Annotated in this window: 51 protein-coding genes and 1 pseudogene (2 of these 52 running past the window's edge); 15 read left to right on the top strand and 37 right to left on the bottom strand. The window is 68.3% G+C overall.

Going from position 1 to position 57485, the window contains the following annotated elements; all coding sequences use genetic code 11:
• Nucleotides 1-132 carry the end of a GntR family transcriptional regulator gene (locus LC041_RS00815; RefSeq protein WP_226531073.1) on the top strand. The gene continues 681 nt to the left of window position 1, outside the view, so 132 of the gene's 813 nt are visible here — the last part of the coding sequence; its start codon lies beyond the left edge, outside the window; the stop codon is at nucleotides 130-132.
• A gap of 21 nt (nucleotides 133-153) precedes the next feature.
• Nucleotides 154-1212 (top strand): PLP-dependent cysteine synthase family protein, encoded by a 1059-nt coding sequence (locus tag LC041_RS00810; protein ID WP_226531072.1) that lies wholly within the window; start codon nucleotides 154-156, stop codon nucleotides 1210-1212.
• An 8-nt stretch (nucleotides 1213-1220) separates the two neighbouring features.
• Here LC041_RS00810 and LC041_RS00805 read toward each other — a convergent pair whose 3' ends face one another.
• Nucleotides 1221-1739 (bottom strand): DnaJ family domain-containing protein, encoded by a 519-nt coding sequence (locus LC041_RS00805; protein ID WP_226531071.1) that lies wholly within the window; start codon nucleotides 1737-1739, stop codon nucleotides 1221-1223.
• Between the two features lie 106 nt (nucleotides 1740-1845).
• Between LC041_RS00805 and LC041_RS00800 the strand changes: the two genes are divergently transcribed.
• Entirely contained in the window at nucleotides 1846-2361 is a 516-nt protein-coding gene (locus tag LC041_RS00800; protein WP_226531070.1) for a glycine cleavage system protein R, read from the top strand.
• A 90-nt stretch (nucleotides 2362-2451) separates the two neighbouring features.
• On the opposite strand, the gene LC041_RS00795 is transcribed toward LC041_RS00800, so the two are convergent.
• Nucleotides 2452-3135 carry a FadR/GntR family transcriptional regulator gene (locus LC041_RS00795; protein WP_226531069.1) on the bottom strand — a complete coding sequence of 228 codons (684 nt, stop codon included), beginning with the start codon at nucleotides 3133-3135 and terminating at the stop codon, nucleotides 2452-2454.
• 165 nt (nucleotides 3136-3300) lie between these two features.
• On the opposite strand from LC041_RS00795, the gene LC041_RS00790 reads away from it, so the two are divergent.
• From LC041_RS00790 to LC041_RS00775, 4 genes are read left to right on the top strand one after another with little or no spacing between them, the layout of a single operon-like run.
• Complete coding sequence (locus LC041_RS00790) at nucleotides 3301-4536, top strand: aminotransferase class V-fold PLP-dependent enzyme (protein ID WP_226531068.1); 1236 nt, start codon at nucleotides 3301-3303, stop codon at nucleotides 4534-4536.
• A gap of 55 nt (nucleotides 4537-4591) precedes the next feature.
• The gene (locus LC041_RS00785) at nucleotides 4592-5902 is read left to right on the top strand and encodes an ABC transporter substrate-binding protein (RefSeq protein ID WP_226531067.1); all 1311 of its coding nucleotides are present in this window, start codon (nucleotides 4592-4594) and stop codon (nucleotides 5900-5902) included.
• Between the two features lie 3 nt (nucleotides 5903-5905).
• A complete protein-coding gene (locus tag LC041_RS00780; RefSeq protein WP_226531066.1) occupies nucleotides 5906-6871 on the top strand; it encodes a carbohydrate ABC transporter permease in 966 nt (321 codons plus the stop codon).
• Complete coding sequence (locus LC041_RS00775; protein ID WP_226531065.1) at nucleotides 6868-7788, top strand: carbohydrate ABC transporter permease; 921 nt, start codon at nucleotides 6868-6870, stop codon at nucleotides 7786-7788. The genes LC041_RS00780 and LC041_RS00775 overlap by 4 nt, the downstream gene beginning before the upstream one ends.
• A gap of 124 nt (nucleotides 7789-7912) precedes the next feature.
• Here the strand turns inward: LC041_RS00775 and LC041_RS00770 are convergent, their stop codons facing one another.
• From LC041_RS00770 to LC041_RS00760, 3 genes are read right to left on the bottom strand one after another with little or no spacing between them, the layout of a single operon-like run.
• Complete coding sequence (locus LC041_RS00770; protein WP_226531064.1) at nucleotides 7913-8926, bottom strand: aldo/keto reductase family protein; 1014 nt, start codon at nucleotides 8924-8926, stop codon at nucleotides 7913-7915.
• Nucleotides 8927-8949: 23 nt separating this feature from the next.
• Nucleotides 8950-9441 (bottom strand): hypothetical protein, encoded by a 492-nt coding sequence (locus LC041_RS00765; protein ID WP_226531063.1) that lies wholly within the window; start codon nucleotides 9439-9441, stop codon nucleotides 8950-8952.
• 10 nt (nucleotides 9442-9451) lie between these two features.
• A complete protein-coding gene (locus tag LC041_RS00760) occupies nucleotides 9452-10951 on the bottom strand; it encodes an aminotransferase-like domain-containing protein (RefSeq protein ID WP_226531062.1) in 1500 nt (499 codons plus the stop codon).
• A gap of 40 nt (nucleotides 10952-10991) precedes the next feature.
• Here LC041_RS00760 and LC041_RS00755 point away from each other — a divergent pair, with 40 nt between their 5' ends.
• Nucleotides 10992-11336 (top strand): hypothetical protein, encoded by a 345-nt coding sequence (locus LC041_RS00755; RefSeq protein ID WP_226531061.1) that lies wholly within the window; start codon nucleotides 10992-10994, stop codon nucleotides 11334-11336.
• Here the strand turns inward: LC041_RS00755 and LC041_RS00750 are convergent.
• The gene (locus LC041_RS00750) at nucleotides 11313-12779 is read right to left on the bottom strand and encodes a DUF4407 domain-containing protein (RefSeq protein ID WP_226531060.1); all 1467 of its coding nucleotides are present in this window, start codon (nucleotides 12777-12779) and stop codon (nucleotides 11313-11315) included. The genes LC041_RS00755 and LC041_RS00750 overlap by 24 nt on opposite strands.
• A 118-nt stretch (nucleotides 12780-12897) precedes the next feature.
• Complete coding sequence (locus LC041_RS00745; protein ID WP_226531059.1) at nucleotides 12898-13470, bottom strand: TetR/AcrR family transcriptional regulator; 573 nt, start codon at nucleotides 13468-13470, stop codon at nucleotides 12898-12900.
• Between the two features lie 65 nt (nucleotides 13471-13535).
• Here LC041_RS00745 and LC041_RS00740 point away from each other — a divergent pair, with 65 nt between their 5' ends.
• Complete coding sequence (locus tag LC041_RS00740; protein ID WP_226531058.1) at nucleotides 13536-14162, top strand: NAD(P)H-dependent oxidoreductase; 627 nt, start codon at nucleotides 13536-13538, stop codon at nucleotides 14160-14162.
• Here the strand turns inward: LC041_RS00740 and rlmN are convergent.
• The 15 genes from rlmN to LC041_RS00665 form a co-directional block, all read right to left on the bottom strand.
• Nucleotides 14111-15400: a 23S rRNA (adenine(2503)-C(2))-methyltransferase RlmN gene (rlmN, locus tag LC041_RS00735; RefSeq protein WP_226531057.1), complete on the bottom strand. Its 1290-nt coding sequence runs from the start codon at nucleotides 15398-15400 to the stop codon at nucleotides 14111-14113. The two genes, LC041_RS00740 and rlmN, sit on opposite strands and share 52 nt — an antisense overlap.
• Nucleotides 15401-15458: 58 nt before the next feature.
• Nucleotides 15459-17369 carry a 3D-(3,5/4)-trihydroxycyclohexane-1,2-dione acylhydrolase (decyclizing) gene (iolD, locus tag LC041_RS00730; RefSeq protein ID WP_226531056.1) on the bottom strand — a complete coding sequence of 637 codons (1911 nt, stop codon included), beginning with the start codon at nucleotides 17367-17369 and terminating at the stop codon, nucleotides 15459-15461.
• Nucleotides 17369-18280, bottom strand: coding sequence for a 5-deoxy-glucuronate isomerase (gene iolB / locus LC041_RS00725; RefSeq protein ID WP_226531055.1), 912 nt, complete (start codon nucleotides 18278-18280; stop codon nucleotides 17369-17371). Before iolB ends, iolD begins: the two co-directional genes overlap by 1 nt.
• Before the next feature lie 14 nt (nucleotides 18281-18294).
• Nucleotides 18295-19818 (bottom strand): CoA-acylating methylmalonate-semialdehyde dehydrogenase, encoded by a 1524-nt coding sequence (locus tag LC041_RS00720; protein WP_226531054.1) that lies wholly within the window; start codon nucleotides 19816-19818, stop codon nucleotides 18295-18297.
• 23 nt (nucleotides 19819-19841) lie between these two features.
• Complete coding sequence (locus LC041_RS00715; protein ID WP_226531053.1) at nucleotides 19842-20741, bottom strand: Cgl0159 family (beta/alpha)8-fold protein; 900 nt, start codon at nucleotides 20739-20741, stop codon at nucleotides 19842-19844.
• 1 nt (nucleotide 20742) lies between these two features.
• Nucleotides 20743-21699 carry a 5-dehydro-2-deoxygluconokinase gene (gene iolC, locus LC041_RS00710; protein ID WP_226531785.1) on the bottom strand — a complete coding sequence of 319 codons (957 nt, stop codon included), beginning with the start codon at nucleotides 21697-21699 and terminating at the stop codon, nucleotides 20743-20745.
• A gap of 55 nt (nucleotides 21700-21754) precedes the next feature.
• Nucleotides 21755-24439 carry a glycoside hydrolase family 38 N-terminal domain-containing protein gene (locus LC041_RS00705; RefSeq protein ID WP_226531052.1) on the bottom strand — a complete coding sequence of 895 codons (2685 nt, stop codon included), beginning with the start codon at nucleotides 24437-24439 and terminating at the stop codon, nucleotides 21755-21757.
• A gap of 42 nt (nucleotides 24440-24481) precedes the next feature.
• Entirely contained in the window at nucleotides 24482-25738 is a 1257-nt protein-coding gene (locus LC041_RS00700; protein WP_226531051.1) for a CehA/McbA family metallohydrolase, read from the bottom strand.
• Nucleotides 25738-26811: an ABC transporter ATP-binding protein gene (locus LC041_RS00695; RefSeq protein ID WP_226531050.1), complete on the bottom strand. Its 1074-nt coding sequence runs from the start codon at nucleotides 26809-26811 to the stop codon at nucleotides 25738-25740. Before LC041_RS00695 ends, LC041_RS00700 begins: the two co-directional genes overlap by 1 nt.
• Nucleotides 26811-27665, bottom strand: a complete 855-nt coding sequence (locus tag LC041_RS00690; protein ID WP_226531049.1) for a carbohydrate ABC transporter permease — start codon at nucleotides 27663-27665, stop codon at nucleotides 26811-26813. Before LC041_RS00690 ends, LC041_RS00695 begins: the two co-directional genes overlap by 1 nt.
• On the bottom strand, nucleotides 27662-28609 hold the full coding sequence (locus LC041_RS00685; protein ID WP_226531048.1) for a carbohydrate ABC transporter permease: 948 nt from the start codon (nucleotides 28607-28609) through the stop codon (nucleotides 27662-27664). Before LC041_RS00685 ends, LC041_RS00690 begins: the two co-directional genes overlap by 4 nt.
• Before the next feature lie 2 nt (nucleotides 28610-28611).
• Complete coding sequence (locus LC041_RS00680) at nucleotides 28612-30021, bottom strand: sugar ABC transporter substrate-binding protein (protein WP_226531047.1); 1410 nt, start codon at nucleotides 30019-30021, stop codon at nucleotides 28612-28614.
• Nucleotides 30022-30083: 62 nt separating this feature from the next.
• Nucleotides 30084-31247, bottom strand: coding sequence for a Gfo/Idh/MocA family protein (locus tag LC041_RS00675; RefSeq protein ID WP_226531046.1), 1164 nt, complete (start codon nucleotides 31245-31247; stop codon nucleotides 30084-30086).
• Entirely contained in the window at nucleotides 31244-32152 is a 909-nt protein-coding gene (locus LC041_RS00670; protein WP_226531045.1) for a sugar phosphate isomerase/epimerase family protein, read from the bottom strand. Before LC041_RS00670 ends, LC041_RS00675 begins: the two co-directional genes overlap by 4 nt.
• Before the next feature lie 70 nt (nucleotides 32153-32222).
• Nucleotides 32223-32927 (bottom strand): MgtC/SapB family protein, encoded by a 705-nt coding sequence (locus LC041_RS00665; RefSeq protein ID WP_226531044.1) that lies wholly within the window; start codon nucleotides 32925-32927, stop codon nucleotides 32223-32225.
• A gap of 169 nt (nucleotides 32928-33096) precedes the next feature.
• On the opposite strand from LC041_RS00665, the gene LC041_RS00660 reads away from it, so the two are divergent.
• From LC041_RS00660 to LC041_RS00645, 4 genes are all read left to right on the top strand, one after another.
• Nucleotides 33097-33858, top strand: coding sequence for a GntR family transcriptional regulator (locus tag LC041_RS00660; protein ID WP_226531043.1), 762 nt, complete (start codon nucleotides 33097-33099; stop codon nucleotides 33856-33858).
• 88 nt (nucleotides 33859-33946) lie between these two features.
• Nucleotides 33947-34585 (top strand): bifunctional 4-hydroxy-2-oxoglutarate aldolase/2-dehydro-3-deoxy-phosphogluconate aldolase, encoded by a 639-nt coding sequence (locus LC041_RS00655; protein WP_226531042.1) that lies wholly within the window; start codon nucleotides 33947-33949, stop codon nucleotides 34583-34585.
• A 14-nt stretch (nucleotides 34586-34599) separates the two neighbouring features.
• Nucleotides 34600-35187: an ankyrin repeat domain-containing protein gene (locus LC041_RS00650; RefSeq protein WP_226531041.1), complete on the top strand. Its 588-nt coding sequence runs from the start codon at nucleotides 34600-34602 to the stop codon at nucleotides 35185-35187.
• Complete coding sequence (locus LC041_RS00645; protein ID WP_226531040.1) at nucleotides 35184-35936, top strand: sulfite exporter TauE/SafE family protein; 753 nt, start codon at nucleotides 35184-35186, stop codon at nucleotides 35934-35936. Before LC041_RS00650 ends, LC041_RS00645 begins: the two co-directional genes overlap by 4 nt.
• A gap of 185 nt (nucleotides 35937-36121) precedes the next feature.
• On the opposite strand, the gene LC041_RS00640 is transcribed toward LC041_RS00645, so the two are convergent.
• From LC041_RS00640 to LC041_RS00605, 8 genes and pseudogenes are all read right to left on the bottom strand, one after another.
• Entirely contained in the window at nucleotides 36122-36952 is an 831-nt protein-coding gene (locus LC041_RS00640) for an SDR family oxidoreductase (RefSeq protein ID WP_226531039.1), read from the bottom strand.
• Between the two features lie 36 nt (nucleotides 36953-36988).
• The gene (locus LC041_RS00635; protein ID WP_226531038.1) at nucleotides 36989-37747 is read right to left on the bottom strand and encodes an SDR family NAD(P)-dependent oxidoreductase; all 759 of its coding nucleotides are present in this window, start codon (nucleotides 37745-37747) and stop codon (nucleotides 36989-36991) included.
• Between the two features lie 190 nt (nucleotides 37748-37937).
• Nucleotides 37938-38306 (bottom strand): annotated as a pseudogene (locus tag LC041_RS00630) (lysyl oxidase family protein); the annotation flags it as partial.
• A 216-nt stretch (nucleotides 38307-38522) separates the two neighbouring features.
• The gene (locus tag LC041_RS00625; RefSeq protein ID WP_226531037.1) at nucleotides 38523-39086 is read right to left on the bottom strand and encodes a hypothetical protein; all 564 of its coding nucleotides are present in this window, start codon (nucleotides 39084-39086) and stop codon (nucleotides 38523-38525) included.
• Complete coding sequence (locus LC041_RS00620) at nucleotides 39079-39972, bottom strand: class C sortase (protein WP_226531036.1); 894 nt, start codon at nucleotides 39970-39972, stop codon at nucleotides 39079-39081. The genes LC041_RS00625 and LC041_RS00620 overlap by 8 nt, the downstream gene beginning before the upstream one ends.
• Before the next feature lie 144 nt (nucleotides 39973-40116).
• A complete protein-coding gene (locus LC041_RS00615) occupies nucleotides 40117-41679 on the bottom strand; it encodes a SpaH/EbpB family LPXTG-anchored major pilin (RefSeq protein ID WP_226531035.1) in 1563 nt (520 codons plus the stop codon).
• Between the two features lie 104 nt (nucleotides 41680-41783).
• Nucleotides 41784-45374: a DUF7927 domain-containing protein gene (locus LC041_RS00610; RefSeq protein ID WP_226531034.1), complete on the bottom strand. Its 3591-nt coding sequence runs from the start codon at nucleotides 45372-45374 to the stop codon at nucleotides 41784-41786.
• A gap of 357 nt (nucleotides 45375-45731) precedes the next feature.
• A complete protein-coding gene (locus LC041_RS00605) occupies nucleotides 45732-46352 on the bottom strand; it encodes a LuxR C-terminal-related transcriptional regulator (RefSeq protein WP_226531033.1) in 621 nt (206 codons plus the stop codon).
• Between the two features lie 383 nt (nucleotides 46353-46735).
• Here LC041_RS00605 and LC041_RS00600 point away from each other — a divergent pair, with 383 nt between their 5' ends.
• Both LC041_RS00600 and LC041_RS00595 read left to right on the top strand, forming a co-directional pair.
• Entirely contained in the window at nucleotides 46736-47998 is a 1263-nt protein-coding gene (locus tag LC041_RS00600; protein ID WP_226531032.1) for a sensor histidine kinase, read from the top strand.
• Complete coding sequence (locus LC041_RS00595; RefSeq protein WP_226531031.1) at nucleotides 47977-48990, top strand: hypothetical protein; 1014 nt, start codon at nucleotides 47977-47979, stop codon at nucleotides 48988-48990. The genes LC041_RS00600 and LC041_RS00595 overlap by 22 nt, the downstream gene beginning before the upstream one ends.
• 600 nt (nucleotides 48991-49590) lie before the next feature.
• Here the strand turns inward: LC041_RS00595 and LC041_RS00590 are convergent.
• From LC041_RS00590 to LC041_RS00560, 7 genes are all read right to left on the bottom strand, one after another.
• Nucleotides 49591-50916 (bottom strand): MFS transporter, encoded by a 1326-nt coding sequence (locus LC041_RS00590; RefSeq protein WP_226531030.1) that lies wholly within the window; start codon nucleotides 50914-50916, stop codon nucleotides 49591-49593.
• A 68-nt stretch (nucleotides 50917-50984) separates the two neighbouring features.
• Complete coding sequence (locus tag LC041_RS00585; protein ID WP_226531029.1) at nucleotides 50985-51743, bottom strand: alpha/beta hydrolase; 759 nt, start codon at nucleotides 51741-51743, stop codon at nucleotides 50985-50987.
• Nucleotides 51744-51747: 4 nt separating this feature from the next.
• Complete coding sequence (locus LC041_RS00580; protein ID WP_226531028.1) at nucleotides 51748-52584, bottom strand: fumarylacetoacetate hydrolase family protein; 837 nt, start codon at nucleotides 52582-52584, stop codon at nucleotides 51748-51750.
• Nucleotide 52585: 1 nt separating this feature from the next.
• Nucleotides 52586-52990, bottom strand: a complete 405-nt coding sequence (locus LC041_RS00575) for a RidA family protein (protein ID WP_226531027.1) — start codon at nucleotides 52988-52990, stop codon at nucleotides 52586-52588.
• 24 nt (nucleotides 52991-53014) lie between these two features.
• Nucleotides 53015-55399 (bottom strand): bifunctional salicylyl-CoA 5-hydroxylase/oxidoreductase, encoded by a 2385-nt coding sequence (locus tag LC041_RS00570; protein WP_226531026.1) that lies wholly within the window; start codon nucleotides 55397-55399, stop codon nucleotides 53015-53017.
• A 1-nt stretch (nucleotide 55400) separates the two neighbouring features.
• Complete coding sequence (locus LC041_RS00565; RefSeq protein WP_226531025.1) at nucleotides 55401-57053, bottom strand: AMP-binding protein; 1653 nt, start codon at nucleotides 57051-57053, stop codon at nucleotides 55401-55403.
• Between the two features lie 28 nt (nucleotides 57054-57081).
• Nucleotides 57082-57485 carry the 3' portion of an acyl-CoA thioesterase gene (locus LC041_RS00560; protein WP_226531024.1) on the bottom strand. It continues 460 nt past the right edge of the window, so the window shows 404 of its 864 coding nt (coding positions 461-864); the start codon falls outside the window, past its right edge; it ends in the stop codon at nucleotides 57082-57084.

Genomic DNA, 57485 nt, shown 5'->3' with positions numbered 1-57485 from the left:
GAGTACTTCGTCGCGTATCACCGCGGCGACCGCTCGCGCTTCGAGTTCCAGCTCCGGCAGGAGCAGTCGCAGGCCTCCCTGCTGCACGTCGACGGCGACGGCGGGGCCTCGCGCGCCGGGACGGTGGGCTGAGACGCCCGGTAGTGTCGAGGCATGAGCGACTGGACCAGCACCGCGATCGCCCTGCTGGAAGCCGACGCCAACCGCAGCGCCGACACGCATCTGCACCTCTTCCCACTGCCGCCCGAATGGGGCATCGACCTGTACCTCAAGGACGAGTCGGTGCACCCCACCGGCTCCCTCAAGCACCGCCTCGCGCGCTCGCTCATCCTCTACGGCCTGGTCAACGGACGCATCCACGAAGACACGACGCTCGTGGAGTCCTCGAGCGGATCGACGGCCGTCTCCGAGGCGTACTTCGCCCGGATGCTGGGGCTGAAGTTCATCACGGTCGTGCCGCGCTCGACGGTTCAGGAGAAGATCGACCTCATCGAGTTCTACGGCGGCACCTGCCATTTCGTCGACCGCGCCGAGGACATGTCCGCCGAGGCGCAGCGCCTCGCGTCCGACTGCACCGGCCACTACCTCGACCAGTTCACGTTCGCCGAGCGTGCGACCGACTGGCGCGGCAACAACAACATCGCCGAGAGCGTGTTCAGCCAACTGGCCCAGGAGCGGCACCCGATTCCCACGTGGATCGTCACGGGCGCAGGCACCGGCGGCACGAGCGCGACCTTCGGACGCTACGTCAAGTACCGCCGGCATGACACCAGGGTCGCGGTCGTCGATCCGGAGGGCTCGGCCTTCTACGACGGATGGGCCGGGACCGTGGACCCGCCCGCCGGACGGCCGAGTCGCATCGAGGGGATCGGTCGCCCGCGGGTCGAGGCCTCGTTCGTCCCCACCGTGATCGACGAGATGATCCGCGTCCCCGATGCCGGCTCGATCGCCGCGATCCGCCTGCTGCGCGAGAGAACCCTGCACTGGGCGGGCGGGTCGACCGGAACGAACCTCTACGGCGCGTTCCAGCTCATCGCCCGGATGCGCGCCGCGGGTGAGACCGGCAGCGTCGTGACCCTGATCTGCGACAGCGGAATCCGCTACGCCGGCACGTACTACTCCGACGAGTGGGTGGCGCAGCAGGGGTGGGACCTCGCTGCGCACCGCGCGCGGCTGGACGGCTTCCTGGAGACCGGCGACTGGGTGGAGTGAGGTTCACCTCACGAGCGGCGCCACCATCGCCGCCGAGAGGCCTGCGGAGTCGACGGCTTCGGCGTCGTCGGAACATCGGGTTCCCGCCGCCGACGCCGCCACTCGTCGACCTCCGCATCCACGTCTCGGAGTCGGGTGACGACAGGGGGCCCGCCCGTCAGCTGCCTCCGCGCCGCACGGATCCGCGAGTTGAAGTCCTCCACGTGCTGACGCACCTCGTCTTCCCGAGAGAGCGCGTCGAGGACGTCTCGGAGGTTCGCGTCCTCCGTGCGCAGCTGGAACACCGGCGGAGCCATACCCGTGAGGTTCTCCCGCTCGATCTTCTGCCGGATCCACCAGTCGGGATCGTTCGGTCGGCCGAGGTTCTCGATCGGCTTGCCCGCACCGGGCAGATCGTCGAACTCGCCGCGACGGATCGCCATCTGGATGTTCAGCTCGACCGCCGCCCAGCGCTCCTCGGTCGTCGACCACTGCGGCGGGCCCCCGGGATCGGCGGTGTCGCCCCCGTCTTCCTCGGCGTCACGCATCAGCAGCCCCCTTCGTTGGCGTGCTCGGCTCACTGGGGACACTACCCGAAGGACACGGCCGCTCGGTACGTGCGCGCCGCTCCCGAAGTCCCCGTACGCTGGCCGCATGACTACTCTGATCCTCACCGTCGCGGGTGCAGACCGTCCGGGCCTCGTCGCCGCCGTCGCCGATGTCGTGGATGCGCACGGCGGGAACTGGGAGAACAGCTCGCTGGCCGAACTCGCCGGCACCTTCGCCGGCGTGATCGAAGTCTCGGTCGCCGATGAGCGCGCGTCGGAGCTGGAGTCGGCGCTGCGCAGCCTGCAGGGTCAGGGGTTGCTGACGCTGGCTGTGCTCACCGGGACACCGGACGGCGTCGGCGCCGACGAACGACTGATCGAGATCCAGGTGCTCGGCAACGACCGACCCGGCATCGTGCGGGAGATCTCGACCGTGCTGAGCTCGCACGCGTTGAGCATCGAGGAGTTGGCCACCGAGACCCGGGATGCCGCGATGGCGGGCGGGCGTCTGTTCGAAGCATCAGTGGTGGCGAAGGTCCCCGCCGCCGTCGACCTCGACGCCCTGCGCGTCGACCTCGAACGCCTGGCCGCCGAGGTCCAGGTCGACATCACCCTCACCTGAATCGAGACCCCCGCGCCCCGCCGACACCCCCGCCTGTCGCCGTCATTCCGCGGGGGCTTCGGCGCGCAGAGGGGGTTTCGGCACGCAGTCTCAGTCCTCGAGGCCGGAGTAGCGCCGCACCCAGTACTCCGTGTAGGCGACGTGCGCCGAGGCCGCGGCGCTCGCGGCGACAGGATCCGCCGCCGCCAGGCCACGCAGGATCGCACGGTGCCCGGCGTCCGAGTGGATCTTGAGCTCGGCCGCATCCTCGGGATCGGAGATGCGATACGCCCGGGAGCGCGAGCGCAGCACGTCGATGAGACTGGTCAGTGCCTCGTTCCCCGCGACGCCGGAGATCGCCATGTGGAACTCGTGGTCGAGGCGGGACTGCACGTCGAAGTCGGTGGTCGCCTCGATGTCGTCGAGCACGCGGGCGAGAGTCTCCACGGTCTCGTCATCGATGCGGGCGGCGGCGAGCGCGGCGGCGTGCGGTTCGAGCACCCGGCGCAGCTCGGTGAGTTCGAGCACGCCCGCCATCGGCAGCAGTCCGACCGTGAGCGACAGGCTGCCGATCAGGTCGGCCGCGCGCAGTTCGCTGACATAGCTCCCGGACCCGTGCCGCGTGTCGAGCACACCGAGTGCCGCCAGCATCCGGATCGCCTCGCGGAGCGACCCGCGGGAGACACCGAGCCGTTCACACAGTTCCCCTTCGCTCGGCAGCCGGTCGCCGGGCCGCAGCGCACCGTCCGCGATGAGCGCCCGCAACCCGTGCAACGCCGTATCGAGTGCGCTCATCGTGATCCTCTCTGACACTCCCCCACCCCTCGTGAAGTCTGGCGGAACTCCCCGTCGCGGGAAACTCGTATGACAACTATGTTTCATAATCCTCTTTTCGTGGCAGTTTTCGCTCTCGTGTGGCAAAGTTGTGCAACAACTCGCCCCACTCATCGATGAGGACTGATGCCCGCACCGTTGTTCCCCGCACCGATCACACTGAACTCCGGTGTGCGCGCCCGTGACGCCTGGCCCCTCGACCCCGCGGTGATCCACCTCAACCACGGATCCTTCGGCGCGGTCCCCTCCGCCGTGGTCGCCCATCAGGACGCGCTGCGCCGCCGGGCGGACCTCAGCCCGGTCGAGTGGTTCCCGCGTATCGCCGAACGTGTGCAGGATGCTCGCGAGCGCACCGCCCCGTTCGTGGGCGCCCGGGCGGAGGACAGCGTGTTCGTCCCCAACGCCTCCGCCGCGGCGACCGTGGTCTACAACGCCCTGCAGCTCGAAGCCGGTGACGAGATCCTCGTGACCGATCAGGGCTACGGCGCCATCACCATGGGGGCCGAGCGCCTCGCCCGAAGGTTCGGCGCACACGTGCGCACGGTCGCCCTCCCGCTGCTCTCCACCGACGACGAGATCGTGCAGCTCTTCAGCGATCACCTCTCACCGCGCACCCGCCTGATCGTGGTCGACCAGATCACGTCGCCGACCGCACGGATGCTGCCAACGCGGCGCATCGCGGACGCTGCGGCCGCGCGCGGCGTTCGCACGCTCGTCGACGGTGCCCACGCCCCAGGGCTCGTCGCGGACGCCGCTGCCGTCGCGGGCGGTGACTGGTGGTTCGGGAACCTCCACAAGTGGCCGTGCGCACCTCGTGGCTCCGCCCTGCTGGTCACGTCCGCCCCCGACCGCGACGAACTCTGGCCGCTCATCGACTCGTGGGCCGCGCGCGAACCCTACCCTTCCCGTTTCGACACCCAGGGCACGATCGACGCCACGACCTACCTGGCCACCCCGACCGCCATCGACTTCATCGAGGACGAGTTCGGTTGGGCCGCCGCCCGCACCGCGATGGCGGAGATCGCGGAGGCCGGCGCGGAGCTGATCGCGGAAGCCCTGCGCCCTTATGGGGACGAGGACCCGCTCACCCCGCTCCCCTCTCCCGTGCCGTCGATGCGGCTCGTGCGCCTTCCGCTCGGGCTCGGGGCGACGCGGGAGGAGGCCGATGCCCTGCGCATGGACCTCCTCGACGAGGTCGGTGTCGAGACGGCTTTCACGAGCTTCCGCGGTGTCGGCTACTTCCGGCTCTCCGCGCACCTCTACAACGAGGCCTCCGACTACGAGGCCTTCGTGGAGCGCTGCGTCCCGCAGATCCTGAGCCGTGCCGGCATCCACCGCGCCGGTTCCCTCGTCCTCCCCTGACCCGTCCACCGTCCACCCGACCGCAACACCACCCACCCCAACCGAGAGGCACTTCGTGAAGAACAAGATCTTGACGACAGCAGCGGGAATCGGCACCGTCGCCGTCCTCGCTCTCACCGGCTGTTCCGCGAGCTCCGGCCCGTCGGCCGACGGCACGGTCACCCTGCAGATGGTCGAGAGTCTGACCAACCCGGCTCGCACCGAGCTCATCCGCGGTCTCCTCGACCAGTTCGAGAAGGACAACCCGAAGATCACCGTCAACCTGGTCTCGCCGCCCACCGAGCAGGCCGATGCCAAGATCCAGCAGATGCTGCAGTCCGGCAAGGGCGTCGACGTCCTGGAGGTGCGCGACATCACCGTCGGCCCCTTCGCGAACAACGGCTGGCTGTACGACCTCGGGCCCGACCTCGAGAAGTGGGACGGCTGGGACGCGCTGACCGACAATGCGCAGTCCGCATCGGTGGCCGCCGACGGCAAGAGCTACTTCGTTCCCTACGGCTTCTACGGGCTGTCGCTGTTCTACCGCACGGACCTCGTGAAGGACGCCGGCTTCGACGGCCCCCCGCACAGCTGGAAGGACCTGCTCGAGCAGGCATCCGCGATCCAGGACCCCTCGAACAACATCTACGGCTACGCGTTCCGCGGCGGCCAGAACGCGAACAGCAACGTCGTCGCAGCCATCGAGGCCTACACGATCGACGGTCTCGACACCGAGGACGCCTTCCTGATGGAGGACGGCTCGACGATCTTCGCCGCACCCGAGGCACAGGACGCCGTCGACGACTACTTCGACCTGTTCACGGAGGCCTCCCCGCCCTCCGCCGTCTCGTGGGGCTACCCCGAGATGGTCGCCGGCTTCACGAACGGCACCACCGCGTTCCTGTTGCAGGACCCCGAGGTCATCGCGACCGTGCAGGACTCCTCGCTCACCGACGACCAGTGGGACACCGCTCCGCTGCTCGTCGGGCCCTCCGGCAAGGCCGCGCAGCCGCTCGCCGTGGCCGGCTGGGGCGTCGCCGAGAACAGCGAGAACCAGGAGGCGGCCGTCAAGCTGGTCGAGTTCCTCTCGTCGGCCGAGCCCGCCACCGAGTTCGCCCAGGCCAACAGCCTGGTGCCGATCATCACGGCCGCAGCGGATGACGACTTCTACTCGTCGGGGCCCTGGACCAGCTATGTCACCATGACGGAAGACCCGGAGACGTACGTCAACGTCCGCCAGCCGCGCGGGGTCAGCTGGTGGACCGAGTGGATCCAGAAGTCCGACCAGGATGTGCAGAACGTGCTGCTGGGCAACATGTCGACCAGCGACCTGCTGGCCTCGTGGGATGCGTTCTGGACCGAGAAGTACGCCGCGGAAAAGGGCTGACCTGTGGCCCGCACCGCTCAGAAGGGAGGCTCCGTCGGCACTGCGTCTCCGCAGGCAGCCGTCGGGGCCTCCCCGGCATCACGCCGACGTCGTCCGTTCCGAGGACGCCAGGCATGGACACTGCTGGCATTCCTCGCCCCCGCGGTCGTCTTCGTGTGCTGGTTCACCTACTGGCCGATGCTCCAGGGCGCGCGCATGGCCTTCCACGACTGGAACCTGTGGGACCTCACCTCGACGCCGTTCGTCGGCTTCGACAACTTCCTCGCGGTGTTCCGTGACCCTGCGTTCCCGACGGTGGCAGGGAACTCCGTGCTGTGGGTCGTCGGCTCGCTCGTGCCGCAGCTCGTGATCGGATTCCTGATCGCGCTCGCTCTGCGCAAGAAGTTCCGTTTCCGCGGCGTCTACCAGGCGCTCGTGTTCTTCCCGTGGGCGGTGTCCGGCTTCCTGATCGGCATGCTCTTCCGCTGGATGTTCAACGCCGAGTTCGGGGTGGTCAACGACCTGCTCATGAAGGCGGGGCTGATCGACGCCCCGCTCCCGTGGCTGGCCGATCCGAAGCTCGCGATGTTCGCGGTGATCGTCGCCAACGTCTGGTACGGGGTGACCTTCTTCGCGATCATGATCCTGGCAGCCCTGCAGTCGGTGCCCGACGAGATGCTGGAGGCGGCGAGCCTGGACGGCGCCGGCAAGGTGCGTCAGCTGTTCTCGATCATCATCCCGTACATCTCGATGACGCTGCTGCTGACGATCCTGCTGCGCGTGATCTGGATCTTCAACTTCCCCGACATCATCTACGCGATGACAGGCGGCGGGCCAGCCAACCAGACGCACATCATCACGACCTGGATGATCAACTACACCCAGCAGGGCAACTACGGCTTCGCGAGCGCGATCGGCCTCATCGTGATGGCCGTCCTGTTCGTGTTCTGCGCGTTCTACCTGATGGCGATGCGGAGGGTTCAGCGATGACCATCACCTCTTCGGTCCGGACGGGCTCCTCGATCACCGAGACCCGCCGCATCACCGTGCCCGACCCTGCGGCGGCACCCAGGCCCCGGCCCCGCGTCACGGTCGGCGGCGTCGTGCGCGTCGTGGGTCTCGCGCTCTGGCTCGTGCTCACGCTGTTCCCGCTGTATTGGATCACGCTGACCGCGTTCAAGTCGCCCGGGACGATCAACAGGTTCCCGATCGAGTACTGGCCGAGCGAACCCTCGCTCGACAACTTCACCAGCCTGTTCGAGAAGAGCTCCTTCGGGGTGTTCCTCGGGAACTCCGCTCTGGTCGCGGTCGTCGGCGGCGCCGTGGCGACTCTCATCGCCCTGCTCAGCGCCTATGTGCTGGCGCGCTTCGAGTTCCGGGGCAAGGGTGCGATCCTGATCGCGTTCCTGCTGACGCAGATGATCCCGGCCTTCATCGCCCTCGGTCCGCTGTACTCGATGATGACCGACCTCGGACTGGTCGACACCAAGCCCGGACTCATCCTCGTCTACATCGCCATCTGCATCCCGTTCTCGACGGTGATGCTGCGAGGCTTCTTCGAGAACGTGCCGGACGCCCTGGAAGAGGCCGCGATGATCGACGGCTGCTCCCGCCTCGGAGCCCTGTTCCGCGTGCTCGTCCCGGTGATGACCCCCGGCATCATCGCGGCGTTCATCTTCAACTTCGTGAACTGCTGGAACGAACTGTTCCTCTCGGTCGTGCTGATGAACACCGATGCGAATCGCACGGTGCCCTCCGCGTTGAACGGCTTCATCTCGACGTTCAACATCGACTGGGGCTCGATGAGCGCCGCCGCCGTTCTGACGATCCTGCCGACCATGGCGATGTTCGCGCTCGCGAGCCGCTGGATCGTGCAGGGCCTGACCGCCGGTGCCGTGAAGGAATAGCCCGTCTCCTGGGCCGACACCCCCTTCTACCGCCGAGGCCCCCTCTGATTCATGTGACTCAGAGGGGGCCTCGGCGGGCAAAGGGGGTGTCGACCTGGGTCTCGGCGTCGGGACGACCGGGCGCTCAGACCAGGCGCGACTTCGGAGACACGGAGTAGGTGTTCTCGGCGTCGCGGTTGACCGTGTCGCCCAGCGCGGCGTCGATCGCGGCGAGCGTGTCGGCGTCGAGCTTCACGCCGGAGGCCTTGACGGTCTCCGCCAACTGCTCAGGACGGGATGCCCCGACCAGCGCGGCCGCGACGTTCGGGTTCTGCAGCACCCACGCGATCGCGAGCTGCGGCATCGACAGGCCCGCCTGCTCGGCAATCGGCTTCAGACGCTGGACCGCGGTGAGGATGTCGTCCTGCAGGAAGCTCTTGATGAAGTCGGCGCCGCTGTGCGGGTCGGTCGCACGCGATCCCTCGGGCACCGGCTGCCCCGGCAGGTATTTGCCGCTGAGCACCCCCTGCGCCATCGGCGACCACACGATCTGCGAGATCCCGAGCTCTGCGGACGCCGGGACGACCTTGCCCTCGATCACCCGCCACAGCATGGAGTACTGCGGCTGGTTCGAGATGAGCTGGATCCCGAGCTGCTTCGCGAGCGCGTGCCCCTCGCGCAGCTGCTCAGCCGTCCACTCCGAGACACCGATGTAGAGCGCCTTGCCCTGACGGACGACGTCCGCGAAGGCCTGGAACGTCTCCTCCAGCGGGGTCTCGTAGTCGAAGCGGTGCGCCTGATAGAGGTCGACGTAGTCGGTGCCGAGGCGCTGCAGCGAGCCGTTGATCGACTCGAAGATGTGCTTGCGGCTGAGTCCTGTGTCGTTCGGGCCCTTCGGACCGGTCGGGAAGTAGACCTTCGTGAAGATCTCGAGACCCTCGCGGCGCTGCCCCTCCAGTGCCTTGCCGAGCACGACCTCCGCGGCCGTGTTGGCGTAGGTGTCGGCGGTGTCGAACGTGGTGATGCCCGCGTCCAGCGCAGCGTGCACGGTCTTGACGGCGGCATCGTCTCCGACCTGTGAGGCATGGGTGACCCAGTTGCCGTAGGTGATCTCCGAGACCTTGAGACCGCTGTTGCCGAGATAGCGATAGTTGACCATGGATCAACGCTACCGGCAGCCCACTATGCGCGGGCCGGATGCCGTGATCTCGCGACCGCCACCACGCCGCCCACCACGATCGCGACGGCGGAAAGCGCGCTCACGACGTACAACGGTCCGGCCCAGGGCGAATAGTCCGCTCCGCTGATCCCGAACGTGTCGGCGAGCCCCATGCCCGCGCCGAACGACGCGACGAAGTAGCCGATCACGCCGAACATGAGCAGCGCCAGGAAGGTCATCGCGGGAACCACGGGATCCGCCCGCCGGACGACCGAGGCCACGGCCACCGCGACAGCGAGCACCACGCCGATGCCGAGGACGGAGAACACGGCGCCGTGACCGAGGCTCTCCCCCGCGTCCGCCATCGCGAGACGGATCTCGTCGAGCGTCAGACCCGGCGCCGCGGCGAGCGGATTGAGAACGAGGATCTGCACCGCGGCCAGCGCCGCGTATGCCGTGACCGCGGCCACACCGGCGAGGGAGATCCACAGGGTCCGGCGTCGCGTCCGTGTCATGCGGGTCAGCCTAGGAAGCGAACCCGAGAGTCTGCCGATACTCGCGCCAGGCGGCTCCGAGGCGCCGGATGCCCTCGGCGAGCACATCGTCGGGTGCGGTGAAGGGGATGCGGATGTGATCGTCGGGCGAGGCGGCGACCGCGAACGCCGCGCTCCCGGCGATCGAGACGCCGTGCGTGGCCGCGGTCCGGACGAGCGCCTCCGCCGACCCCGCGGGCAGACGAACCCACAGCGACAGGCCCCCGCGCGGCGGCTCGGGCGTCCAATCCGGCAGGTGCTCGGCCATCAGAGCCTGCAGGAGGCGCAGGCGCTCCTGGTGGATGCGGCTGTTGGCTCGGCGGAGATCACCGGCGCGCGCGATCAGATCGAGCGCGAGCAACTGTCCCGGCACACTCGTGGACTGGTCGGCGAGCTGGCGCGCCCCGCGGAGCCGACGCACGAGCACGGGGTCCGCGCGCAACCAGCCGATCCGCAGACCCGCCCACACCCACTTCGACACCGACTCGACGACGATGATCGGCGCATCGGCGCGTTCGGCGGCGAGCGTCGGGGGCACGACCCCGTCGAAGGAGATGCCGGCCAGCACGCGGTCTTCGATGACGGGCACGCCGTACTGGGCCGCGAGCTCCGCGACGCGGTGCCGTGCAGCGGGCGGCAGACGGGATCCCGTCGGGTTCTGGTGGTGCGGATTCACCGCGACGAGCACGGGCCGCAGCCGGGCGAGAGCCTGTTCGAACGCGTCGACATCGAGCCCGCTCTCCCCCATCGGGATGCCGTGCACGGTGCCACCACGGAGGCCGACCGAATCCGTCACGCCCGGCCACGTGATCTCCTCGGCGAGCACGATGTCACCGGGACCGACGAGGGCGTTCACGACGAGGCTGATGGCCTGCTGCGCACCGTGCGTGACGAGGATCTGCTCCGGCGTCGTCGGCGTGCCCTCTGCGGTGTACATGTCGGCGATGAACACGCGCAGTGCAGGCAGTCCCGCCGGATCGGTCTCGGGCAGCAGGGCGACGTCGAGCCGCGGCTGATGCGCGCGGATGAGGTCCACTCCCAGCTCGGAGATCTGCGGGACCGTGCGCAGGAGGTCGATCGCATTGGGGAGCGCCGAGAAGAGCGCTTCCCCGCGGCCCGGTCGCTGCGCGGGGACGGAGGAAGCCGTTGACCCGGCGATCCGCGTGCCACTCCCCTGCCGCCGCTCGACCAACCCCTGTTCAGCGAGGTCCGCGTAGGCGGCGACGACGGTTCCCCGAGACACCGAGCTGACGGCGGCCAGCGCGCGCTCCGCCGGTAGCCGGTCACCGGGGCGCAGCTCGCCGCTCGCGATGAGGGTCTGGATGCCGCGGGCGAGCCGCGTCGCGAGTGTGCCCTCGCCCTGAGCCCACCGTCCGAGTCGGACGGAGAGACCCTCCGACGACACCTCACCGGCCTGCACGAGCGTCGGTGCGCCGCCCCGGGCCGATCCCTGATCCAGTGGCCGGATATTGGCCCTGTCGTTCGCGGTCATGAGACCCGATTCTGGACCAATGGAGAAGCCGTTGACCAGCTTGAGCCAAGAACTTGGACCAATCTCGCCCGATTGGACCATCGATGACCTCGTCGTGTGGCTCGCCGACGACGCCCGCCAGCATGACCCGGCCCTGCGACCTCCGCTCGCCGCGATCGAGACGGCGCTCAGCGGCGAGTCCTGGACACGGGCTCCGGCCACCGTCGCCCTGATCCGTTCCCTCGCCGCGCTCCGGCGGGAGCACGGCTCCTCCGTGATCGCCGACATCCTGCAGCTCGGATATCCTGCTCCGGTGGCGGAGACGGTGGCCCATCGCCCCACGCAGCGGGCGAACCTGCGACGGGAACGGGAGCCGGTGGGCTCAGGTCGCCTGCGCCGAAGGTGAGGGCGAGGAGGGCGTGGTCACGACGATGTCGGCACGGTCGCGGAAGCCCTCGGCGGTGACCCTGTCCAGCGCGACCTGTTTACGGATCGCGGCCGCCTTCTCATACAGGCTCGGGTCGCCGTAGCTCGTGAGCACCTTGACCAGCACCGGCAGCAACTCGATCATGAAGAACAGGGCCGCGATCAGGATGTGCGCCCACAGGATCGTGGGCTCCTTCTCGCTCAGCCGGTTCAACCCGCTGATCTGGCTGAGCAGACCCACGGCTCCCGCGTTGCCCTGTGCCACCGCGTCCGCCCGTGCGTTGTAGGCGGCGAGCGCCTGATCATAGGTGTCGCGGGCGGCCGGCAGCTGCGATTGCGCCTGCTCACGGTTCTGCGCCTCGGACGAGGAGGTGTTCTCCTTCGCCGCGGTGCCGGCGGCGGCGAGCTCCTCGTTGGCGGTGCGCAGCTGCGCGGCGAGCGCGTCGTACGTCTGCTGGGCTTCGGCGAGCTGTGCCTTCGCCGCATCCGAGCTCGCCCCCTCGCCGTTGACCCCGGTGCACCCGGGAACCGTGCCGGCGCCTTCGCCGGTCAGCTCGCACTGGTACAGCGCCCGCGCCTGGTCGATCACGGTCTGCTGCGCGGTCATCTTCTCGGTCACGTCATCGACGGTGGCCTGCGCGGCCGCCTCGGTCGCGGAAGAACTCTCGGTTCCCGCCACGATGCCGGTCGCCGCCTGGTTCTCGAGCTCCGCGACTCTGGCGGAGGCGGCATCCAGCGCGATCTTCTCCGGCCCCGACTCGAGCGCCTCCTGATCGGACTGCGACTGGGTGATGTTGGTCGATGCCACCTCGCGGGCGATGTCGTTGTGGAAGATCTGCAGCACGAGCGGCTCCGCCACGACGAAGCCGATGATCGCGGCCATGATCACTCGCGGGATCGCCAGGCCGATCAGGCGCCAGACACTCCTCGTCGAGCTCATTGTCGAGGTGAGGAAGCGGTCGAGGTTGAAGATGATGAGCGCCCACACGATGGCCAGCGGCACGGCCAGCCACAGCGCCGCCTGCACGCCGGTGGTGAGGGCGAAGAGCATCGAGATCGCGGAGACGAGCGCGGTACCGGCGAGCACGAAGAACATCTGGACGAAGCGAGGAGTCTCACCGGGGACGCGGTCGAGGATCTCGCCTTCCGCACCGCCGAGGATCGCCAGCGTCCGCGCGCGCGAACCGCGGGCACGCGGCACGCGCTTCTTCCGCTCCTTCGGCACACGGGAGGCACGCGGGGCCTTCACCGGAGCGGGCTCGGCGGGAGCTGCGACAGACACCTCGCGTGCGGCGTCTTCGGTGCCGGTGGGCTCGAACTCGCGCAGGAAGTCGAGGTCATCCGTGACGGCGTCGGGTTCGCTGTCGAGGATGATCCGACCCTGCGAGTCGTAGCGACCCGGTCGATGGGCGGAATAGGGCATCCCGACAATCTACGAAACCTCACCTGTGGATAACGTGGAAGTCCCCCGGTGCTTCGAATCGCGCAAATAGCGCGATCCTGGGCTCATCCGGAGCCAGTTGCGCGATTCGAAAGGTGACTCAGCCGACCGGGAGCAGCCGGTCGAGGGCGGCAGCGTAGGCGGCGAGAGCATCGTCGAGGGCGAAGTGACCTGCTGCGGCGAGGGTGCCGAGACCGTGGATCAGCCCCCACACCGCGACGACATCGGTCGGCCGGTCCAGCCCCGCGGCGGCGACCCCCTCCGCGAGCACCGCCTCGAGCCCGTCGATCAGCGGCGCCATGGTCGCGGTCGGGGATCCGGGAACGCAGACCGTCGGGTCGTAGACCGCGTCGAACGCGTGCGGATGCTCGACCGCGAAGCGGATGTAGGCGGAACCGGCGTCCGTGAGCGCCGAGCGCGGGGTCGACGCCTTCGCGACATCGCGGCGGACCTGCGCCAGGAGGTCCGCCATGCTGCGCTCCGCGAGCACCTTGAGCAGTCCGAGGCGGTCGGAGAAGTGATGGTACGGCGCGTTGTGGCTGACGTTCGCGGCCCGGGCGACCTCGCGCAGACTAATCTCCGCCGCGGGCATCCGCTCCAGCAGCTGCATGGCGGCATCCTCCAGTGCATGGGCGAGATCGCCGTGGTGATAGCCGTCCTTCGAACTTGACATGAGCAACATTGTCTCCTATCTTGACAGTGTCCACCACCTTGACACTGTCCAGATAGGAACCCGGCATGCCCACTCTCGTGATCGACGGCCACCCCGACGCCCGCTCCCTGACCGCCTCCCTCGCCCAGCGATACGCGGCAGGCCACGGAGACGCCCGCGTGCTCGCGCTGCGCGATCTGGAGTTCGACCCTCATCTGCGCTTCGGCTACCGGGAGCGGATGCCCCTCGAGCCCGACCTCGCCGACGCCAAGCAGGCGCTGCACGACGCCGACACGATCATCGTCGCGACGCCGCTCTGGTGGGGATCGGTCCCCGCGCAGCTCAAAGGCTTCTTCGACCGCGCGCTGCTGCCGCAACAGGAGTACCGCTATACGAAGCTCGGACTCCCCGAGGGGCTGCTACCCGCCCGTCGCGGTCGACTGCTCCTGCTCGCCGACACCCCGTGGTTCGCCGTGCCGTTCACCGGGCTGCCCGCACAGACCCAGGTGGCCCGCAACACCCTGCGCCTGTGCGGTGTGCGGTCCGTGCGCGTCCATCGCATGCTCGGCGTCAAGAATGCCGACACGGCGACGATCGCCCGGTGGCTCGACCGCGCCGAGCACCTCGGCACGCGCGACGGTCGTCGGACGGGAGCGACGCCTCAGCTCATCGCTGCGGAGGCGGCCTCGTCCTCGGTCGTGGCGACCAGCTGACCGCAGGCGCCGTCGATCTCCTTGCCGCGGGTGTCGCGGAGAGTCGTCGGGATGCCCGCGTCGTTGAGTCGCCGGACGAACTCGTTCTGCACCGGGATCTCCGACGAGGTCCAGACCGAGCCGGGCGTCGGATTGAGCGGGATGGGGTTCACATGCACCCAGCCGCGTCCGCGCTGATTGAGCTTCTCCGCGAGCAGGTCGGCACGCCACGCGTGGTCGTTCATGTCCTTGATGAGCGCGTACTCGATCGAGACACGACGACCGGTCTTGGCGTAGTACTCGTACGCGGCGTCGAGCGCCTCGTCGACCTTCCAACGGGAGTTCACCGGGATGAGCTCGTCGCGGAGGTGATCGTCCGGGGCATGCAGCGACAGCGCGAAGGTCACCGGGATGTTCTCGTCGGCGAGCTTCTTGATCGCCGGTACGAGCCCCACGGTCGACACCGTGATCCCGCGCGCGCTCATGCCCAGCCCGTCGGGTTGCGGCGCCACCATCGACCGGACCGCATCCATCACGCGCTTGTAGTTCGCCAGCGGCTCCCCCATGCCCATGAAGACGATGTTCGACACGCGCTCCAGGCTGTGATCGTCGGCCTTCTTGCCGCCGAGACCACCGTCCGCGATCAGCCGGTTGGCACGAACGATCTGCTCGATGATCTCGGCGGTCGACATGTTGCGGGTCAGACCCGCCTGTCCGGTCGCGCAGAAGGGGCAGTTCATGCCACAGCCGGCCTGGCTCGACACGCACAGCGTGATGCGGCCGGGGTAGCGCATGAGCACCGACTCGACCAGCGCGCCGTCGTGCAGGCGCCACAGGAACTTGATCGTGTCGCCACGGTCGGTCTCGAGACGTCGCACCTCGGTGAGCAGCGGAGGCAGCATCCCGGCGACGAGCTGCTCACGGCTCTCGGCCGGGAGATCGGTCATCTGCTCGGGGTCGGACGTGTAGTGACGGAAGTAGTGCGTCGACAGCTGCTTCGCGCGGAAGCCGGGAAGCCCGAGCTCCTTGACCTTCTCGGTGCGCTCAGCCGGCGTGAGGTCGGCCAGATGCACCGGCGGCTTGCCGCGCTTGGGGCTCGCGAACTGCAGGAGCGGGCGCCCCTCGGCATCCTTCTGCTGCGTCCAGCCCTCGGTGCGGGGGCGCACCTGTGCCGTGCGCGTCTCGCGGACCGCCCCCGAACGGGACGACGCGGGCGCTGCCTGGGTTCGCGTCTCGCGCGTGCGGGGCTTCTCCGTCATACCTCCAGGGTACGCGGTGGTGACGGGGAAGACCCTGGAGCGTGGCTCTTCGGCGCTGTCAGCCCAGTAGGGGACGCTGTGCGGCGCGCTGCCGAACATACTCATCGAAGGCGCGCTGCGCGGTGTCCGTGGTCGAGACCGCCGCCACCGGCACGTCCCACCACCCCTCCCCGTCCGGACCGTAGACCATGGGGTCGCTGTCGATGTGGATGAGCGTCGCCCGTTCCGAGGCCTTCGCGGCGGCGACCGCGGTGCGCAGATCGTCGACCGCTGCGGGTCCCCGCGCGATCTCGATCACGTCGACGCCGTAGCTGCGAGCGTTCATGGCGAGGTCGACCGGGAGGACGTCACCGTGCTGGAAGCTCCGTGTCTTCTCGTCGTAGCTCCGATACTTCGTGCCGAAGCGCTCCGACCCCACCGTTTCCGAGAGGTGCCCGATCGAGGCGTAGCCCTGATTCTGGACGAGGACGACGATGACCTTGATCCCCTCGGCGACGGCCGTCGCGAGTTCGGAGCTCAACATGAGGTACGAACCGTCTCCGACCATGACGACCACGTCACGCTCGTCACCGGACGCCAGGAGCCCCCGCTTGACGCCGAGGCCTCCCGCGATCTCATACCCCATGCAGGAATAGGCGTACTCGACGTGGTATCCGAGCGGATCGCTCACGCGCCACAGCTTGTGCAGATCGCCAGGGAGCGAGCCGGCCGCCTGGACGATCACGTCCTCGTCGGCGACGGCTGCGCGGACGGCGCCGATGATCTCGGGCTGCCCCGGCAGCTCTCCCCCCGTGGGCGCGAGGGCTCGGTCGACCACCGCATCCCACCGTCGCTTCTCCTCGGCGATCCGCGTGCTCAGGACGCTCTCGATCCGGAATCCAGGCAGTTCCTCCCGCAGCGCCACCAGCGCCTCCCGCGCATCGGCGACGAGCGGGAGCTGCGAGCCGTGCTTGTAGGCGTCGAAAGCGGCGACGTTGACGTTCACGAACACCGCATCCGGATTCTGGAAGGCGGTGCGCGACGCGGTGGTGAAGTCGCTGTAGCGCGTGCCGATGCCGATGATCACGTCGGCGTCGGCGGCGATCCGGTTCGCAGCGGTGGTGCCCGTCGCGCCGATCCCGCCGAGATTCTGCGGGTGGTCCCAGGGCAATGCACCGCCGCCCGCCTGCGTGGTGCCGACCGGGATGCCGGTGGCCTCGGCGAACGCGCGGAGTGCCTGCTCCGCTTCCGAATAGATCACGCCGCCGCCGGCGACGATGAGCGGCTGCTTCGCGCCGCGGATCGCGGCGACGGCACGCTCGAGCGGTCCGCGTTCGGGAAGCGGGCGTCGGATGTGCCACTCGCGCTCCTGGAGGAACTCGAGAGGGACGTCGACGACTTCGGCCTGGACATCCTCAGGGAGGGCGATCGTCACCGCTCCCGTCTCTGCCGGATCGGTGAGCACGCGCAGCGCCGAGAGCGCGATCGAGAAGAGCTGCTCGGGACGCTGGACCCGGTCGAAGAACACCGACAGCGGACGGAAGGCGTCGTTGACGGTGAGCCCGATGTCATGCGGACGCTCCAACTGCTGCAGGACGGGATCCGCGACCCGTGTGGCGAAGGTGTCGCTCGGCAGCAGCAGTGCCGGAAGCCTGTTGGTGGTCGCGAGGGCCGCGCCGGTGAGCATGTTCGTCGCCCCCGGCCCCACCGAGGCCGCGCTCGCGAACGTCGCCCTGCGCCGGTGCATCCGCGCGAAGCCCACCGCCTGGTGCACCATCGCCTGCTCGTTGCGCGCCTGATGGTACGGCATCAGCTCGGGCTGCTCGAGGTTGTACTGCTGCAGGGCCTGACCGAGACCGGCGACGTTCCCGTGCCCGAAGATGCCGAACATCCCGGGAACGGTCCGCTCGCGGATGTCCCCGTCGACGGTCCATTGCCGGGAGAGGAACTCGACCAGGGCCTGGCCGACCGTCATCCGTTTCGTCTGCATCAGAGATCTCCCTCTGCTCGGTAGGGAAGCCGGGAATCGATCTCCTGCCCGCTCCAGCTGTCGCGCACCCAGGCATGGGCGGGGTCGTCGGTGATGAGCCACGCCCGCTCCGGGTCCGGCCCGGCCATGACGTTCAGGTAGTAGAGGTCGTAGCCCGGTGCGGCGACAGCGGGCCCGTGGAATCCGAAGGGGACCAGTGCGATGTCTCCGGTGCGGACCCGCTCGGCGATGTCGATCTCTCCCGCGACCGAGGAGTACGTCGCGAACATCCCGAACGCCGCCTCGACGGCATCGGGATCGCCACCGGTACGGGCGGGAGCCGCTTCGAAGTAGTAGATCTCCTCGAGACGGGACTCCTGCCCGGGCACGTTCTCGTCGTGCTTGTGCGGCGGGTACGACGACCAGTTCCCCGCGGGCGTGATGACCTCGCAGACGATGAGGCGTTCGGCGTCGAGCGCCTCCGGCGTGCCGAAGTTGTGCACCTGCCGGCTGGAGGCGCCGGCTCCCCGGAGCTCGATCGGCGTCTCAGCGGCGAGGATGTGCCGGGTGGGGTGGGCGACCGCGGTGGGGGCGGAGGCGACGGCCACCCGACCGATCCCCGTGATGACGGCGGAGGCTGCAGACGACAGGTAGAGCACGTCGCTCGGCCCGTCGAAGACCGAGCGACGACCGGCGAGCATCGTCTCCGAGGTCGCGCCGTGCGCGGTGTGCCGCACCGTGAAGGAGCCCGCGAGGGGCACGATGATCTGCTCGACCCCGACATCCGCGAGCGCGAGACTCTCCCCTGCGGCCAGCGCTCCGATGCGGAGGCCCGTGTGCGCCCATCCGGGCATCTCGGAGTCGACGACGCTCTCCCACCCGTCGCGGCCGATCGTCCCGCGGCGGCGGAACCACTGCCCCTGCTCGGTCATGACGCCTCCGACGCTCAGTTGTTCTGGGGGAAGCCGAGGTCGATGCCGCCGTGGAGGGCGGGGTCGAGCCACCGGCTGGTGATCGCCTTCTCGCGGGTGAAGAAGTCGAAGCCATGGACACCGTACGCCTTCGCGTCGCCGAACAGCGATGCCTTCCAGCCCCCGAAGGAGTGATACGCGACGGGGACGGGGATGGGCACGTTGATGCCGATCATCCCGACCTGCACGTCGTGCTGGAACCGACGGGCGGCGCCGCCGTCGTTCGTGAAGATCGCGGTGCCGTTGCCGAAGCGGCCGGAGTTGATCAGCTCCACGCCTTCCTGGAAGCTCTGCACCCGAACGACCGACAGCACCGGGCCGAAGATCTCCTCCTGGTAGGCGCGTGAGGAGGTCGGGATCGCGTCGATGAGGGTCGGCCCGAACCAGAAGCCCTCCTCGTGCCCGTCGACGATCAGACCACGACCGTCGACCACGATCCGTGCCCCGTCAGCCTCGGCGATGTCGACATACCCCGACACCTTCGCCCGGTGCTCGGCGGTGATCAGCGGCCCCATGTCAGGCTCACCGTCCACACCACCGGCCCCGTCACCGATCCGCAACCGGGCGATGCGCTCCCGGATCCGCTCGATCAACTCATCCGCCACGGGATCGACCGCGAGCACCACGGACACCGCCATGCACCGCTCACCCGCCGCTCCGAACCCGGCGTTCACCGCCTGGTCGGCGACCAGGTCGAGATCGGCGTCCGGCAGCACGAGCATATGATTCTTCGCCCCACCCAGCGCCTGGACCCGCTTACCGTTACGCGACGCGGTCTCATAGATGTACTGCGCGATCGGCGTCGACCCCACGAACGAGATGGACGCGACATCCGGACTCTCCAACAACCCGTCGACGGCCCGCTTGTCACCCTGCAAAACCGTGAACACGCCCTCGGGAAGCCCCGCCTCGGCCCACAACGCCGCCAGCCACAGAGCCGCGGACGGATCCTTCTCACTGGGCTTGAGGACCACCGCGTTGCCCGCGGCGATCGCGATCGGGAAGAACCACATCGGCACCATCGCCGGGAAATTGAACGGCGAAATGATGCCGACGACCCCGAGCGGCTGCTTCACCGAGTACACATCGATCCCCGTCGACACGTTCTCCGAATACGCACCCTTGATCAGATGCGGGAACCCCGTGGCCAACTCCACCACCTCCTGCCCACGCAGAATCTCCCCCATCGCATCCGAGCGCACCTTCCCGTGCTCAGCCGTGATGATCTCCGCCAACTCGCCCTTACGCGAATGCAGAAGCTCACGGAACGCGAACAACACCGCCTGCCGCCGCGCGATCGACCACCCACTCCACACCTCGAACCCCCGCCGCGCGGACGCGATCGCCTCCGCGATCTCCGCATCATCGGCCAGACCCACGTGCCCCGTCACAACCCCGGTCGCAGGATTATGCACCGGAGCAGTACGACCACTCACAGACACACGAGCAGCACCACCGATCCAGTGACCGATCGTGGGGATGGGGGAAGCGGGGGTCATACGTGTCCTTTGCGAAGAGTCGTTCACGCGGTGAGCTCCGGGTGGACCAGCGAGGCGGCGACGTCGATGGCGGACGCGACGTCGATGTCGGACGAGTACAGAAGCGTGCGCCCGACGGTGAGTCCGCGCACTCCCGGCAGCGAGAGAGCGTCCTCCCAGGACGAGAACGTGTCATCGGGGTCGGCGCCCGCATCTCCCCCGAGGAGCAGCACCGGCATCGTCGTCGCCGCCAGCACGCGCTCCATATCTTCCACCACCGGCAGCTTCAGCCAGGAGCTGGCGCTGCTCGCGCCGAGGCCGCTGGCGATGGCGATCGACAGCATCACGGCGTCCGGGCTCAGATCGTTCACGACCCGGCCGTCCACCCGTCGGCTGAGGAACGGTTCGAGCATGATCGGCAGCTCCGCGCGCGCGGCGGCGGTGACCGCTTCCGCCGTCGAGGCGAGCGTCGGCGCCGTCCCGTCGTCGTCGAGGTTCACCCGCAGCAGGGCCTTGGCGAAGTCGATCCCCGAATCCACCATCGCCGGCACGTCGTACCCCGTGTAGCGGTCGTCCATCTCGAAGCTCGCCCCGCGCAAGCCACCGCGGTTCATCGAGCCGACCACGATCTTGTCGTCCAGCAGACCGAGCACGGCCAGGTCGTCGATGATGTCAGGGGTGCCCAGCACCCCGTCCACACCCGGGTGCCGCAGGGCGATCGCGAGGCGGTCGAGCAACTCATAGCGGTCGGCCATCGCATACGGCGAACTGCCGACGGCGAGGGCACCGCGCGCGGGGTGGTCGGCCGCGATGATGAACAGCCGCCCGTCGCCGCGGATGATCTCGCGGCGACGTCGTCCGGCCAGCGTCTCGCGGATCGCCCGCGGCGACTCCGCACGCACCGTCCGCAGCCGGTGGAAGTCCTCTTCGGTCAGCGCTGTCATCTCATGCATCTCCGTTCACGACCTCGGCGACCTCGCGCTCCGTCGGCATCGCCGTCGAGCATTCCCGGCGTCCGGCCACGATGCCGCCCGCCGCGTTCGCATAGGTCAGTGTCTTCTCGAGTTCCCATCCCGCGAGCAGGCCGTGGCAGAGCGCACCGCCGAAGGCATCGCCGGCACCGAGCCCGTTGACGACCTCGACCGGGGTCGCCGGGATCTCCACCTGCGTCGATCGGGTCTTGGCGAGAACGCCTCGCGGCCCCTGCTTGACGATCGCGAGCTCGACGCCGCGCTCCAGCAGCGCGTTCGCGGCACGGTCAGGGTCGGACTCGCCGACCGCGACCTCGCACTCTTCACGGTTGCCGACGGCGACGGTGGCGAACCCCAGCGCACGCTGGATCTGCGTCTGCGCGGCCTCGGGTGCCTCCCAGAACATGGGGCGATAGTCCAGATCGAACACGGTGTGCGCACGACCTCCCCGCGCTGCGAGGAGGTCGAGGTGGGTCTGCCTGCTCGGCTCCTCGCTCAGTCCGGTCGCCGTGAACCAGAGGAGCGCGGCCTCCCGCACGATCTGCGCATCGACGTCGCCGGGGCGGATCTGCAGGTCCGGAGCGGTGGGCTCGCGGTAGAAGTACAGGGGGAAGTCGTCGGGCGGGAAGATCTCGCAGAAGGTGATCGGCGTCTTGTAGGTCGGATCGGTTGCGACGAAATCACTCCGCACCCCGAGCCGTTCCAGCTCCGCGCGAAGGTACCGCCCGAACGGGTCCTTCCCGACTCTGGAGAGCAGCACGGCGTCATGCCCGTAGCGGGCGGCGGCGACGGCCACGTTGGCCGCGCTTCCGCCGAGATACTTGCCGAAACTCGTGACCTCGCCGAGGCCGACGCCGTCCTGCAGCGGGTACAGGTCGACGCCCAGGCGTCCGATGGCCAGGATCGTCGCGACCGCTCGCTCCTCCGACATCATCCCTCCGCTCCGATTCTTATTTGTCTTAACATTAGCACTAATGTGAACAGGATCAGATCGCACGCCGGATGCTGAGCATCTCACCCGCGACCGCACGGGCGGAGACGACATCGAACTCGGACTCCCGGACCTCGCCGGCGAGGTCGACCCGCGTCCAGGACCCCGGCGCCGAGAACGCCACCTCGCGGGCCTCGGACAGGTAGTTGACGAAACGGAGCTCAGCCGCATCCCCGACCCGGCGCGCCGACTCCAGCACGACATCGCCCGAGAGCGTGACCGGGAACGTCGCTTCGGGCAGAGGACCGTCGGTCTCCCCCGAGCCGCGGACCACGAGCGGATCGTGCCGGAAGATGTCGGCGGCGCGCACCGTCGCCGCATCATCCGCACCGACCAGGATCGCGAGGTCCGTGTGCACGGCCACGCCCAGATACTGCGCACCGGGCACGGGGATCTCGGATCCGGCGGGCTCGTCACGCAGCGGGTGCACGTTCACGCTCATCATCCCGACCGAGCGCGACAGGGTGACCGCGAGGGCGTCCGATGCCCCGGGCGACGACACGAGCTCGTACTCGGACAGCTTCTGCACCAGGACCGCGGCCGAGCCCGCCGCGGCGAAGCGATAGGCCGGGTAGGTCGGCAGCGGGAACTCGCCCCAGCCGCCCTCGGCCGAGCGACCTCGGACGGTCGTGGCGTACTGCCCGGCGCTTCGGGAGGATTCGAGCCCGGCGCCACCGGCGGGGACGAGCACCCGGAGCCGATGGTCGGAGGCGGTGTTCACGTAGTCGATACCGACACGCAGGAAGCCCTCGCCCTCGCGCAGCTCGATCGTGGTGTCGGTCACGAGGGGAACGGTCTCGGTCGACCGGCGACGGTCCGCGGTCAGCCCCACCGGCACGTCGTAGATCCGACGGATGCGGAGGCGTCCGCGCAGCGGGCCCTGCTCCACCACGGAGACGTCGACGGAGGACGGGCTCCTCACGGCGGACGCCGCATCGACCGGGCCGTAGTTGTAGGAGTCGCCGCAGTCGCCGTCGTCGACGAGGGCGAGGGCACCGTCGATCGACGATCCGTCGGCCCCGTCGATGCGCACGGTGCCATCGGCGTTCACGGTCGCGGTGAGCGCGGCATTGGAGAGCGATCCGGCCGTCACCGTGACCGGATCCGCCGAGGCCGGGGCCGAGGTCTCGGACACCGCGGCGAGCGCGAGACCGTCGACATCCACCGCCAGCAGGGCACGGTGACGCGCATCGGCGATGGTCTCGACGTGCCAGAGGTCGTCGCCGCCGACGTCCGCGACGACGCGCTCCTCCAGTTCGACGGTGAAGGCGGCCAGGTCCCACACCCCCTGCGGGCTCTCGGCGACCTGGAAGCGCAGCGACCGCTCTCCCCACTCGTAGCCGTTGATCTGCTGACCGAACAGCTCCCGTCCGTGGATGCGTCGGAGGATCTTGGGCAGGTCGGCGCTGCGCATCCGCTCGTCGCCGAGCACGGTCGGCAGCGGGTCCAGCAGCTGCACGCCCGCGGGAAGCGCATCCGTGTCCACGCCGTGCAGGGTGACCTCCACCTGCGCACGCCGCGCGAAGCCCGAAGGGTTGAACACGAGGTGCTGCGCGGGCGACACTGCCGCCGACACGTCGCGGAGGACGGTGTCGATGACTCCACGGGCGATGTGCCCCGCGGTGTGGATGCGTGTCCCCACCTGCTCCGCGGTCGCGTCGACGCCGCAGCCGGTCACCGAGTCGTGCGCCGTGCTCTCGACGATGCGGTACCAGGCCGTGTCGAAGAAGGAGCGGTGGTCGCGGGTGCCGAACATCAGGTCGAGGCGCTCGGCGGCGGTGAGCGCCTGCTCCGAGCGGGCCATCTCGCGCTTCAGGTTCGTGCGGATCGAGAACACCCCGGGCAGCAGGTTTCCGCGAGCGTGCGAGCGCATCTCGCCCCGCACCCGGGGGAGGGCGGCGAGCGCCGCGGCATCCGTGTCGTACCGGGCGAGGAGACCGTCGAGGGTCGCGATCGACAGGTGCGGCTCACGGCCGATCGCGTCGTAGTCGCGGATGACCTCGGCGAGGTCCTCGGGCGGCGCGGAGTGATCGGTGCCCAGCATCGCGAGCACCGGGTCGTCGCCGTACCAGGAAGCGGTGCGGGCGGCGTAGTCGGGGGCGAGCTCGGGCAGCTGTCCTGGCAGGGCGAACATGTCGAGCCCGTTGCCGTAGCCGTCGAAGAGGTACTCGCAGCGGACGGCGTCACCGTTCGGAGCGACCCACGCGAACGCGTGCTCCTGCACCTCGGCGGGGACGCCACGCCAGAGGGCGCTGTGCCTGATGCCGAAGCCGGCCAGGATCTGCGGCATCTGCGCCGCATGGCCGAACATGTCCGGGAGGTAGCCGACGGGCATGGTGCGCCCGAGGCGAGCACTGGCGGCACGTCCGAGCTCGAGGTTGCGGATGATCGTCTCGCCGTCGCAGCCGAACTCGTCGAGCAGGATCAGGAAGGGGCCCACGCTCAGCTGTTCGCGTCGCACCAGCGCGATGACCCGATCGCGCATGTCCGGACGCATCTCGAGGTAGTCCTCGATCGCCGCCGCCTGGCCGTCGAGCGTGAAGCGATACTCGGGCTCCGCCTCGAGGATCCCGATCAGCCGGTCGAGCATATGCACCAGGCGAAGCCGGAAGACGTCGTGCGGCTCGTACCATTCGCGATCCCAGTGGGTGTGGGGGACGACGACGATCTCACTGCTCACGGGCGGGGACTCCTGTATCTCTGGATGGAATGTCGGGTGCGCTCAGGCACACAGGGCGGCGATGCTGCGGTCGGGGTGCAACAGATAGTAGGGACCGGAGGCCGGGTCGCCATCGAATGAGGCGCGGTCGCCGCGGACCGAGCGCCGCTCCCCCGCACCGTCGACGAGGATCAGGCCGTCGGCATCGATCGCGAGGAGCTCGCCGTCCAGGCGCAGCAGCACCGGGGCGGTGAAGAGCTCGGGAGCGGTCAGGCCGTCGCGCACCGCGACACCGCCCATGATCGCGGTACGACCGGCGGCGACTCCGGCGAGAATCGCCTCGGGCGAGGCGTCTTCCGCGGCGACCCAGGTGGTGGGAGTGCCGGGGCCGACACCCTGGCTCTGCATGTGGAAGTCCGCGCCGCCGAGCAGCACCGCTCCCTTGTCCCACCGCTCGTGGAACGCGAGCGGTGACGTCGCGATGAGCTCGCGGTACCAGGTGGAGTGCCACAGCTCGATCGCGCGCGGTGCACGCTCGAGCGGATGCAACCACGAACAGTCGCCGGAGATGGGGTGGTTCACGCTCAGAACGCCCCCGCGGCGTTCGACCTCGTCGACCCATTCCTGAGCGGGGCGGCGGAAGTCGATCCATCCGATGTCGCCGAAGGCGTTCGCATGACCGCGGTGCGTGGTCACCTCCTGGCCCGGCAGCAACGTGATCGCATGCTGCTCGCCGATCCCGGGGAGGTGTGCGTGGTGGCTCGTGGTGTTGTGATCGGTCACCGCGAGGAAGTCGAGTCCGGCGCGCACGCCCAGTGCCGCCAGGCCGGAGATGCTCTCGCGTCCGTCCGAGTGGAGGGTGTGCGCATGGAAGTCGCCGGCGAACCACGTGAGGCCCGCGGGAGCGGGAAGATCCCTCGAGCTTCCACGCGGCACCCCTGCCACCGGAGCGACGACGGGGCCGTGGTCGATCGCCGACTCCGCAGGCAGGAGGATCTCGACCGCGACGTCGGCACCACCGGCACTCAGACGGTGCACCCCGAGGATGACGTTCCACTCGCCCTCTTCGGGGCGGCCGGGAAGGTATCCGGGGGTGGCGTCGTCCGTACGGATCACGTATGAGGTCCGGGCACCGCCGGACCACCCGCGCCACCCCGCGGCGCCCTCGCAGCCGAGATCGATCACCGCGGCCTCTCCGTCGTAGGAGATGCGCACCTCGAGCGAATCCGTGCCCGCGGGCACGTCGAACGGGACCCGCACGTAACGATCGGCGTTCTGGATGTCGTGCGTGAGGTGGAGGGTGGTGCGGACGGTGCTCATCAGCCGATCCGCTCGGTGCTCTCGGCGTCGAACAGCAGTGCCCGGGTGAGCTGCGGCACGATCCAGCCGCGGTCGCCCGGGGCGGGCTCATGTTCCTCGGGAACGACGACCTGGAGCTTGTGCTCACCGGCGCTCACGAGCACGAGGCTGGTGGCACCGAGGGTCTCGGTCACGACGACCTCCGCCGCGATGCCGTCCGCGACGGGCTCGGACGACCAGCGCAGGTACTCGGGACGGATGCCCCAGCTGACCGCCTGCCCCTCGCGCGCAGACCCCGCTGCCTCGGCCGGCACCGGCACGTCCGCCTCGCCGATGCGTATGCTGCCGCCGGAGACCGTGGTCTCCAGCAGGTTCATGGGCACCGAGCCGATGAAACCGGCCACGAACGTGTTGTTCGGACGGTGGAAGATCTCGCGCGGCGAGCCGATCTGCTGGAGCTTGCCCGCCTTCATCACCGCGATCCGATCGGCCAGCGCGAGGGCCTCGGCCTGGTCGTGCGTCACGAACACGGTCGTGACGCCGAGGTCGCGCTGCAGCTCCTTCAGGAAGGTCCGCGCCTCGAGTCGCAGCCGCGCGTCGAGGTTCGACAGCGGCTCGTCCAGCAGCAGCACGTCGGGACGGGTCGCGACGGCGCGGGCGAGGGCCACGCGCTGCTGCTGCCCTCCGGAGAGCTGACCGGGTCGGCGCTCGATCAGCCCGTTCAGCGACAGCCCGTTCGCGACGGACTCGGCCGTGGTGCGACGCTCCCCCTTGCCCACCCGGCGGATCCGCAGCGGGTAGGCGATGTTGTCGCCGACGTCCATGTGCGGGAACAGCGCGTAGTCCTGGAACACCATCGCCACGCCGCGCTCACCCGGCTCGGCGTTCGTGACGTCTTTCTCACCGATCGTGAGCTTTCCGGACGTGATGCTCTCCAGGCCCGCGATCGAGCGCAGCAGCGTGGTCTTCCCGCACCCGGAGGGTCCGAGCAGCGCGAAGAACTCGCCGTCCGCGATCTCGACGTCGACGCTGTCGACACCGCGCACCCCGCCGGGGTACTCCTTGACGAGTTCGGTTGCAATGATGGCGGCCATCAGGACTTGATCCCTCCGTGGAAGCGGAAACCGTAGCGACGGTTCACAAAGAAGTAGATGAGAAGGACGGGCACCGAGAACACCAGCGAGAACGCCGAGATCAGACGGAGATCCGCCTGGCCGCTCTCGGTGTAGAAGGTGTACATGAGCACGGCGGCCGGCTGCATGTCGGGCGTCCGCAGGAGCAGGAACGGTACGAGGAAGTTTCCCCACACCTGCACGATCGTCCAGATCGCGATGAACGCGAGGCCCGGACGGGCGATCGGCACCACGACGTCCTTGAGGATGCGGAAGGGCCCCGCACCGTAGAGACGCGCCGACTCCTCGTACGACTTGGGGATGGAATCCATGAAGTCCTTGAGGATGAAGATCACCGTCGGGAGGATGCCTCCGGCCAGGACGAGGATCACGCCGACGTGGGTGTTGATCAGCTGCAGCTGGTTGATGAGCTGGAACGTCGGGACCATGGCCGCCGTTCCTGTGACGATGGACGACAGGAGCAGCAGCCCGTAGAGGATGCCGTCGCGCCCCGGGATGCTGATGCGACTCATCGCGTACGACGCCAGGGCGCCGAGCACGATCACGAGCGCCATGGTCCCGATACCGAGGATCAAGGAGTTGAGGATCGATTTCAGGGCATACGGGTTCTCCGCGAGACGGGCGAAGTTGTCGAGCGTCCAGTCCGGCCACGACACCGTCAGCGACGGCGACGCATCGAACGGGGCCAAGACCAGCCACACCATCGGCAGGGCGAAGAACAGCGAGACAAGCACGAGCACGATCGTGAAGAGGATCCGTGAGACGAAGTGCGTGACCGATCGGTCGCGCACGACCGTCTTGATGGCCGACATCATGAGCGCACCTTCTTCTTCTTCGAGCTCGCCCCGCGCGAGACGCGCGTGTACATCAGCGCGATCACGAGGTTGATGAGGAGCATGATGAGCGAGATCGCCGCCCCGAGGCCCAGCTGACCGCCCGGAATGGCCGTCTGGTAGATGTACACCGACAGGATGTCGGTCTGGCCGTTCGGCCCGCCTGCGGTGAGCAGATAGGGCGTGAACGTGTTGAACGTCCACAGCGTGATCAGCAGGGTGTTGGTCAGCAGATGGCCCTTGATGTTGGGCAGGATCACATCGCGCAACTGCTGCCAGGTGTTGGCCCCGACCATGCGCGCGCTCTCGAGCTGCGAGGGCGGCACCGCGCTGATCGCCGAGGAGAACAGCTGCATCGAGAACGCGGTCCCGACCCAGATGTTGAAGATGATGATGCACTCCATCGGGTGCTCGATCAGCCACGCCGCTCCCTCGGTGCCGAGGAGGGCGTTGAGTGTTCCGGTGCGCCGATCCAGCAGTGCGAGCCAGAGGAAGGAGGCGACGGAGGCGGGGATCACCCAGGCGGCGAGCACGAGGGTCTCGATGAAGGTCTTCACCCCCGCTCGTACGTTGCGGAGCATCCACGCGAGCGCGAAGCCGAGCACGGTCTGACCGATGATGCCCGAGACCAGCACGAACACGAGCGTGAGCCACAGCGAGTTCCAGAATCGCGGGTCGTTGAGCGCCGTCGAGAAGTTCTCGAGTCCCACGAACTCCGGGTTGGCTGCGGCGAAACCGGTCAGCCGGTAGTTGGTCATCCCGAGATAGACCGTCCACAGCGCCGGGAAGAGGAGGAACAGGCCGATCAGGAGCAGACCGGGCGCTGCGAACAGTGTCGCCCTCGCCCGGCCCAGACCCGCGACATCCTCCGCGCGGCGCCGGCGGGGAGCGGTGACGCTCCCCGCCGGCATCGTTGCTTGCGTCATGGTCACTCGGAGATCGCGTCCGGACCCACGACGCCTTCGAGACCACGGACGTAGGTCTTCAGTGCGTCATCGACCGACGATCCGGTGGCGACGTCGAGCGTGGCCTGCTGGAGCAGTACCGAGACCTGCGGGTACGCGGCCAGTCCTGGACGGTACGCCGTGATCGGCAGGACCTCTTCGCTGACGAAGGTCAGCATGGGGTCGGACGACAGCAGCTTCTCGTTCACGTCGTTGCGCGGCGAGATCGAGAGCGTACCAGCGGCGCGCGCTTCGAAGGCCTCGGGCGAGTTCATGAAGGCGAGCAGCTCCCAGGCGAGTGCAGCGTGCTTCGAGTTGGGGTTGAGCACACGACCGGTGCCGCCGGACATCGAGACGTAGTCCTGGTCGTTGATGCCCTCGCCCGGCTCGATCGCCGGGATCTTGGCGTAGCCGACGACACTGTCGCGATCGGCCATCGGTGCCGTCCCCACGCCTTCGGCGGGGTTGATCACGGAGCGCCAGAAGTAGTCGCCCTCGAGCAGGATGCCGATCTTGCCCTCCGCGAAGAGCTGGAAGGAGGTGTCGCGTCCCGACGCCTCCTGCTGGAGGACCGGGTCGCCGAGTCCCTCATCGACATAGATCGTCTCGTAGAGGTCGAGCGTCTTCTCCATGCCGTCGGTGGCACCGATCCACTTGCCGTCCTCGTAGACCTGCTCACCGGTGCCGACCAGCATCGGAAGCAGGCCCTGCATCGTGGTCGCCTCACCCATCGCGGTACCGGCGTTGAGCTGGATCGGGGTGACGCCGTCGAGCTTCTTCAGGTCGCGCGACGCCTCGAGGATGTCGTCCCAGCTCTCCGGGGCCCAGTCCTCGTCGAGGCCGGCCTGGGCGAAGAGATCCTTGTTGTAGTAGAGGACGCGACCGTCGGCGCCCTGCGGGACGCCGTAGCGGTCGCCGTCGAACGAGAGGGCGTTCTGCACGGCATCGGGGATCTGCGCCCACCCGTCCCAGTCGTCGACGGCCTCGCCGCCGACCTCGGCGAGCGGCTTGATGTAGCCCGCCTCGGCGAACTCGCCGACCCAGATACCGTCCATGCCGATGATGTCGGCACCCTTGCCGGACTGCAGATCGAGGGCGATCTTGGTCTTGTAGTCCTCGTCGTCGACGCCCTGAGGCTGGAACTCGACGGTGACGTCCTTGCCTTCCGCGTCCATGGCCTTCTCGAACTCGGGGATGACCCAGTCCGCGATCCAGTCCGCCTCGGCGCTGTTCTTGCCGCCGGTGATGGAGTTGGTCGTGAGGGTGAGGGTGACCGGCCCGGAGTCGTCCTCGGTCTCCGGATCCGATCCTCCGGAGCAGCCAGCCAGGACGACCGCACCGACAGTGGTGAGGGCGAACGCCGCAAGCAGGCGGCGCTTTCCGTACGTGACCATTTCTGACCTTTCTGTGTCGCTGAACGCCGAGCGGTTGCCACTCGGTCGCGGATGTGGGTGAACTACTGCGCGGCTTCGACGCCCGGGTCGAGCGTGACGCCCTTCGAGAGCGCGAGCGCGCGGATCATCCGCTGCCCGACGCGCACGTCGGCGACCGATTCCTCGACGCTCGCCCCGTCGGGACGCTCGCCGCGGACCAGTGCCGCCAGCGCGAACAGTTCGTTCTCGAAAGCCTCTTGCTGCATCCACCGCGACTCGCTCACGCGGATGCCGAGTTCCGGGTGGCTCTCCGTCACACGGAGGACGGTGGGAAGGTTCGTCACGTACGGAACGCCGAAGAGCAGTTCGACGGTTCCGGTCTCGTGATGGAAGGTGACGGTCTCCTGGTAGTCGGGGTAGCCGTCGATGTAGTGCCAGTCGAGGGTCCACGGAGTCTCGTCACGGGCGAGCGTTCCGCGCAGGTGCACCGAACCCGGCATCTTCGCGCCCCAGTGCTGCGCGAAGTCGACGTCGCCCAGACCACCGACGAGCATGCGGAGCAGTCCGACGTCATGGACGATGGACCCCAGTACGACGTTCGTGTAGAGCGTGCGCAGGTCGGCCGGAAGGTCGGCGCCGACGGCGGAGTCGACGATGGTCCCCGTCGCGGCGATCAGAGGGGCCACGGTCTCGGGGGAGACGTCGCCGGAGGGAGCCGCGAGTCGCGCGTAGGCCAGCTGCGCCCCGTCGAGCGGGTGCATGACCTGCACGGTGATCGCACGAAGGTCGACGCCGGCGAGGAGCCGCTTCGCGTGCTGCGATGCGAGGTCGTACTCCTTCATGTACCCGACACGCACCCAGTCCCGCAGATCGATCCCGGCCTCTGCGGCGTACGCCATGAGCGTTTCGAGCTCGGCGACCGAATAGGCGAGGGGTTTCTCGGCGAGCACGCGGATACCGGCCTTCACGAGCCGCAGCGTGTCGCCGGCGTGAGAGCCGGTGGTGGCGAGGATCGCGGCGTCGATCGCGAGCACACCGTCGTCCTTCGCGGCGACCAGGGCGTCGACGGACGGGAAACGACGGTCGACGGCCACGCCGTAGCGGGCTCCCATGTCGTCGGTGCGCACGGCGGACAGGTCGACGAGGGCGGCGATCTCGAAGCTGTCGGCGTTCCGGCGCAGCATCGGCAGGTGCACGCTCTGGCTGATCGCCCCCAGCCCGATGACGGCGACGCGAGTGACGCTCACGCGAACCACGCCCGCAGGGCGTCACGGTTGGCGATCTGATCGGCCTTGGCGCGTTCGACCTCGTCGGCCGAACGCGGCACGACATCCTGCTCCACGATGAGCCAGCCGCTGTATCCGCTGCTGATGATCTCCTCCACGAGCTCGGTGACGGCGAGGTCTCCTTGCCCCAGGGGGACGAAGACGCGCTTCTCCCACACCGACCGCATCGGGTCATCGGCCTGCAAGGCTTCGTGCAGGATCTGCGTGCGGGCGTCCTTGAGGTGCAGGTGGTTGACACGGTGACGCCACCGCCGGAAGTCGGGCAGCGGATCGCCTCCCCCGATGAGGAGGTGCCCGGAGTCGAAGGTGAGCCCGACATCTGTCGATGCCAGCAGCGCGTCGACCTCTTCGGGCGTCTCGACGTAGGTGCAGGCGTGGTGGTGGAAGGTCGGCTCGAGTCCCCGATCACGCACACGCGCCGTCGCGAGATTGACACGGTCGACGAACCGCGCCAAGTCGTCCCCGCGCAGCGTGAGCTCCGCCGCGCCGCCGGGACGCGCCTTGCGCTCCGCGCTGCCGGAGTCGGCGAGGGTGGGCACAGGCGCAAGGGTCGGCCCTGCCTCCGCCGCGGTGAGGAACACGTCGAGGATGTCGTCCAAGTCCGCCATTGCGCGGGTGAAGTCGTCTTCGGCTCCGGCGAACGGAAGATCCACCCATCCACCCGCGAGCTCGAGACCGTGGCGCTGCAGGCGCTCGGTCAGCTCCTCGCCTCGTCCGAGGAGTCCGACCGGACCGAGGTCTATGCCCTGGTAGCCGGCTTCGCTGATCCAGCGCGCGAGTTCCTCCCCCTCGGGAAGGGCGACGAGGTCCGGCCGAGCCAGCTCGAAGACCCCGTAGCTCACCGGCGCGTTCGCGATACGGATCACTCGATTTCCTTTCTCCATTGAATGGTGGACCGCAGCCCAGTACGAATGTTAGCAGGTTATTACATATGCATCAATCGTCATCCGAGGAGCCCTGGACGACGACCGATCGCACCCCTTCGAGCCGGGCGATCGCATCGATGAGGTCCGAGCGCTTGTCGGGCGACGACGCCTCGACGAACTCGAGCGTCGCGCGCATGTCGGAATCCCCGTGGATCCGGGTCGCCCCGAGAAGCGTGCCCGGCAGGCCCCGGCGCTCGGCGGCCGCGAGCGCTTCGCGAAGAGCACCCCGATCCGCCTCGTACTGGACAGTGACCCGCAACCTCTCAGGCTCTGGTCGCAGGCGATCGCGGACGCGGGACAACGGCCCGACTGTCAACAGATGCAGCCCGGTGCCGGCGATCGCCAGGAGTGGCATGTTGGCACCGCATGCCATGCCGATCGCCGCCACCACCCAGATCGTCGCCGCCGACGTCAGACCAGACACCGCGTTGTTTCGCACGAAGATCACGCCGGCCCCGAGGAAGCCGATCCCCGATACCACCTGCGCCGCGATGCGCGAGGGGTCGACGGCGACGTCGGGCCCGAGGACCCCCTCGAATCCGTACGCCGAGATCAAGGTGAAGATCGCGGAGCCGATCCCGACGAGGACGTGGGTGCGCAGCCCCGCACTCTTGAGCTTCCGGGAGCGCTCGACACCGACGGCCACCGAGAGCACGAAGGCCAAGGCGAGAAGACCGAGTTCGACGAGCAGGTGCGGATCCCACACGTAGCTCATCTCTCCTGCTCCATGTCAGTACAATAGCACTTTAAGCATTTGCGAGATCAGAGTCGTTCGTCTGACCGGACATGCCACGCCTCTCCGCCCGAAGTTCCCGGAAAATCGGGGGTGGGGTGGATCGTATGATTGTCGCTACAATATGACTCCCCAGAGAAAGCGGAGGACCATGGCCGATCTCGTCACCCCGTGGCCGAACGATCTCTTCGCGGACATCGACCGGACGGGCCCGGTCCCGCTCTACTTCCAGGTCTCCACACGCCTGCAGAGCGCGATCCAATCCGGCGCCATCCCCGCCGGCGCCCGCCTCGAGAATGAGGTGTCGATCGCCGAGCAGCTGGGCCTCTCCCGGCCCACCATCCGACGGGCGATCCAGGAACTCGTCGACAAGGGGCTTCTCGTGCGTCGACGGGGCATCGGCACTCAAGTCGTCCAGGGCTCCGTCACCCGCCAGGTCGAGCTCACCAGCCTGTTCGAGGATCTGCAGAGCGCGCACCACGAGCCGGGGACGCAGGTGTTGACCCACGAGCTGATCCCCGCCTCGGATGAGGTCGCGGAGGCACTGGCGATCACCCCCGGCACCGAGATCCTCCATCTGCGCCGTCGGCGGAGCACAGACGGCGTCCCGGTCGCCATCCTGGAGAATTACCTGCCCCGCGAGTTCGCGGACATCTCGGCCGAGCAACTCGAATCCCGAGGGCTCTATCAGGCCCTCCGTGCACGAGGCGTAGCCATCCGGGTCGCCAAGCAGAAGATCGGCGCGCGGCGCGCAGAGGCCGACGAGCCGGAGCTCCTGGAGATCGAGGCGGGCGGACCGCTGCTCACGATGGAGCGCATCTCGTTCGACCAGTCGGGCGCAGCGATCGAGTTCGGTCACCACTGCTATCGACCCGACCTCTACCGCTTCGAGACGACCCTCGTCGCGAAGTAGCCGGCGCTCTCGCACCGACCTCCCGCCCGACTTGTCATGACAGGATGGGCCCGCGAGAATGGACGAGCCCGCCCGATGAAGGAGCTCCATGTCCGACCGCCTCGACCGCGCACGCACCACCGGCATCCTCGCCGTCCTGCGCGCCCCCTCCCCTGAACTGGCCCTGGAGGCGTCCGAAGCGATCATCCGCGGCGGCGTGACCGGCATCGAGGTCACCTTCTCGACCCCCGATGCGCCGGCAGTGATCCGCGAACTGATCGCGCGTCACGGCGACGCCGCGTACATCGGTGCCGGCACGGTGACCACCGAGGCCCAGGCCGCGCAGGCCGCCGATGCGGGCGCGGAGTTCCTCGTCAGCCCCGGCACGCTCCCCCACCTCACCCGGTCGATGCTCGACACCGGCCGCGTCGTGATGACCGGAGCGATGACGCCCACCGAGGTGATGGGCGCGCTGGAGCTGGGCGTCGACGTCGTCAAGATCTTCCCGGCGTCGCTGGGCGGCCCGTCCTATCTCGGCGCGTTGCGGGGCCCGTTCCCCACCGCCCCCCTGATGCCCACCGGCGGCGTGAACCCGGACAACCTCGCTGCGTGGTTCGCGGCCGGCGCTGTCGCTGTCGGTGCGGGCGGGGACCTCGCGAACGGCGCTGCGATCGCCGCCTCGGACTGGTCCGACATCGAGCTGCGCGCTGCGCGCTTCACCACCGCGCTCTCCGCCGCGCGGGGCTGATCGCACCACACACGATGACCGACGCCACCACTGACCTACTCACCGCCGCAACTGCCGGAGACGCCGATGCCGTGCGGGCCGCGCTCGACGCGGGCGCGGACATCGAGTCGCGCGGAACCGGCGGGATGACAGCGCTGATCGCGGCGGCCAAAGGGAACAGAGTGGAGGCGGCACGAGTGCTCATCGGGGCCGGTGCCGACGTGAACGCGAAGGACGACATCCACGATTCCGCGTACCTGTATGCGGGCGCGCGAGGGCACGACGAGATCCTGCTACTGACGCTCGACAACGGCGCCGACCTGACGAGCACGAATCGCTTCGGTGGTACCGCACTGATCCCGGCGTCCGAACGCGGACTCGTCGCCACCGTCGAGATCCTCCTCGAGGCCGGCGTGGATCCGAACCACGTCAACAACCTGAACTGGACGGCTCTGCACGAGGCGATCGTGCTCGGCGACGGATCTCCCGCCTATGTGGAGGTGGTGCGGGCCCTCCTCGACGGAGGCGCCGACGCCCGCCTCCCCGACGGCGACGGAGTGCCGCCGATCGCGCTGGCACGCAGCCGCGGCTACGACGCGATCGTCGCCGAACTGGAACGGTGATCGAGCTCGACCCGTGGGCGTGGGCCGCCCTCGCCGTGGCCGCGGTGACGATCGGCATCTCCAAGACGGCTCTCCCCGGCGGCAGCATCCTGGCTATCGCGCTGTTCGCGGCGGTCCTGCCCGCGCGCACCTCCACGGCCGCGATGCTGCTCCTGCTGATGGTCGGCGACGTGTTCGCGCTGATCGCCTATCGCCGCCACGCCCACTGGCCGACGCTGCTGCGCCTCGCGCCGGCCGTCGTCCTCGGGCTCCTGGCCGGATTCGCCTTCCTCGCGCTCGCAGGCGACGGCATCGTCCGGCGAGCGATCGGGGTGATCCTGCTGCTGATGATCGGCGTGACCCTCTGGCGGCGAGGGCAACAGGACCGAGCGCACGCAGCGGTCTCGCCCTCCTCCGGCAGCATCGCGCTCGCTGGCGCCTACGGCACTCTCGGCGGCTTCACGACGATGGTCGCCAACGCCGGCGGCCCCGTGATGTCCATGTACTTCCTCGCCACCCGGACCCCGGTGCAGGTCTTCCTCGGCACCTCGGCGTGGTTCTTCGCGATCATCAACGTGCTCAAGGTGCCGTTCCTCGCCGGTCTCGGCCTGTTCCCCGCTCCGGTGCTCCTGATGGATGCGGTACTCGCCCCGCTCGTGGTGGTCGGCGCGCTCCTCGGCCTTCGAGTCGCGCGGCGCCTGAACCAACGCATGTTCGACCGCCTCGTGATCGCGCTCACCATCCTCGGCGCGACCTACCTCCTGCTCTGACCCCCTCCCCCCTCTGACCCCCTCCCCCCTCTGCCCCCTGTCCCCCTCTCCCCCCTGCCCCCCTGCCAAAACAGAGAGCGGATGCGGTCTGCACGGCGTGTCGGGGCTCGACACGCCGACGCATCGGCATGCGGTCTCCGTTTTGGCAGGGGTGAGGAGCCCGGAGGGCAGGGGGTGGGGTGGAGTCAGTCGAGGAAGATGTCGGGGAAGAGCGCGCTGTCGGGAGTGCCGGGGATCGCAGCGTACGTCGAGAAGTCGGACACACCCTCGGCCTCGAGCACGTCCTCCACGATGAGCGTCTGTCCGGTGTAGGACGCCGCGGGCTTGAGCAGCACCGCATACGCGGCATCCGCGTAGATGTCGGGCGTGCGGCTCGCGGCCATCACCTTGTCGCCCCCGAGGAGGTTCTGCACCGCCGCAGTGGCGATCGTCGTGCGGGGCCACAGCGTGTTGGCGGCGACCCCGTCAGGTGCGAACTCCGCGGCGAGGCCCAGCGTGGCCATGGTCATGCCGAACTTCGCGAGCGTGTACCCGGTGTGTGCCCCGAGCCACTTCGGAGTCGGATTCAGAGGCGGCGACAGCGACAGGATGTGCGGGTTCTCGGCGTCCTTCAGGATCGGCACCGCCGCGCGGGACAACATGAACGTGCCGCGCACGTTGACGTCCTGCATGAGGTCGTACTTCTTGGCGTTGAGGTCGAGCGAGCGCGAGAGGTCGATCACGCTGGCGTTGTTGATCACGATGTCGATGCCGCCGAACTCCCCCTGGGTCTTCAGGACCGCTTCGGTGATGTCATCGTCATCGCGGACGTCGCCCACGATCGGCAAGGCGTTCCCTCCGGCCGCGCGGATCTGCTCCGCGGCGGTGTGGATCGTGCCCTCGAGCTTGGGATGCGGCGTGTCGGTCTTCGCGAGCATCGCGATGTTCGCACCATCGGCCGCCGCCCGCAGAGCGATCGCGAGGCCGATGCCGCGGCTGCCGCCCGACATCAGGATGGTCTTGCCTGCCAGCGTCATGGATTCTCCTGGGTTCTCGAGGTTCTGAGGGCGGGGTCAGCGCGGGGCCATGCGGATCGCACCGTCGAGACGGATGGTCTCGCCGTTGAGGTAGCCGTTCTCGACGATCTGCTCCACGAGAGCGGCGTACTCGTCTGGGCGGCCGAGGCGGGCGGGGAACGGCACCTGCTGACCGAGGGAGTCCTGCGCCTCCTGCGGCAGCCCCATCAGCATCGGCGTCTCCATGATGCCCGGCGCGATCGTGCAGACCCGGATGCCGTGGCGCGCGAGCTCGCGCGCGATCGGGAGGGTCATCGCGTGCACGCCGCCCTTCGACGCCGAGTACGCGGGCTGGCCGATCTGCCCGTCGAAGGCGGCAACGCTGGCCGTGTTGACGATGACGCCGCGTTCGTCGTCGTGGAGTTCATTCTTGGCGATCGCGGCCGAAGCCTGCGAGATGACGTTGAACGTGCCGACGAGGTTGATGCGGACCACACGTTCGAAGTCGGCGAGGACGGCCGGACTGCCTTCGCGGTCGAGCACCTTGGCAGGGGGTGCGATGCCCGCGCAGTTCACGACGACGCGCAGTGGCGCTGCGGACTGCGCTGTCGCGACGGCTGCGCGCACCTCGTCGGAGCTCGTGACATCGGCGGCGACGAACAATCCACCGATCTCGTCGGCGATGTCCGCCCCCTTCGATGAGGCGAGGTCGATGATCGTCACGTGGGCGCCCGCGGCCACGAGGCGGCGTGCGGTCGCCAAGCCGAGGCCCGAGGCTCCGCCGGTGACGAGCGCACCCTGTCCGCTGATCTGCATCTGATGTTCTCCTTCGAACGTCGTCGTGCGACTGAGTTTCAGCCTACGTGGTTCCTGGTGCCAGCACGAACGGACGTGCGCACTGGTGCGGTGAACCGATCCGGTGCGTGCGGAGAGCGTGGAACTGCGTCGGAAGCGAGCCTACGACACCGCCTCGGAAGATGACGGCTTCCGGTCCCGGCCGAGATCGCTATGGTGCCGTGAAATCGACGGCGAAGTAGACGACGTTGTTTGTCTTGTCCGACTCGAGCAAGACCCCTTCGGGATCCACGGTCAGCTTCACCCAGTAGGTCCCCGACGGCACGCCGGTGACATCGATCCACTGGTCTGGAAGATCGGCACCGTAGTAGTCGGCGAACCCCGTATTGATGCCCTGCTCGTAGATGCCGCAGTCGAACGGGCGCAGGTCGAGGAAGACGTCGCCGTCCGCTCGCGCGGGAGGGTCGACGGCGAGTAGGTCGGTGAGGCAGAAGCTCACCTTGGTGCTGGAGGCGAGGACTGTGCTCTTGTCCTCGGATACCAGTTCGTAGCATTCGAACTCGTCGAGATGGAAGTGGTTGTGTTCGGCGTGCTAGACGAATCGACCCGCATCGTGCACGTACACCTCCCCGTCGCCGTACACGCGCTGCTGGACGTTCTGAGTCGCACCGTCACCGCTGACCTCTGCGGCGGTGACATGGAGCAGCCCGCCGAGATTCGCCGTCGATGTCCCGAATCGGAGGAGGACGCGGCCCGGCTTGGTCGTGGTATCGACGCGGGTTGCCGTGGGCGGCGGCTACTCTTCCCCGCCGGAACTGGTGAGCTGCGGCACGAGGTCGGGAAGACGGAGGTCCGTGCACTGGTCCTGCGCGAGGCACGCACGGAAAGCGGCGACGGGGATGGCAGCCGTCTCGCCGAGCGGGATCGTGAACTCCTGGGAGAGCGCCGAGGGGGTGGGCATGTTCGCCGCCGCCGGCCCTTCGATGGCAGGCTGCACGCGAATGCGCGCGGTCGTCTCACCGGGGGTCGCATCGTCGATCGTGTCGAGGACGAACACGCCGTCCGTATCCGTGGCCGTCGTGTCCAGGGGCAGCGGCCCGGTCGAGTAGACCCGCACGTCCCATCCTGACAGCGCCGGTTCCCCGGGGCCGCGGACGCCATCACCGTCGCGGTCTTGGAACAGGTAGCCGCCGACACCACCGCCCTGGGGCGTCGGCACGGTGGGTGCGACAGGAGTCGCCGTGGTCGACACTCCCGCCCAGATGGCGCCGCCGACACCGATCGCCGCGACGACTGCGATCGCGGCGACGACGAGCCACCGGCGACGCGGCATCCGTCTTGCGGTCGAACGTTCAGTCATCGTGATCGTCTCCTCCGGAGCGCGGGGGCGTGGGTTTCGTTCGCCGGCCTCCCCGCCACACATACCAGCCGATTCCCGTCAGTGCGATGACATACGCGACGAGCCACCAGGGGAATCCGGGCGCATCGGAGGGACCGGTGGCGGACTCCAGGTCCTCGTCCGGGGTGGGTGTGACCCGCTCGCCCGTCACGAGGATCCGGTGGGTGTTGACTCCGAGGGGCGTGCAGGTGACCAGCGTGACCAGGTCGCGGCCCTCCTCCTGACGGAGCGCCTGAGTGTCGTCGGGCTCCACCACTCGGGTGTCGACGACCTTGTACGTGAGCACCTTCCCGAACGTGTTGACCGTGAACGTGTCACCGATCACGAGTCGGTCCAAGTCGGTGAAGAGCCTCGCTTCGGCAAGGCCGCGATGCCCCGTGAGAACGGTGTGCGTGCTTTCCCCGCCGACAGGCAGCGAGGTGCCTTCCAGATGCCCCACACCGCGCTGGAGGGTGCTCTCGCTCGTGCCGTGGTAGATCGGGAGGTCGACGTCGATCTTCGGGATCTGGATCCGGGCCATCACACCGGTGGACGTCGACAGCATCGACCAGTAGTCGTAGAGCTGGTTGCGCGATACGCCGTCTCCTTCGGGAACGGTGGTGTTCGCGGCGAGCACCGCCCCGGCAGACAGGTCGGCGTTGTAGCGCCGCGCTTCGTCAAGCTGTTCCGCCGCAGACGGCTGAGCCGTGTTGATCGAGGTGTAGTAGCGGTCGACGACCTGGGTCTGGTTGAGAGCGAACACCCAGCTGGCGGCGCTCGAGTACACCAGCGCGGTCGCACCGGCGAGCGCCACGACGGCAGTGAGCAGGAGGAGCGGGCTCGGTCGCCAGCGGCGCTGTCTGCGCATGCGGTGTCGCGGACCAGTCGAGTACATCGGGGCTCTCGTGTTGTGGCTCATGGTGAAGCGGGTGGTTGCCGTGCTCGGGCAACCACCCGCTTCGTTCGGTTCACGCACCGGCCGAAGCCGGGCGCGAGGACGTCGAGGCTCGTGTTATGCGGCCTCGGTGACCTCGGAGTGCTCGCGACGCGTGCGCGCGAGAAGCACACCACCGGCTGCCATGGTCAGCAAGGCGATGCCGCCGATGGTCAGGAGCATCTGCCCGTCCGAGCCGGTCAGCGGCAGGCCGGGGACCAGCTGCTGGTCGTTCTCGATGGTGAACGTCGGGGCCACGGCGGTGTCGCCGGGGACGATGTTCACGCTGGTCAGCGCTGCGTCGCCGGTGGGCAGGACGTACCCGGCAGGGGCGACCGTCTCCTCGAGGATGTAGCAGCGGTCGGCGACGTCCTCGTTCGTGTCACCGACCCACAGGCCCGAGACGACGATGGAGCCGTCAGCGGCCGAGGTGGTAGTGGCGACCGGGGTGAGCCCGTCGATGTCGGCCGTGGCGGCGTCGTCGCAGGTGCCGTCCGTGTCGGAGGTCATGTAGACGTTGAACTCCGCACCGCCGAGAACGTTGCTGCCCGTCGCGTCGGTCTTCTCGCCGAGGAGGTTGCCCCAGCGGGTGGTGACCACGGGCGTGGGGTTGTCGCCGCCGTTGCCGTCGCCGTCGAGGTCGAGGTCGTTGACGTTCACGAAGGCCTGGTTGTCGATCACACCGTTGGCGTTGGCGACGGCCGTGAAGTCCACCGTCAGCGTCTGGCCGTTCGCGAGCTGGTCGAGACCGGGCTGCAGGAACACGACCGTGATGACGTCGCCCGTGGTGTCGAGCGAGTAGTCCGTCCCCTCGGTCAGCGCAGTGCCGTCGAGTCCGACCACGACCGAACCCGCGAGCAGGTCGAGCTTGTCGTCCAGCGTGTCGGTCACGGTGAGCTTGGTGTAGACGTCGCCGTCAGCCAGCGCGGGGATGCGCTGGGAGATGGTGTAGTCGATGTCGTCACCGAGCACGACACCGTTGGTGGGCTGATCGCCGATGACCTTGTCCGGCGCCTCGACGTTCACGTTCTTGGGGTAGACGTTGACGTCGTACTCCCACATGCCCGTGTTGTCCGCACCTGCGACGTCATCGGCCGGTGTCGGGACGGTCACGACGAACGGGTCCCCCATGATGACACCCGCCGGTGCGGCCGTCTCGGTCACGAGGTACGCGCCGACGGCGAGGTTCGCGAGGAAGGCCTCTCCATTGACATCGGTCGTGACGGTCTGGCAGTTGAGCAGGTCGAACGACGAGCCGCCGTCGACGCCCGCCACCGACCCGGTCAGTGCCGCCCCGTTGCTGCTCAGCGCATCGAGTCCGAGCACCTGGTCCCACCCGAGGTTGGAAGTGTCGCCGAGCGAGGTGATGTTGTCGATGGCACAGACCTCGAAGTCGACGCCCTCGATGACATCCGACGTCGGGTCCTGACCCGAACCCGACGGGTCCTGCGCCCCGTCTGCGGGGTACGCATACTTGTGGATGGTCAGCGAGCCGATGACGCTGTCGTCGACGGGGCCGGCCACCGGTGCTGCAGAAGCGGCACCACCGGTGAGGACCACGCCCGCGACGCCGAGCGACATCGCGGCCGCCGCAGCGAGCGTGGTGCGCCCTCGCTTCGTGACCTTGGGAGTGTTCAACATGTGATGGATCTCTTTCTTCTCGGGTTCACGGCGACGGGCGACGTGGGTGTGATTCCTGGGCGCGGGCGCGCCGAGGGTGTCGGATGGGTTCTGATCAGGCCGAGTCACAGCACCTCCTGTGTGGTGCGGCGGCGTCGGCGCCAGATCTCCAGGAGCGCGGCGAGGACCGCGAGGGCCCCGCCGGCGAGGAGGTAGTGGTCTGCGCCCAGACCGCCGGTGAGCGGAATGGCGGGGACACCCTGTTGCACGTTCACGATGTCGTCCAGGACGAGGTCGAGTGCAGCCGCGGTGAGCGCGAAGGTGACCGGTGTGGCATCGATCAGGTACCCGGCTGGTGCCCTGGTCTCGACGAGCTGGTAGTCGCCACGTGGAAGGTCCTCGACCAGGAACCGCCCCCCGGCCGGGTCGACATCCGCGCCGGCGCACGGCTCGGCCGTACAGTCCGCGATGGTCAACACCTCACCCGAGGGCTGCCCTTCCTCATCCAGCGCGGTCAGCTCCCATTCGGCTCCGGCGAGCCGCTCTCCGGCAGGATCGACCTTGCTCCACCGCACGGAGCCGAGCGATGGTGTCACCTGTGTGGTCGTGCACTCCTCCACGCACGGCAGGGGCGGGGTGGGCTCTTCCTCCGTGCCCCCGGCGCCGGTCACCACGTTGGTGAGCGTGCGCTCCCACGCGTCGTCGTCCACCCGCACCTGATAGGTCAGCACGGCGTCGGCGCCGATGGGCAGGACGAACGGCTCGGTCGTGAGCGTGTCTCCTGCGGGGTCGGCCACGGCCACCGGCGCGCCGCCGTCGACCGACAGCTCGCCCGATCCGGCCACGAAGGCGGCGTCATCGAAGACGAGACTGAGGTCATCGGTGAGCACGACGTCCTCGATCGGGACGGTGCCGCTGTTGGTCGCGACCACGCGATACGTCACGGTATCGCCGGGATCCACCTCGGTGCCGTTCGGAATCACCTCACCGTCGACGAGGGCCTCCTTGCGCAGGGACCACTCCGGCTCGCCCTCGGCGAAATCGGGGCGAGCCAGACCCACGCGCGCCGACTCGACGGGACGGATCGCCTCGTCGGTGTCGAGGTTGGTCTGAGCCGCAGCGAAGGTGTTCCAGGCGATGTCCTGGGGCGTCGCGATCTCGGGGGCGGTCATGTTCAACTCGATCACGAAGCCCTCGTCGAACGCATAGGTCTCGGTGGAGACGAAGCGCAGCGCCGTCACCGTCGAGAGGTCGCCGGGGGCAGATGCCGTCCAGTCGTCGACGCAGGTGGTGTTCGACGCGTTCGGGAAGACCTCGTCGCGGCACGGGTTGGTCGCGGTGGAGTACTCCACCGACACTCCGGCGGGCAGAGCCTCGAGGCCCACGAGCTCGGGCGTGAAGGATGACCCGCGCTGCTGACCGGCGTTCTCGGCGAGGGTTCCGGTGTCACCGACGGTGGGCAGCAGGTCGTACAGCACGACCTGCCCGACGTCGGCGGCACTCTTGTTGGTCCAGTTCAGCCGGTAGGCGACCGGACCGCCGTCGGCGGAGACCGCACCGATCGCCGGGTTGCGCAGGAACTCGTCGTCCTCGCTTCCCCGCACCGTCTTGAACACCTGAACGGCGTCGGACGTCGGGTCGGGCGCCACGGTGAAGGCGGCGGATCGCTGACACGCGAAGTCCACGCCGCTCGTGCCGGCGACGGGCTCCCCCGTGAGGCAGAAGGAGCCGTCCACGCTCGCGTCGCGAAGGCTCACCTGGACCGTGTTGCGGTAGGTGCCGGGGAAGTCCCAGACCACGGGCACATCGAAGGTCGTGATCCAGTTACCCCCGGTGCGTTGCTCAGCGAACTGCTCGTATGGAACCTCGATCGTGATGATGGTCTCCCCCGTCACCGGATCCGGCTCCTGCTGAACGTCCCACTCGATCGCGTGGAAGGTGGACGTCGTCCGCTCGAAGGCCGAGTTGGCGACGATGGGTCCCGCCAGCCGGAGGCCGGCAGGCAGCCGATCGGTGAGCGTCAACGAGCCATCGAGAATCGCGAAGTCCGGGGCAATGAAGTACGCGGACAGGCGGAACGTGCTCGATGACGAGAGCCAGATCTTCCACGCGCCGACCTGGGGTCCGCTGAGCACGTAGACGTTGCCGTTGTTGCTCGGCCCCGAGGCGTAGGGCTCGTCCTCGCCGGGAGCGAAGGACTCCAAGGTGAAGCGGTTGCGAAGAACGTCACCTCCGGCGAGATCCTCGTCCGCGTAGCCGCCGATGAAGTAGTACGTGGCGCGATTGATCATTGTGTCTGAGCGCGGGAAGACCAGCTCGGCGACCTGACCCACCGCGTTCTCAGGCACGTAGTAGCTGCGGTAGTACAGCATTCCGGGTGAGATCTCTCCCGCGCGCACGGGCCCGGGTTCGAGGTCGATCAATGTGCCGTCCGTCAACCGGGCCTGGAGTCCGTGATCGACGGGAACGCCGACGTTGCCGGCACCGGTGTAGACCCGCGCCGTCACCATCGTCGCGTGGAACGCGGGGTCCTGGCAGAGATCGCCCGGATCCCGGCTGGTGTAGATCGGTCCAGCGGCACCGTCCTGACAGGGCACGGGGTCGATCACAGCATGTTCGAGACCGGCCACCGGCATGAGGACGCGAAGCTGGTACATCGCCTCCACACGGCCGCTCACCTCGTTGCCGCTGGCTTCGATCGGATCGCCGGTGCGATCGGCCGCGATCCCACGGTCCAGCCACGGACCGGCGTAGGTCCCGGAGAGGTAGCCCCCGCGGCCCGCGTCGTACGTGCCGACGTCGCCGACGTTGTGCGTGACGGGTCCGTACCCGATCTTCGATGCCTCACCGGCGCCCAGCTGGTCGACGATCGTGATGCCGTCGCTGGCGTTCGCCGTGACCGCGGGCGATCCGCTCAGCGGAGTGCCCGTCGCCTCGGCGACGTTGGTCAGTACCGTCCCGTCGATGACGTTCTCATCGACGGTCGCGGTGACGGTCACCGCTGTCGCCGAGCCGCTGCTGCACGAAAAACCTAGTCCGCTCTGCGGGACCTCGATCGTGATCTGCTGTCCCGCTACCGAGGCGGCTGTCGGCGAACTGGACACATAGGTGAGCCCGGCAGGCAACGTGTCGACGATCGAGAGTCCCGTGAGGTTCTCGACGCCTGTCGCCGCCCCCGACTGAGGGCAGCTCCAGCTCAGCTGGAACACGACCGTGTCACCTGGCCGGAAGAAGTTCCCGTTGGCCGACTTGACCAGCGACAGGCTCGGCGAGGCAGTGGCGGTCGAGGTGACCGACGCGGGAGCTGACGCGCCGGGGGTCACACCGTCGCCGAAGGTTAGCTCCGCGTCCAGCGTCCACGTCGTGCCGTTCGGTGTCGTGCGGTTGGGAGGCGTCACCGTGAAGTCGATCGTTCCGGCAGACCCCTCGGGCAGGTCGTTCATCGTGATCACGAGGTCGTCGCCAACCACCTCCCAGGAAGCGATGGCGCTGCTGTCGGCGACGCTCACGGGCATGTCGGCGGCGTCGCCGAGGGGCACGGTGATGACCGGGTCCTCACCGCAGACCACGTTGTTGAGGTTGCTACAGCTGTAGGCGAGGCGGTACTGGAACGTGGTGCCCGACTGCTGCGTCGCGGGCGTCACCTGAGTGAGGGTGAGCGACGTGGTGGAGTCCTCGTCTGCGAAAGCGGGCTGGGCGCCTACGAGGGAGGCCATGAGCGCGAGAAGCGCGATAATCGCCCAGAGTCGGCGTGATCGTTCGGCGTGTTTCACGGGGTTCCTCTCGTCGCATCCGATGTGCCCGGATGGCGCGATCTCTGTGGTTTCGGCGGATCACGCGCCGGAGCGCATGAGGGGCACCAGTTCTCTTGGCACCGATAGAGGTGGGCGACGTCGGCGCGTCTGTGACTCCGTTCTGTGGGCGCGCGACGAGCGGGCCCATCAGAGAGAAGCCACAAGAGACCCTTCCATCGCCCAGCGGACGTGGGAATCGCAAGCGGTAGGGGACTTCAGAACGTCGATCCCCATCTCTGAGGGATGGGGAAAGACGCGGACATCAACACACGACCTCGGCTACAGCAGGCCGTCCTCGACGGCGCGCTTGGACAGCGCGATCTTGTCGGTCGCGTCGCGTCCGAGCGCCGCGTACTTCGCGCGGATACGCCGGATGTGATCGTTGACGGTGTATCTCGAGATGAACAGGGCTGTGGCCACCGCTTCGGCGGTGGCGCCGGAAGCATACATCGACAGCACCTCCGCTTCGCGCGGGGTCAACTCCGCGCGCACGAAGCTCTGGTCCTCCTCCAGCGCCGCGGCCCAGTCCAGGGTCGCAACCGTCTCACCCGCGATCGCGGAACGAATCGCGCTGATGAGTACCTCTGGGCTCTCCGACTTGCGGATCACGCCGGCGACACCGCTTCGCACCGCCTGTTGGACCAGCACGACTCGTTCACCGGAGGTGTAGGCGAGGACGACGATGCCTCGAGTGGTCAGTTCTCGGATGTTGACGGCCATGTTGCTGTCGTCTGCGAGCACGAGATCAAGGAGCACGACATCAAGGTCGACCGCGTGATCCAGCAGTTCGCCGACGGTCGCCCCCGCAGCCGCGACGTGCATGTCTGATTGGATGTTGATGATCGCCGAGGTGCCGAGAACCATCGCCGGGTGGTCGTCGACGATTCCGATGCGGATCAATGGCGCCCCCTGAGTGCCCGGTGAGTGTTTCCGGAAATCTACGCGATCTGCGATGAACTGACGCGGTGTTGTTGCGACAAACCCCGAGAACAAGGGGGGTTGGGAAGCGCAGTTCCTTAACGTTTGCGGTATCGCAAACGTTAAGGACGAGACATCCTGGGCTGCGGGCATGTGGGTCTGGGGCCTGAGATGCTCTGGCGCGCGTGAGCTCGACGCAGGAGCGGGTGCGATCGATCGAGGTGGCTCTGCTCCCCCTTCACCGGGCGCAACGCGGTGCGCGGGCGCTGGGGGGCGCCCTCCGGAGGGGCGGCCGCTACGCGCCGCCCCTCCAACCCGACACAGAGCACGTTGTGACCGTCAGCACCATCGATAGGCTTCCTCGTATGTCCGCAGGACCCGACTCGGCATACGAAGCCGCATCGCGCCACCGCCGTTCGACGGTGGAAGACCGGACGCCGGAGGAGTTGCGGACGAGCCACACCACGAGCGGGGCGACTCCATCGGCATCGGCGGTCCAGCACGCCAACCGGAGAGTGGCATGGCTCGTTGCTCTGAGCGGTCTCCTCGCCGTCGTGGGGCAGGCGGCACCGGACTTTGTTGCACACTCTCATCTGTTCCCGACGTGGTGGAACACAGCCGGAGTCCTCGTCGTGTGCGCCATCCTCCTCCTCGCCGCAGTGGGGCTGTGGCTTCCGCCGACGATGCTCCGCTCCCTGTGGATCGGGATCCCCGTCATCGTGATCGGACTACAGCTCGTGTCCTACGGCGTCTACGGTGGGCCGCCCGAAGGGGTGTCGCCCTGGGTCTGGCGACTCGAGCCGACCGCGCTGACACTTCTGGTCTTCGTGCTGCGCCCGGCGGCAGCGATCGTCGCGGCCATCGGTGCGTCCACGACGGTCGCCCTGTCCGCGGTCGTCTTCACCGGAACGCTGCCCGATATCGTCGCCTGGAACACGCCGTTCCACATGAGTGAGATCGGATTCGTCGTCATCTTCCTCGGCATCCGAAACCGGGTCGCGATCCTTGCCCAGAGCGAGGAGTCGGCCCGCATCGCCGCGGAGAACACCACGATGCGCGAAATCGAAGCGCGGCGACATTCCGAACTCACGCGACTCGTCCATGACGAAGTGCTCTCGGTCCTGAACGCCACCCTCAAGTTCTCGGGGCCCGCGCCGCCGGTGTTGCGCGAGGAAGCCGGACGAGCCATCCTCGCGCTGGACGATGCCACCGACCCCGTCGACACTGCCGACGCACACCTGCCCACCGCCGCAGCGGCAGAACACATGGAGACTCGGCTTCGCACCGCCATCCCCGACGTCACGATCACCACTTCGGGAGATGACCCCATCCGCGTGAGCGCTCTGGAGGCTGTCACCGCGGCGGCCCTCGAGGCCGCGAGGAATGCGATCCGCCACGCCAATGCCGGCCGTGTGACCGGATCCGTCCGGTTCGAGGGCGGCGGGATCGACGTCCTCATCGCGGACGACGGAGACGGCTTCGATCCCGACCAGCTCAGGCCCGGCCGGCTCGGACTCTCCCACAGCATCATCGGTCGCCTCAACGACATCGGCGGCGAAACGACCATCGACAGCGCGCCCGGCGCCGGAACGACAGTGAGACTGACGTGGACACCCGCGGACACGTGAATCTCGTCACCGCGAGGGGGACCAACGCGTCCGGGCTCGCGACGCCCGCGGCTCGCTGGGCGATGCTCTTCGTCTGGCTCACCGGTGGCGCCCGGGGCTTCATCGAAGGCGTCTTCGACCAGGATCTGGCTCTGGTCGCCGGCGGATACCTACTGGCCCTGATCGGCGTGTTCCTCCTCACCGACCCCACCGACGCCCCCCTGGGCCGCGCCCGTGGAACCACTCTCCTGGTGTTCGCTTTGGGAGCGACGACGGCCGCGACCGTGACCACGGCGGAAGCGGGCGATGTGTGGCTGCTGGACTTCTCCACGTACCTGCTCGCGCTGATGTTCGTTCGAGGGAACCCGGCCCTCGGCCTCGGAGGCGGCGCCGCGCAGGTTGCGATCGTGCTCGCCTGGGCCGTCGCCACGGAGCAACCAGGTGTCGGCGTGCTCAGCATGCTCACGATCCCACTGCTTTCCTACCTCCTCGGAATCCTGTGGCGGATCGCCCTGCGCTGGATCGTGAGGGCGGAACGGGCACATCGCTCTGAGCGCGCCCGACGAAACCGAGAGGCGGCCGCAGCCGACGCGGCGACCGAACAGTACAGATCGGAACTCGCCACCATCAGCGCCGCGGTTCGCCCGGCGCTGCGCGACGTCCTCGGCGGGGTCGATATCGACGCTCCGTTCCGCTCCCGGGTCGCGGCACTCGAAGGCGAGATCCGAGACCGCATCCGGGCCCGCTCCCTGCAGCACCCGGCGATCGTGGCAGCCGTGTCGGCAGCCCGTGCGCGCGGGGTGGTCGTGACCCTGATCGCCCCACTCGCGGAAGCGTCCGCCGGCGTGACCGATGCCGCCGCCGAGGCCGTCGCGGACACGGTGGCGAGTGTCGACGGCGGCGCACTCGTGATCAGCGTCGCGGCGGGCGACGGCACCACGGTGTCGATCGTGCGCGACGGCAACCTGTCCGATGCGATAACCCTTCGTGGTGCCGTCCACCCGCTCGGATGAGCCTGCCCGATCAGGGATTCATCCGGAGAGAGAGTCCGACGAGGATCGCGACGCTTGCCGCTCGATACCATTGCGCCCCCGGAGATGAAACGGACACGTCTCTGATGCGACCCACCCCGAGCGATGGGACACACGGGGTGGGTCGCGCTTCCCGCCGACGTCACCATGAGATGTGGGGAGAGGGGAGGGTCCCACGGTGACGTCGGGGCTTAGAGACGCCGACGGCGGCTGAATCTCGGGGTGCGGACTCGACCGCTCGATGTGTCAGAAAGCGCATCCGTGCCCGCGGAGTTTCGCTGCACAACCATTGGCGCCCCATCTCCCAGGGGTTTCGCGCGGAGTAACCCTCCGGATGGAGTTCGGGTACTCATCCGCCCGGTTGAAGTTGAAGCAAGGCCTCCACGCCTGGTCAGATCAGGATCCCCGCCGGGAACCCCCTGCCGTCACCCCCAGCAGTAGGCATTCTGGGCGACCGACTCCCAACAACTGGGGGAAGATTCTCGCGTGCGGCATGTCGTACGCCTTCCCCGGATCAGATCGGAAGGTGCACGGCCGGAGCACGCGGGAGGCCCTCAGGGCGATGGCCCGCGACGATTCCGCTCACTCCATCGACGCCGTGGGCTTTCTCGGCACGAGCGCGATCGCGACAGCCGCGAGCACGGCCACGAGCGCGAAGGCGACGAAATTCCACTCGACTCCGATCGCCATCGCTGCGAGCCATCCGCCGAGTATCGGTCCGATGATCGCGCCGATCCTGGCGAAGCTGAGCGCCCATCCGGCCGCTGTCGCGCGAACCGAGGCCGGGTAGTAGTCGGTGATGTACGCCGTGAGAACGAGAGAGGTGGAGATCGACCCGATGCCGGAGATGGCGACGAAGACGAGATTGATGAACATCGAGTTGGGGAACATCATCAGCAGGCAAGCGACACCGCCGAGCGTGTAGAAGATCACCAGGACGGGCTTGGCCCCGTACCGGTCGGCGAGGGCTCCGAGCACCAGACCGCCGACGGCTGCGGCGAGGCTGAAGACGAGGAGGAAGGTGAGTGCGGGGCCGAGGTCGTATCCGGCGGCGCGCATGATGGACGGGAGCCAGGAGTTCAGACCGTAGACCAGCAGGAGCCCGCCGAAGAGAGCGATCCACAACAGGATCGTCGATCGCAGGTACCTACGAGAGAACAGCTGCTTCAGAATGCGCTGCCAGGGAATCCGTTCGCCGGGGTTCGTGAGTTCCGGGCTCGCGGGAAGGTACGGGGCGATTCGAAGTCTGCGCGCCAGCGCCACCGCCCGGTCGTGCTGACCACGGTTCTCCAGGGACTCGAGGGACTCCGGAAGAAGGGCGGCGATGATGGGGATCAGGAGGATCGGGAACGCGCCGACGGCGATCACCCACCGCCAACCGAGGTTCGGCAGCACGGCGATCGCCACGAGAGCGGAGACGACGATGCCGAGCGAGTAGCCCGAGTACATCAGCCCGTAGTTGCGGGCGCGCTTGTTGGGCGCGGAGAACTCGATCGTGAGCGCAGCCGCGACCGGGATCACGCCCCCCATCCCGAGTCCGCCGAGGAAGCGGAACAGCCCGAACAGCTCGGGGGTGGGTGCGATGGACGCCCCGAGTTGCATGAGCGTGAACAGTCCCATGGACACGAGGAGCATCCGCTTGCGCCCGAGCCGGTCGCTCAGAGTACCGATGAAGAGCGCGCCGATGAGCATTCCGACCAGCGCCCACGACGCCAGGCCCCCCAGCGCCACCGGGTCCAGTGCCCAGGCGCGTTCTTCGGCGAGAGCGGGGAGTACGGCGCCGATGACGCCGATATCGTAGCCGTCCGCGAGTATGGCCAGCCAGCAGCTGAACAGGACGATGCCGGTGACCGCCCGTGGGACAGGCCAGCTCTCGCTCCGGGAACGGGTTCGTGTGGGTGTGGACATCGTCGTCTCCTTGGATACTGGTCGAGCTGCTGGGTGCGGAACCGCCGCACGATCGGTTGAGGTTCGCGCTACGACGAACAGGGCGGGGATCCTCCCAGCTCGCGTATGGCGGCGAGGACGGTCGTCCACTGTTCGCCGTCGGGATCGATGACCGTGCGGTGCTCGAGGGTGGCGGGGCTCACCACACGGACGGCGTCTCCCGCCGCTTCGGCCGCACTGGCGAAGGCTGTCGTGTGGGAGTGGGGGACGCGCTGATCGTCCTCCCCGTGGACGATGACCATGGGCACACCGATCGGGAGCGCGTACAGCGGCGATGCGTCTGCCGCCGCCTCCTCTTCACGGCCGGGCCACTGGGCCAACAGCGCGTCCGCGGCGTTGTCGCCGAGACCGTCGCGGTACGTCGTGACGACGTCGGTCACCGGTGCGAGCGCGAGCACTCCGGCGACCGAGGCGGTGCCGAGAGTGTGGGCGGCGAGCATCGCCAGTTGTCCGCCGACGGAGTGCCCGAGGAGGATGAGCGGGCCCGGCAGGCGCCCCGCCGCGATCTTCTGAGCGATGTCGGCGATGGCCGTCGTGGCGTCGTCACGGGGTGCCGGCCACCCTCCGCCGGCGTCCACTCTGCGGTATTCGATGTTGACGACATGCCAGCCCAGAGCGGAGAGTGCCACGGCCATCGGCTCCATGAGCTCTCGGGTGAACTGCGCGCGCCAGTACCCGCCGTGCAGGAGGGCGACCGTACCGAGGCGTTCTGCGCTTGAGGAGGATGGCGGAGTGAGCGCACAGTGCTGCTCGACGTGCTCGCCGTAGGGGACGATGGTGTGCGGCATCTCGTCACCTCTCGATGCGAACCGTGTTGCGCAACTCACCGATGCCCTCGATGACGGTGGTCACGACGTCCCCGTCGCGAAGCCAGCGTGGATCGCCTGCCCCGAGGGCGACGCCGCCGGGAGTGCCGGTGAGGAGGAGGTCTCCTGGTCGCAGCGTCGTGAATTGCGACACGTAGGCGACGAGTTCGGCGGCGTCGAAGACGAGTTCGGCCGTGTTCGCATCCTGCATCACTTCGCCGTTGACGGCGCACGAGATCCGCAACCCGTCGCGGGGTTCGATGTCGTCGGCGGTGATGATGATGGGGCCGACCGGGGTGGTGGCGTCGAAGGCCTTGCCCTGAAGCCATTGAAGCGTCCGCTGCTGCCAATCGCGCATCGAGATGTCATTCGCGACCGTGTAGCCGAGAATCGCGTTCCGCGCATCGTCACGGGACGCCCGGTGGACCTCCGCGCCGATGACGACGGCGAGTTCTGCCTCCCAGTCGACGCGGTGGGACGAATGCACGACGACGTCGTCCTGCGCGCCGATGAGCGTGTCGGCGAACTTCGCGAAGAGGGTCGGGAACTCCGGGATGTCACGTCCCGCCTCGACGATGTGGTCGCGATAGTTCAACCCGCAGCAGATGACCTTGGCGGGACGCGGAATCGGTGTTCTGAACGCTTCGGCCGGGAGCGGACGTCGGGCGACATGGCGCAGGGCCGCCTCCGCAGTACGGCGCCATCCTGGCCGTGTGATGAGCGCCTGCGCATCCTCATCGTCCAGCAGCACCCAGCCGTCCGCGTCTCCGACCGCGGCCGCGGTCGGAGCGGCGGCGGCGTGCGTCACGGTGGCGATGCGCACGTCAGCCCGCAGCCGGGTCGATATGGGCGACGCCTTGGATCTCGATCAGAGCTTCCGGCTGCCACAGACGGGTGACGCCGATACCCGCCATCGCCGGATACTCCGTGCCCGCCATGTCGCGCCAGCGTCGACCGATCTCCCGACCGTGCCGCTGGTAGTCCTCGACGTCGGTGAGGTAGATGGTGACGTCGACCAGATCCTCCGGCTTCCCTCCGGCCGCGTCGAGGGTGGCGAGCACGTTGGCGAACGCCTGTGTGAACTGCTCGATGATTCCGCCCTCGACGATGCGCCCATCGCGATCCATCGCCGTCTGCCCGCCGAGATAGACGAACGCTCCGGCGCGGACTCCGTGGGCGAACCCGATGGGCGTCACCAGGCTGTCGGGGTTGATGATCTGCCGTGTCATCTCTTCTCTTCTTCCGTTCGGGGTCTAGCGGCTCAGGATGGTCTCGGGTCGCGGGATCCACCGACGATGCCCGGTGATGGTGCTGGCGTCGGACGCCTCACGGATCAGTGAGAGTCGCGGGCGTACCGCATCCGTGCGGGCAGCCGGTGGTCGGCGCGACCCGGCGCGGAAGGGGGCGACCCAGTCCGCTCCGGCCCCGCTGTACCCTTGGTCGGCTGCGGCGTGGAGGGTCCACTGCGGATCCCAGAGGTGGGTGCGTCCCAGAGCCACCAGATCGGCGCGCCCCGCGAGGAGGATGGAGTTCACGTCGTCATAGCTCGACACCGCGCCGACCGCGATGACGGTGACACCCGCGGCTGCGGCGACCCGGTTGCGAATCGCGTCTGCGAACGGGGTCTGGTAGCTGCGTCCGAACTGCGGGCGCTCCTCGGCGGCGATCTGGCCGGAGGAGACATCGATGGCATCGGCTCCATGGGCGATGAAGGCTCGGGCGATCTCCACCGCGTCGTCGATCGTGTTTCCCCCGTCGATCCAGTCCGTCGCCGACAATCGCACGCTCAGAGGGCGCTCCGCCGGCCAGGCAGCCCTCATCGCGTCGAATACCTCTAGCGGGAAACGCAGACGATTCTCCAGGCTCCCGCCGTACTCGTCGGTGCGACGGTTCGACACAGGAGAGAGGAAACCGGAGATGAGGTAGCCGTGCGCGGCGTGGAACTCGGCCAGGTCGAACCCCGCGTCGGCCGCGCGCCGGGTCGCTTCGACGAACTGGTCGCGAACCGTGTCCATCATCGCGCGGTCGATCTGCTCGGGGACCTGGTTCGAGGACGAGTACGGGAGTGCGGAGGCGGCCACCAGGGGCCAGTTGCCCTCGGGGAGCGGCTCGTCCATGCCCTCCCACATCCGCCGCGTGGAGCCCTTGCGACCGGAGTGGCCGATCTGCACGCCGATCTTGGCCGTGGTCGTCTCGTGGACGTAGTCGACCACGCGACCCCAGGCATCCCGCTGCTCATCGGTGTACAGACCGGCGCACCCCGGGGTGATCCGCCCCTCCGCGGAAACGCAGACCATCTCCGTCATGACGAGTCCCGCGCCTCCCTGGGCCTTGGAACCGAGGTGCACCAGATGGAAGTCGCCGGGTACGCCGTCTACGGCCGAGTACATGTCCATCGGCGAGACGACGATGCGGTTCTTGAGTTCCAGCGCGCCGATGAGGTGCGGCCGGAACATCGCCGGCTCGTCGACGATCCGACCGGCGAGCGGCGCCCCCCTGACGACCTCGGCTGCGAAAGCGGGGTCGCGCACCGCGAGGTTGTCCAGCGTGATGCGACGGCTTCGGGTGAGCAGATTGAACGAGAACTGCAGAGGATCCTGATCGGAGTACTGACCGATCCGTTCGAACCACTCCAGCGAAGCCTGCGCGGCCCGCTGGGTGGAGGCGACGACCGGGCGCCGTTCGGCCTCATACGCCTCGAGGGCGTCGTCGAGCGCTCGATGCTCGTGCAGGCACGCCGCCAGCGCAAGCGCGTCCTCCATGGCGAGCTTGGTGCCGGATCCGATCGAGAAATGCGCCGTGTGCGCGGCATCGCCCAGGATGACGAGGTTCCGGTGGTGCCAGTGCTCGTTGCGGACGGTGGTGAAGTTCAGCCACTTCGAGTTGTTGGTGAGGACGTCGTGCCCATCCAGTACGTCGGCGAAGAGCTCGCGGATCTTCTCGACCGCGAGTTCATCGCTGTCGCCGGGGGCGAAGACATCGTGCTCCGTGGCGTCGAACCCGGCACGGCGCCAGACGTCTTCGTGCATCTCCACGATGAAGGTGCTCCGTTTGTCGGAGTAGGGATAGCCGTGCAGTTGCATGATGCCGTGGGGGGTGTGCAGCACGGCGAACGTGAACGCCTCGAAAACCCGGTCGGTGCCCATCCACATGTACTTCGACGCGCGGGGGTCCAGCTGGGGTCCGAAGTGCTCGGCGTACGACTCCCGTGTGCGGGAATTGATGCCGTCTGCGGCGAGGACGAGATCGAAGTCCCGCATCAGGTCGGCCGTGTCCGGCGACAGCGTGCTGAACCTGATCTCCACGCCGAGGTCTCGGCATCTCGCCTGCAGCAGCTGGAGCAGCTCCTTGCGCCCCATGGCGGCGAATCCTTGCCCGCCGACCGTATGCGTCTCCCCGGCGAACAGGATGTCGATGTCGGTCCAGCGAGCGAACTGCTCGCTCATCTGCTCAGCTACGATCGGGTCGGCGTTCTGGATCCCGCCCAGGGTCTCATCGCTGAACACGACCCCGAACCCGAACGTGTCGTCAGGGGCGTTGCGTTCCCACACGGTGATGTCATGGGAGGGGTCGAGCTGCTTCATGAGGGCGGAGAAGTACAGGCCACCAGGGCCACCTCCGATGACGGCGATGCGCATGTCAGGCTCCTTGGGTGAGGGGTTCGGCGGCGGCGTTCGCCCGTTCGCGCAGGACGAAGTGCTGCACCTTGCCGCTGGGATTACGAGGAAGTTCCGAGACGTAGTCGATGCGGCGCGGGCACTTGTAGAGGGCCAACTGCGACTTGACGTGATCGAGGATGCTCTCGGTGAGCGCATCCGAAGGCTCGACTCCGCGCTTGGGCACCACGAAGGCGTTGACGATCATGCCTCGTGTGGCGTCGGCACGGCCGACGACCGCGCACTCGAGGACGTCGCTGTGGCCGAGGACGGCTTCTTCGACCTCCGGCGCACCGACGTTGTAGCCGGCGGTGACGATCATGGAGTCGTTGCGCGCGTGGAACGTGAAGTAGCCGTCTTCGTCGACGACGAAGGTGTCGCCGGTGATGTTCCATCCGTCTTGGACGTAGACGCGCTGGCGCTCGTCGTCGAGATATCGGCAGCCGGTCGGACCGATCACCCCGAGGCGTCCTGGAACCCCGGCGCCCAGCTGCTTCCCGTCGTCGTCGAAGATCGCTGCGCGGTACCCCGGCACGGCGCGGCCCGTGGTACCTGGGCGCAGCGCGTCGCCGGAGGCGGAGATGAAGACGTGGAGCATCTCGGTGGAGCCGATGCCGTTCACCAGCCGAAGACCGCTGGCCCGTTCGACAGCGTCGAAGGTCGACGAACTGAGGTGCTCTCCGGCCGCAACGCCGACGCGCAGCTTGCCGAGCTCCGAACCCAACCCTTCCTTGAGGATGGCCCGGTAGCCCGTCGCTGCCGTGAAGAGCACGGTGATACCGAGGGGCTCGATGAGCTTGGCGAGTTCGAGTGGAGTCGCGCGTTCGACGAGGACCATCGCGCCGCCGAAGCGAAGCGGGAAGACGACGTTCCCGCCGAGGCCGAAGGTGAACGCGAGGGGCGCCGTGCTGGCGGCCACATCCTCGGAAGTGAACTCCAACACGTGCCGCGCGAAGGTGTCCGCATTGGCGAGGATGTCGCGGTGAAAGTGCATCGTGATCTTCGGAGCGCCGGTCGTCCCGCTCGTGGCCCCGAGCAGGGCCACATCGTCACCGGCGGTCTGAACCGCGACGAACTCGCCGCTCTTCGTCTCGCAGGCCGCCACGAGGGTGTCGGACTCACCCCCGAAGATGAGCATCTCGGGCATGACCTGCAGGGCGGCGAATCCGGTGCGGGCGTCGTCCAGGCCCCGCTCGGACACGACGGCGAGCTGAGGCCTCACCTTCTCAGCGACGTTGCGTACTTCCTTGGCGCGCCAGGCGACCATCGTCGTGACGACGACCATGCCCGCCTTCAACGCGCCGAGCCAGCAGGCGACGGTCCACGGCCCGTTCAGCATGCGAAGCATCACCCGGTTACCGGGGACCAGCCCGAAGTCCTCCGTGAGCACCTGCGCGAACTGGTTCGCTCTGCGCTGCAGCTCCCCGTAGCTCCACGTCTCGCCGTCGGCGAGGAGTATCGCGGTTCGACTGCTTCCGTGACGTTCGATGGTCCGGTCGAGCAGTTCCTCTGCGGCGTTGAGAACGGTCGGATACTGAACGTCGGGGATGGTGAACTCCAACGTGGGCCAGAGCTCAGCTGGCGGAAGTGCGTCGCGCGTGAACGAATCAGTGTGCGCAGAGGGCGAGAGCTTCATTGCTGTTCCCTTCGTGAGGCGAATCGGGTTAGGCGGGTTGCCCCGGACGGATCATGCCTTCCTGAGCGACGGTGGCGACGAGCCGTCCGTCCTGTGTGTAGAAGCGGCCGATGCCGAGGCCGCGGCCGTCGGAGATCCCCGCACAGTCCTGCGCGTAGAGCAACCATTCGTCGGCCCGCGCGGGCGCATGGAACCACATCGCGTGGTCGAGGCTGGCCGTGACGAGTCCTTCGTCGCGCCAGGACAGCCCGAGAACGCGCAGGATCGGTTCGAGGATCGTGTAGTCGCAGACGTAGGCGATGGCGAGCTGATGGGTGACGGGATCAGCGTCCAACGCGTCGAAAGCCCGGACCCACACGGCTTGATGTGGCACGTGGGCGTCGACGGTCGCGTAGACCGGACCGGAGACATGGCGCATGTCGAAGCTTCGCC

The sequence above is a fragment of the Microbacterium paraoxydans genome (assembly GCF_020524545.1).
GTDB lineage: Bacteria > Actinomycetota > Actinomycetes > Actinomycetales > Microbacteriaceae > Microbacterium > Microbacterium paraoxydans_C.
Note: the sequence above shows the minus strand (reverse complement) of the source record. Positions and strands in the feature narration are given on the sequence as shown.

Excerpts from the sequence above, each read along its gene's own strand:
- LC041_RS00810 (WP_226531072.1), top strand. The coding sequence starts at position 154 with ATGAGCGACTGGACCAGCACCGCGATCGCCCTGCTGGAAGCCGACGCC.
- LC041_RS00805 (WP_226531071.1), bottom strand. The coding sequence starts at position 1,739 with ATGCGTGACGCCGAGGAAGACGGGGGCGACACCGCCGATCCCGGGGGC.
- LC041_RS00800 (WP_226531070.1), top strand. The coding sequence starts at position 1,846 with ATGACTACTCTGATCCTCACCGTCGCGGGTGCAGACCGTCCGGGCCTC.
- LC041_RS00795 (WP_226531069.1), bottom strand. The coding sequence starts at position 3,135 with ATGAGCGCACTCGATACGGCGTTGCACGGGTTGCGGGCGCTCATCGCG.
- LC041_RS00790 (WP_226531068.1), top strand. The coding sequence starts at position 3,301 with ATGCCCGCACCGTTGTTCCCCGCACCGATCACACTGAACTCCGGTGTG.
- LC041_RS00775 (WP_226531065.1), top strand. The coding sequence starts at position 6,868 with ATGACCATCACCTCTTCGGTCCGGACGGGCTCCTCGATCACCGAGACC.
- LC041_RS00770 (WP_226531064.1), bottom strand. The coding sequence starts at position 8,926 with ATGGTCAACTATCGCTATCTCGGCAACAGCGGTCTCAAGGTCTCGGAG.
- LC041_RS00765 (WP_226531063.1), bottom strand. The coding sequence starts at position 9,441 with ATGACACGGACGCGACGCCGGACCCTGTGGATCTCCCTCGCCGGTGTG.
- LC041_RS00760 (WP_226531062.1), bottom strand. The coding sequence starts at position 10,951 with ATGACCGCGAACGACAGGGCCAATATCCGGCCACTGGATCAGGGATCG.
- LC041_RS00750 (WP_226531060.1), bottom strand. The coding sequence starts at position 12,779 with ATGCCCTATTCCGCCCATCGACCGGGTCGCTACGACTCGCAGGGTCGG.
- LC041_RS00745 (WP_226531059.1), bottom strand. The coding sequence starts at position 13,470 with ATGTCAAGTTCGAAGGACGGCTATCACCACGGCGATCTCGCCCATGCA.
- LC041_RS00740 (WP_226531058.1), top strand. The coding sequence starts at position 13,536 with ATGCCCACTCTCGTGATCGACGGCCACCCCGACGCCCGCTCCCTGACC.
- rlmN (WP_226531057.1), bottom strand. The coding sequence starts at position 15,400 with ATGACGGAGAAGCCCCGCACGCGCGAGACGCGAACCCAGGCAGCGCCC.
- iolD (WP_226531056.1), bottom strand. The coding sequence starts at position 17,369 with ATGCAGACGAAACGGATGACGGTCGGCCAGGCCCTGGTCGAGTTCCTC.
- iolB (WP_226531055.1), bottom strand. The coding sequence starts at position 18,280 with ATGACCGAGCAGGGGCAGTGGTTCCGCCGCCGCGGGACGATCGGCCGC.
- LC041_RS00720 (WP_226531054.1), bottom strand. The coding sequence starts at position 19,818 with ATGACCCCCGCTTCCCCCATCCCCACGATCGGTCACTGGATCGGTGGT.
- LC041_RS00715 (WP_226531053.1), bottom strand. The coding sequence starts at position 20,741 with ATGACAGCGCTGACCGAAGAGGACTTCCACCGGCTGCGGACGGTGCGT.
- iolC (WP_226531785.1), bottom strand. The coding sequence starts at position 21,699 with ATGTCGGAGGAGCGAGCGGTCGCGACGATCCTGGCCATCGGACGCCTG.
- LC041_RS00700 (WP_226531051.1), bottom strand. The coding sequence starts at position 25,738 with ATGAGCACCGTCCGCACCACCCTCCACCTCACGCACGACATCCAGAAC.
- LC041_RS00695 (WP_226531050.1), bottom strand. The coding sequence starts at position 26,811 with ATGGCCGCCATCATTGCAACCGAACTCGTCAAGGAGTACCCCGGCGGG.
- LC041_RS00690 (WP_226531049.1), bottom strand. The coding sequence starts at position 27,665 with ATGATGTCGGCCATCAAGACGGTCGTGCGCGACCGATCGGTCACGCAC.
- LC041_RS00685 (WP_226531048.1), bottom strand. The coding sequence starts at position 28,609 with ATGACGCAAGCAACGATGCCGGCGGGGAGCGTCACCGCTCCCCGCCGG.
- LC041_RS00680 (WP_226531047.1), bottom strand. The coding sequence starts at position 30,021 with ATGGTCACGTACGGAAAGCGCCGCCTGCTTGCGGCGTTCGCCCTCACC.
- LC041_RS00665 (WP_226531044.1), bottom strand. The coding sequence starts at position 32,927 with ATGAGCTACGTGTGGGATCCGCACCTGCTCGTCGAACTCGGTCTTCTC.
- LC041_RS00660 (WP_226531043.1), top strand. The coding sequence starts at position 33,097 with ATGGCCGATCTCGTCACCCCGTGGCCGAACGATCTCTTCGCGGACATC.
- LC041_RS00655 (WP_226531042.1), top strand. The coding sequence starts at position 33,947 with ATGTCCGACCGCCTCGACCGCGCACGCACCACCGGCATCCTCGCCGTC.
- LC041_RS00650 (WP_226531041.1), top strand. The coding sequence starts at position 34,600 with ATGACCGACGCCACCACTGACCTACTCACCGCCGCAACTGCCGGAGAC.
- LC041_RS00640 (WP_226531039.1), bottom strand. The coding sequence starts at position 36,952 with ATGACGCTGGCAGGCAAGACCATCCTGATGTCGGGCGGCAGCCGCGGC.
- LC041_RS00635 (WP_226531038.1), bottom strand. The coding sequence starts at position 37,747 with ATGCAGATCAGCGGACAGGGTGCGCTCGTCACCGGCGGAGCCTCGGGC.
- LC041_RS00625 (WP_226531037.1), bottom strand. The coding sequence starts at position 39,086 with ATGACTGAACGTTCGACCGCAAGACGGATGCCGCGTCGCCGGTGGCTC.
- LC041_RS00620 (WP_226531036.1), bottom strand. The coding sequence starts at position 39,972 with ATGCGCAGACAGCGCCGCTGGCGACCGAGCCCGCTCCTCCTGCTCACT.
- LC041_RS00615 (WP_226531035.1), bottom strand. The coding sequence starts at position 41,679 with ATGTTGAACACTCCCAAGGTCACGAAGCGAGGGCGCACCACGCTCGCT.
- LC041_RS00610 (WP_226531034.1), bottom strand. The coding sequence starts at position 45,374 with ATGGCCTCCCTCGTAGGCGCCCAGCCCGCTTTCGCAGACGAGGACTCC.
- LC041_RS00600 (WP_226531032.1), top strand. The coding sequence starts at position 46,736 with ATGTCCGCAGGACCCGACTCGGCATACGAAGCCGCATCGCGCCACCGC.
- LC041_RS00590 (WP_226531030.1), bottom strand. The coding sequence starts at position 50,916 with ATGTCCACACCCACACGAACCCGTTCCCGGAGCGAGAGCTGGCCTGTC.
- LC041_RS00585 (WP_226531029.1), bottom strand. The coding sequence starts at position 51,743 with ATGCCGCACACCATCGTCCCCTACGGCGAGCACGTCGAGCAGCACTGT.
- LC041_RS00575 (WP_226531027.1), bottom strand. The coding sequence starts at position 52,990 with ATGACACGGCAGATCATCAACCCCGACAGCCTGGTGACGCCCATCGGG.
- LC041_RS00570 (WP_226531026.1), bottom strand. The coding sequence starts at position 55,399 with ATGCGCATCGCCGTCATCGGAGGTGGCCCTGGTGGCCTGTACTTCTCC.
- LC041_RS00565 (WP_226531025.1), bottom strand. The coding sequence starts at position 57,053 with ATGAAGCTCTCGCCCTCTGCGCACACTGATTCGTTCACGCGCGACGCA.